General features: G+C 71.4%; 43 protein-coding genes and 1 tRNA gene (2 of these 44 cut by a window edge). 28 read left to right on the forward strand and 16 right to left on the reverse strand.

What is annotated here, in order from left to right:
• Both CcI49_RS01745 and nudC read left to right on the forward strand, forming a co-directional pair.
• A protein-coding gene (locus tag CcI49_RS01745) for a GMC oxidoreductase (protein WP_076823818.1) crosses the window boundary here: on the forward strand, positions 1–1,164 show its 3' portion. Its footprint begins 234 nt before the window's first position; the window shows 1,164 of its 1,398 coding nt (coding positions 235–1,398); the start codon falls outside the window, past its left edge; its stop codon occupies positions 1,162–1,164.
• 175 nt (positions 1,165–1,339) lie between these two features.
• Entirely contained in the window at positions 1,340–2,359 is a 1,020-nt protein-coding gene (gene nudC / locus CcI49_RS01750) for an NAD(+) diphosphatase (RefSeq protein ID WP_076823821.1), read from the forward strand.
• Between the two features lie 56 nt (positions 2,360–2,415).
• Here the strand turns inward: nudC and CcI49_RS01755 are convergent, their stop codons facing one another.
• The 5 genes from CcI49_RS01755 to CcI49_RS01775 form a co-directional block, all read right to left on the reverse strand.
• Positions 2,416–3,330, reverse strand: a complete 915-nt coding sequence (locus CcI49_RS01755; RefSeq protein ID WP_076823823.1) for a nuclease — start codon at positions 3,328–3,330, stop codon at positions 2,416–2,418.
• A 265-nt stretch (positions 3,331–3,595) separates the two neighbouring features.
• Entirely contained in the window at positions 3,596–4,075 is a 480-nt protein-coding gene (locus CcI49_RS01760) for a DUF6326 family protein (RefSeq protein ID WP_054565297.1), read from the reverse strand.
• 243 nt (positions 4,076–4,318) lie between these two features.
• The gene (locus CcI49_RS01765; RefSeq protein ID WP_076823826.1) at positions 4,319–4,975 is read right to left on the reverse strand and encodes a response regulator transcription factor; all 657 of its coding nucleotides are present in this window, start codon (positions 4,973–4,975) and stop codon (positions 4,319–4,321) included.
• Entirely contained in the window at positions 4,972–6,114 is a 1,143-nt protein-coding gene (locus CcI49_RS01770) for a sensor histidine kinase (protein WP_076823829.1), read from the reverse strand. Before CcI49_RS01770 ends, CcI49_RS01765 begins: the two co-directional genes overlap by 4 nt.
• A gap of 490 nt (positions 6,115–6,604) precedes the next feature.
• Positions 6,605–6,677: transfer RNA gene (locus tag CcI49_RS01775), tRNA-Leu, on the reverse strand.
• A 199-nt stretch (positions 6,678–6,876) separates the two neighbouring features.
• Between CcI49_RS01775 and CcI49_RS01780 the strand changes: the two genes are divergently transcribed.
• The 7 genes from CcI49_RS01780 to CcI49_RS01810 all read left to right on the forward strand — a co-directional run bounded on the left by CcI49_RS01780 (position 6,877) and on the right by CcI49_RS01810 (position 15,263).
• Positions 6,877–7,476: a response regulator gene (locus tag CcI49_RS01780; protein WP_006541716.1), complete on the forward strand. Its 600-nt coding sequence runs from the start codon at positions 6,877–6,879 to the stop codon at positions 7,474–7,476.
• Positions 7,473–9,335, forward strand: coding sequence for a branched-chain amino acid ABC transporter substrate-binding protein (locus CcI49_RS01785; RefSeq protein ID WP_083749253.1), 1,863 nt, complete (start codon positions 7,473–7,475; stop codon positions 9,333–9,335). Before CcI49_RS01780 ends, CcI49_RS01785 begins: the two co-directional genes overlap by 4 nt.
• A 210-nt stretch (positions 9,336–9,545) precedes the next feature.
• Positions 9,546–10,694, forward strand: coding sequence for a branched-chain amino acid ABC transporter substrate-binding protein (locus CcI49_RS01790; protein WP_226932040.1), 1,149 nt, complete (start codon positions 9,546–9,548; stop codon positions 10,692–10,694).
• A gap of 84 nt (positions 10,695–10,778) precedes the next feature.
• A complete protein-coding gene (locus CcI49_RS01795; RefSeq protein ID WP_054566517.1) occupies positions 10,779–11,711 on the forward strand; it encodes a branched-chain amino acid ABC transporter permease in 933 nt (310 codons plus the stop codon).
• 56 nt (positions 11,712–11,767) lie between these two features.
• On the forward strand, positions 11,768–13,132 hold the full coding sequence (locus CcI49_RS01800) for a branched-chain amino acid ABC transporter permease (protein WP_241839868.1): 1,365 nt from the start codon (positions 11,768–11,770) through the stop codon (positions 13,130–13,132).
• 35 nt (positions 13,133–13,167) lie between these two features.
• Positions 13,168–14,178 (forward strand): ABC transporter ATP-binding protein, encoded by a 1,011-nt coding sequence (locus CcI49_RS01805; RefSeq protein WP_076824212.1) that lies wholly within the window; start codon positions 13,168–13,170, stop codon positions 14,176–14,178.
• A complete protein-coding gene (locus CcI49_RS01810) occupies positions 14,175–15,263 on the forward strand; it encodes an ABC transporter ATP-binding protein (RefSeq protein WP_076823834.1) in 1,089 nt (362 codons plus the stop codon). Before CcI49_RS01805 ends, CcI49_RS01810 begins: the two co-directional genes overlap by 4 nt.
• Positions 15,264–15,497: 234 nt before the next feature.
• Here CcI49_RS01810 and CcI49_RS01815 read toward each other — a convergent pair whose 3' ends face one another.
• The gene (locus CcI49_RS01815; RefSeq protein ID WP_054565712.1) at positions 15,498–15,944 is read right to left on the reverse strand and encodes a hotdog fold thioesterase; all 447 of its coding nucleotides are present in this window, start codon (positions 15,942–15,944) and stop codon (positions 15,498–15,500) included.
• 136 nt (positions 15,945–16,080) lie between these two features.
• Between CcI49_RS01815 and polA the strand changes: the two genes are divergently transcribed.
• Both polA and CcI49_RS01825 read left to right on the forward strand, forming a co-directional pair.
• The gene (gene polA, locus CcI49_RS01820; protein ID WP_076823835.1) at positions 16,081–18,801 is read left to right on the forward strand and encodes a DNA polymerase I; all 2,721 of its coding nucleotides are present in this window, start codon (positions 16,081–16,083) and stop codon (positions 18,799–18,801) included.
• A 148-nt stretch (positions 18,802–18,949) separates the two neighbouring features.
• Positions 18,950–22,651 carry an EAL domain-containing protein gene (locus tag CcI49_RS01825; RefSeq protein WP_241839858.1) on the forward strand — a complete coding sequence of 1,234 codons (3,702 nt, stop codon included), beginning with the start codon at positions 18,950–18,952 and terminating at the stop codon, positions 22,649–22,651.
• Between the two features lie 45 nt (positions 22,652–22,696).
• Here the strand turns inward: CcI49_RS01825 and CcI49_RS01830 are convergent, their stop codons facing one another.
• Both CcI49_RS01830 and CcI49_RS01835 read right to left on the reverse strand, forming a co-directional pair.
• Complete coding sequence (locus CcI49_RS01830; RefSeq protein WP_076823839.1) at positions 22,697–23,770, reverse strand: M4 family metallopeptidase; 1,074 nt, start codon at positions 23,768–23,770, stop codon at positions 22,697–22,699.
• A 107-nt stretch (positions 23,771–23,877) separates the two neighbouring features.
• Positions 23,878–24,729, reverse strand: coding sequence for a hypothetical protein (locus CcI49_RS01835; protein WP_076823842.1), 852 nt, complete (start codon positions 24,727–24,729; stop codon positions 23,878–23,880).
• 124 nt (positions 24,730–24,853) lie between these two features.
• Between CcI49_RS01835 and coaE the strand changes: the two genes are divergently transcribed.
• Positions 24,854–25,471: a dephospho-CoA kinase gene (coaE, locus tag CcI49_RS01840; protein WP_083473216.1), complete on the forward strand. Its 618-nt coding sequence runs from the start codon at positions 24,854–24,856 to the stop codon at positions 25,469–25,471.
• Between the two features lie 52 nt (positions 25,472–25,523).
• Here coaE and uvrB read toward each other — a convergent pair whose 3' ends face one another.
• Both uvrB and CcI49_RS01850 read right to left on the reverse strand, forming a co-directional pair.
• Complete coding sequence (gene uvrB, locus CcI49_RS01845) at positions 25,524–27,650, reverse strand: excinuclease ABC subunit UvrB (RefSeq protein ID WP_076824216.1); 2,127 nt, start codon at positions 27,648–27,650, stop codon at positions 25,524–25,526.
• A gap of 113 nt (positions 27,651–27,763) precedes the next feature.
• The gene (locus tag CcI49_RS01850; RefSeq protein ID WP_235497809.1) at positions 27,764–29,584 is read right to left on the reverse strand and encodes a helix-turn-helix domain-containing protein; all 1,821 of its coding nucleotides are present in this window, start codon (positions 29,582–29,584) and stop codon (positions 27,764–27,766) included.
• A gap of 382 nt (positions 29,585–29,966) precedes the next feature.
• Here CcI49_RS01850 and CcI49_RS01855 point away from each other — a divergent pair, with 382 nt between their 5' ends.
• The 3 genes from CcI49_RS01855 (at position 29,967) to CcI49_RS01865 (ending at position 33,819) form a co-directional block, all read left to right on the forward strand.
• Positions 29,967–31,193 (forward strand): peptidase M50, encoded by a 1,227-nt coding sequence (locus CcI49_RS01855; protein WP_076823844.1) that lies wholly within the window; start codon positions 29,967–29,969, stop codon positions 31,191–31,193.
• A 262-nt stretch (positions 31,194–31,455) separates the two neighbouring features.
• Positions 31,456–32,559, forward strand: a complete 1,104-nt coding sequence (locus tag CcI49_RS01860; protein WP_054565729.1) for a TerC family protein — start codon at positions 31,456–31,458, stop codon at positions 32,557–32,559.
• 201 nt (positions 32,560–32,760) lie between these two features.
• Positions 32,761–33,819 (forward strand): galactosyltransferase-related protein, encoded by a 1,059-nt coding sequence (locus CcI49_RS01865; RefSeq protein WP_054565730.1) that lies wholly within the window; start codon positions 32,761–32,763, stop codon positions 33,817–33,819.
• A 23-nt stretch (positions 33,820–33,842) separates the two neighbouring features.
• Here CcI49_RS01865 and CcI49_RS01870 read toward each other — a convergent pair whose 3' ends face one another.
• Entirely contained in the window at positions 33,843–34,511 is a 669-nt protein-coding gene (locus CcI49_RS01870; protein ID WP_054566519.1) for an MBL fold metallo-hydrolase, read from the reverse strand.
• Positions 34,512–34,951: 440 nt separating this feature from the next.
• On the opposite strand from CcI49_RS01870, the gene uvrA reads away from it, so the two are divergent.
• Entirely contained in the window at positions 34,952–38,011 is a 3,060-nt protein-coding gene (uvrA, locus tag CcI49_RS01875; protein WP_076823846.1) for an excinuclease ABC subunit UvrA, read from the forward strand.
• 77 nt (positions 38,012–38,088) lie between these two features.
• Here uvrA and CcI49_RS01880 read toward each other — a convergent pair whose 3' ends face one another.
• Positions 38,089–38,508: an SsgA family sporulation/cell division regulator gene (locus CcI49_RS01880; RefSeq protein WP_006538983.1), complete on the reverse strand. Its 420-nt coding sequence runs from the start codon at positions 38,506–38,508 to the stop codon at positions 38,089–38,091.
• A 574-nt stretch (positions 38,509–39,082) separates the two neighbouring features.
• On the opposite strand from CcI49_RS01880, the gene uvrC reads away from it, so the two are divergent.
• The 12 genes from uvrC to CcI49_RS01940 all read left to right on the forward strand — a co-directional run bounded on the left by uvrC (position 39,083) and on the right by CcI49_RS01940 (position 52,854).
• A complete protein-coding gene (uvrC, locus tag CcI49_RS01885) occupies positions 39,083–41,362 on the forward strand; it encodes an excinuclease ABC subunit UvrC (RefSeq protein WP_076823850.1) in 2,280 nt (759 codons plus the stop codon).
• Positions 41,359–42,228: an RNase adapter RapZ gene (gene rapZ / locus CcI49_RS01890; protein WP_006538985.1), complete on the forward strand. Its 870-nt coding sequence runs from the start codon at positions 41,359–41,361 to the stop codon at positions 42,226–42,228. Before uvrC ends, rapZ begins: the two co-directional genes overlap by 4 nt.
• Entirely contained in the window at positions 42,225–43,409 is a 1,185-nt protein-coding gene (locus tag CcI49_RS01895; RefSeq protein ID WP_054565733.1) for a 2-phospho-L-lactate transferase CofD family protein, read from the forward strand. The genes rapZ and CcI49_RS01895 overlap by 4 nt, the downstream gene beginning before the upstream one ends.
• Positions 43,397–44,401, forward strand: coding sequence for a DNA-binding protein WhiA (gene whiA, locus CcI49_RS01900; RefSeq protein WP_193209709.1), 1,005 nt, complete (start codon positions 43,397–43,399; stop codon positions 44,399–44,401). The genes CcI49_RS01895 and whiA overlap by 13 nt, the downstream gene beginning before the upstream one ends.
• A gap of 235 nt (positions 44,402–44,636) precedes the next feature.
• A complete protein-coding gene (gene gap / locus CcI49_RS01905; protein WP_006538988.1) occupies positions 44,637–45,644 on the forward strand; it encodes a type I glyceraldehyde-3-phosphate dehydrogenase in 1,008 nt (335 codons plus the stop codon).
• A gap of 61 nt (positions 45,645–45,705) precedes the next feature.
• Positions 45,706–46,908: a phosphoglycerate kinase gene (locus CcI49_RS01910; RefSeq protein WP_054565734.1), complete on the forward strand. Its 1,203-nt coding sequence runs from the start codon at positions 45,706–45,708 to the stop codon at positions 46,906–46,908.
• A gap of 90 nt (positions 46,909–46,998) precedes the next feature.
• Entirely contained in the window at positions 46,999–47,811 is an 813-nt protein-coding gene (gene tpiA, locus CcI49_RS01915; RefSeq protein ID WP_076823853.1) for a triose-phosphate isomerase, read from the forward strand.
• A 103-nt stretch (positions 47,812–47,914) separates the two neighbouring features.
• Positions 47,915–48,145, forward strand: coding sequence for a preprotein translocase subunit SecG (gene secG / locus CcI49_RS01920; protein ID WP_006538991.1), 231 nt, complete (start codon positions 47,915–47,917; stop codon positions 48,143–48,145).
• A gap of 67 nt (positions 48,146–48,212) precedes the next feature.
• The gene (locus tag CcI49_RS01925) at positions 48,213–49,934 is read left to right on the forward strand and encodes an ABC transporter substrate-binding protein (protein ID WP_235497876.1); all 1,722 of its coding nucleotides are present in this window, start codon (positions 48,213–48,215) and stop codon (positions 49,932–49,934) included.
• 284 nt (positions 49,935–50,218) lie between these two features.
• The gene (locus CcI49_RS01930) at positions 50,219–50,560 is read left to right on the forward strand and encodes an RNA polymerase-binding protein RbpA (RefSeq protein WP_006538993.1); all 342 of its coding nucleotides are present in this window, start codon (positions 50,219–50,221) and stop codon (positions 50,558–50,560) included.
• Between the two features lie 84 nt (positions 50,561–50,644).
• Positions 50,645–52,336 carry a serine/threonine-protein kinase gene (locus CcI49_RS01935; RefSeq protein WP_241839859.1) on the forward strand — a complete coding sequence of 564 codons (1,692 nt, stop codon included), beginning with the start codon at positions 50,645–50,647 and terminating at the stop codon, positions 52,334–52,336.
• A gap of 128 nt (positions 52,337–52,464) precedes the next feature.
• Positions 52,465–52,854, forward strand: a complete 390-nt coding sequence (locus CcI49_RS01940) for an SHOCT domain-containing protein (protein ID WP_054565738.1) — start codon at positions 52,465–52,467, stop codon at positions 52,852–52,854.
• 32 nt (positions 52,855–52,886) lie between these two features.
• Here the strand turns inward: CcI49_RS01940 and pgl are convergent, their stop codons facing one another.
• The 4 genes from pgl to tal all read right to left on the reverse strand — a co-directional run.
• Positions 52,887–53,765 carry a 6-phosphogluconolactonase gene (gene pgl / locus CcI49_RS01945; protein ID WP_076824219.1) on the reverse strand — a complete coding sequence of 293 codons (879 nt, stop codon included), beginning with the start codon at positions 53,763–53,765 and terminating at the stop codon, positions 52,887–52,889.
• A gap of 77 nt (positions 53,766–53,842) precedes the next feature.
• A complete protein-coding gene (locus CcI49_RS01950) occupies positions 53,843–54,937 on the reverse strand; it encodes a glucose-6-phosphate dehydrogenase assembly protein OpcA (protein WP_054565739.1) in 1,095 nt (364 codons plus the stop codon).
• Positions 54,938–54,968: 31 nt separating this feature from the next.
• Complete coding sequence (gene zwf, locus CcI49_RS01955; protein ID WP_076823855.1) at positions 54,969–56,501, reverse strand: glucose-6-phosphate dehydrogenase; 1,533 nt, start codon at positions 56,499–56,501, stop codon at positions 54,969–54,971.
• A 139-nt stretch (positions 56,502–56,640) separates the two neighbouring features.
• A protein-coding gene (gene tal, locus CcI49_RS01960) for a transaldolase (RefSeq protein ID WP_054565740.1) crosses the window boundary here: on the reverse strand, positions 56,641–57,671 show its 3' portion. 79 nt of this gene lie beyond the right edge of the window; 1,031 of the gene's 1,110 nt are visible here — the last part of the coding sequence; its start codon lies beyond the right edge, outside the window — the gene reads right to left on this strand; the stop codon is at positions 56,641–56,643.

Genomic DNA, 57,671 nt, shown 5'->3' on the forward strand with positions numbered 1-57,671 from the left:
TCCTCGGTCAACTCCAGTGCCGGGGTGCGCGGCCAGCAGTGGGACTTCGACCCCTGGGGCGAGGGGTGGACCTGGGCCGACTGCCTGCCCGCGCTGCGGGCCAACGAGACGGACCTCCAGTTCGGCGACGCCGACCACCACGGCGACTCCGGCCCGATCGTGATGACGCGGCTCAAGCCGGGTCCGATCGACGACGCGTTCACCGCGGCCTGCCTCGCCGCGGGCCACCCCGAGGCCCCGGACCACAACGCCCCGGGCGCGCTCGGCATCGGCCCCTGGCCGACGAACCGGGTCGACGAAGGTCGCTGGGGCACCCTGGCCGGGGTGATGCCGGGGCTGCGCGGGCGGGTCACCCTGCTCGCCGAGACGACCGCCCACCGGGTGGTCATCACCGACGGGCGGGCGCGTGGCGTGGAGGTCACCGAAGCCGGGGAGAGCGGCACCCGCGTCCTGTCGGCGGACGTCGTCGTGCTGTCCGCCGGGGCGTTCGGGACACCGGAGCTGCTCATCGCCTCCGGGGTGGACCTGCCCGGCGTCGGCGAGCATCTGCAGGACCATCCGTGGGTGATGCTGAACGCCCTGGCCGACCCGGACCTGATCGCCGAGCGCCCGGTCAGCGGTTCGCTCCTGCGCTGCGGCCTCGGTGGCGACCCCCGTGAGGAGATCCAGGTCTTCCCGTTCTCCGCGCATCTCTACGACACGTCCCGGCCGGTGGGCGAGGTGTCGTTCGCCGTCGGGCTGATGGCCCCACGCAGCCGCGGCTCCCTGCGGGTGACGCCGGACGGGACCGCGATCGACCTGGGCCACCTCGCCGAGGAGATCGACCGCCGGAGCCTCGCCGAGGGCGTGCGCATCGCCGCGGACCTGCTCGACCGGGTCGCCGCGACCGGCGTCGTGACGATCCCCGACAACCCGTGGTGGCGCGGGGACGACCTTGAGCAGCAGGTCGTCGCCCGGGCGGAGACCTACAACCACCCGGTCGGCACCGCCCGGCTCGGCGACGATGACGACCCGACCGCCGTGGTGGACCGCCGCCTGCGGGTGCGTGGCGTCGACGGTCTGATGGTCGCCGACGCGTCGGTGATGCCGGCGATCACCCGGGCGAACACCAATCTCGCCACCATGATGATCGGCCGCCGGGCCGCTGACCTGATCGAGCTCTGAGCTCACCGCGGCACGAAACGCCGGGCGGGGCGGCAGCGCCCCCGCCCGGCGGCCCCCGAGCGCCCGGGTATCGGCCTCGCCTCGCCACATCTCGCCCGCCGGTCGGCGGGCCGGCCCGCTGGCGCGCCGGTCGTCCCGGTCAGACGGAGCAACGCGGACGGAGCAAGATGGTGCGGTGAGTGGATTCGGTCTGGTCGCATCACCCGTCCTGGCTGGCGCGCCGATCGTGCGCGACGGCCTGCTCCGCCTGGATGCGGCGCGGCGGGAGGCGAGCTGGGCCGCCGCGCAGGTCGTCGTCACCGACGACCGGGGCCGGTTCCCGATCGAACAGGCCGACGGCCCGCCCCGGCTGCGCACCTACGCCGCGGCAGGGATCGCCGCCGCACCACCACCGGACGCGCTGCTGCTCGGCGAGGCCGACGGCGTCGTCTACTGGGGGATGCAGGCCCCAGCCCCAGCCCCAGCCCCAGCCCCAGCCCCAGCCCCGTCCGCGGCCGACTCCGGCGACGACCCCGTGCACTGGCTGGACCTGTTCACGGCGGGCGCAGACTTCCCCGCGGTGCACGCAGCTCTGGCGGCCACCGCGACCGCCCTGCTGAACTGGCACGGGCGGGCCCGTTTCTGCGCCCGCGACGGATCACCGACCCGCGTCATCAACGGCGGCTGGGCCCGGGTGTGCGAGGCCGAACGGCACGAGGAGTACCCGCGCACCGACCCGGCCGTGATCTGCCTGGTGCACGACGGCGCGGACCGGGTCCTGCTGGCCCGCCAGCGGGTCTGGCCCGTCGGCCGATTCTCGGTGCTGGCCGGTTTCGTCGAGGCCGGGGAGTCACTGGAGGCCTGCGTCGCCCGCGAGATGGCCGAGGAGGTCGGGGTGGCCGTCCGCGACATCGGCTACCTGGGCAGCCAGACCTGGCCCTTCCCACGATCCCTCATGATCGGGTTCCAGGCCGTCGCGGACCCCGAGGCGCCGCTGCGCCTGGACGACGACGAGATCGTCGAAGCACAGTGGGTCACCCTGGACGAGCTGCGCCCGGCCCTAGCCCGCACCGCCTGGCCCGCCGTGGGCACCACCGCGGACGGCCAGCTGCACCTGCCCGGCCGCCTGTCCATCGCCCGAACCATGATCGATGCCTGGGTCACGGCCCGCACAGCTACCACCATCCCGACCCAACCGCCCGACCCAGCTGCCTGATCGGGGCGGCGGAGGTGGTTCGGGATGGTGGTGATACGCCGCTCAGGACCTCGGTCTCACTCCGCGCCGACCAGCCGCGGCGCTGGTACCAGGTTGAGCCGCCCGACGGCCTCGGTCACGTCCTGCGGCCAGAACCACAGGCGGTACTGCGGCGGGATGGTGAAGTAGTCCTCCGGCCCGTGGAGCTGACGAGTGCGCATGTCGGCGCAGTAGCGTTCGCGCCAGGAGGTCGCCTCACCGGCGCGCAGTGACTCGCCGTCGACCTTCTTCTTCGTGACGCGGTAGAGCTTCTCGACCGCTCGGTACTCGTAGGCCAGCAGGGTGTGCGGGTTGGCCCAGATGCCCTTGGGGGCCTGCGGGTCGGCCGCCGCGGTGGCTGCTTCCAGGAGCAGCGGCAGATCGAGCTCGCCGGGGATGGACGGATAGATCACGAACGGGGCGGCCCATCCGGCCGCGATGAGGTCCAGGTTGAAGGTGGCACGCTGCTCGCGGGTGAGGTTGCGCCGTTCGGCCTCGGTGTAGTCGGGAGCGACGTAGGCCAGGAGTCGGCTGTTGGTGTCGAAGGGCGGTTGCGCGGCGCGGATGAACAGATTGCGCTTGTTGCCGTTCGGCTTGGTCAGCCGCTTCTCGATGTTCTGCTTCGCGAAGGCCGAGGCTTCCTTGCCCTGCGCGAAATGGAGAGTGCCGGCGGTGCCGGTCTCCAGCTTCGGCAGCAGGAAGGCCGCCAGGCCCGGGGAGATCGGCGCGTGGCCGTCCTTGATCCATCCCGCGAGCTGTAGGAACTCCTGATCGATGGCCTGGGCACGCTCCGGGGAACGGGCGGTCACCTCCGGCGTGTCGACCGAGAGCATGCGGATCGGCATGCGGACGTTCGGCGTGTCGCCGTCGGTCACATCAACCAGTTCCCGACCACCCAGCGAGGGCAGGTTCTGCCCGGCCGGTGACCACAGCACCTGCACTGCGTCGATCATGGTTGTCCCCCCGATGAACACACCCTGACGGTCCGTCTACGTGACCAGCTGGTGACCGGCCCCGTGGCGCCGCCAGTCTGTCAGAGGGACACCGGCCGTGGCCGGACGCGTCATCCTCGCGACTGCGGCTGGACTGATCGTGATCGCGGCGGACAGGACCTGCTGGGCGGTGGAGCGGACGCAAGGCAGTGCCGGCTGACGCTGGACGGGACCGGCAGGCGGTCAATTGCTACGCACACGCCGTTCTAACGGCCTCAGCCCCGGTTCACGCTTGCTGCGGGGCGCGAACGGTTTCACGGTCCGGGTTGGTCGCCGACGGTGCGGTGCGGGGCCAGGTCCAGGCGTACCGCACGACGAGGGCGAGTAGGAGCAGTTCCAATGCGATGCCAAGGCCGTAGAAGTACGGCCAGGACTCGCCCACCGCGTTGAATGCCGTGACGGGAACGTAGAGCGAGGCCACGATGAGGTTCGTGATGCGGGTCGCCCGGGCGGGCAGCGTCATCGACGACACGACCATGAGGATCGGGATGGCCACCAGGGTCAGCGCCGCGGTCGAAAAGGTCTGGGAGAGGTCGAACTCGAAGACCTTGCCGTCGAGGATGTCCTCGACGACGCCGGGCGTGAAGAAGTTGAGAATGTCCACATAGGCGTACAGGAACATGAAGCTGGTCCACGCCGCGGCGAGCTTGGCTCTCACCGGGATCGGCTGGTCTTCCAGTGTCGTGGTGGGTTGACGCGTTCTCATCATGGGCTCCGTCGTTGATGAGGATCGGTACGTCCACGATCGCTGAGCCCGGTGGCGGGCACACCGGCCCGGAGGCCGGAGTTCGCCTGGCCGATGAGATGGTCTCTCTCTCGTGCTTTCGGCTGATCCGCCGCTGCCGCGCTGTCCCTGCGCCGGGCAGATGGTGACGAAGGCGCTGCGCTCGTTGTGGGCCTCGGTCGCCCCGGCCGGGACCAGTCGTCGTGCAGGTACGTCAGGTTCGGTTCAGTGCCCCACCCGGCCGGTGTCGTAGGCCCACATCGCGATCTCGACCCTGTTCCGGGCGCCGATCTTGGCCAGCAGGCTCGCGACGTGGGTCTTGGCGGTCGTCAAGCTGATGAACAGCTCCGCGCCGATCTCCGCGTTCGTGCGGCCGACAGCGACCAGTTTCAGCACCTCCTCCTCGCGTTGGGTGAGCGGCTCGATCGGTTGGGTACGGCGTTTCGATGAGGCCCCCGCGGCGAGGGTCGCCAGCAGCCTGCGGGTGATGTTCGGCGCGATCAGGRCATCGCCGACGGCAGCGGCATGGACAGCCTGCACCAGCAACTCCGGCCCGGCATCCTTGAGGAGAAATCCTCGGGCTCCGGCCCGAAGCGCGCCGTGGACGTACTCGTCCAGGTCGAACGTCGTGATCACCACCACCGCAATGGGGTCCGCGACGCCCCGCCCTGCGAGGAGCTCGGTCACCTCGATGCCGTCCAGCCCGGGCATCCGAATGTCGACCAGGCACACGTCGGGGCGGAGCCGATGCGCCAGCTCGACGGCGGTCTTGCCGTCGGCGGCCTGGCCGACGACCTCGATGTCGGTCTGGGCGTCAAGGATCATCGACAGGCCGGTGCGCACCAGATCCTGGTCGTCTGCCACCAGCACGCGCGTCGTCATAGGGGCAACTCCATCGGCAGCTCGGCGTCGACCGCCCACCCGCCCTCGGGTGTCGGCCCAGCGCGTAGCGTGCCGCCGAGCAGCTGCACGCGCTCGGTCATCCCCAGCAGCCCGAAACCGTGGGTCGCCGGCCGCGCCGGGTCGATCTGGCCGTCGTCGGTCACGCGGAGCCGCAGCCTTCCTGCACCCTCGACGACCCTGATCTCCACACGCGAGGCGTTTCGGGCGTGCCGCAGCGCGTTGGTCAGCGCCTCCTGCGCCATCCGGTACACGGCGGCGTCGACCTGGGGCCGAAGTACGGCCAGATCACCCGCCAACTCCACGTCGACGACGGGGTCCGGTTCGCGGCGGGCGAGGAGCATCAGGTCGGCGACGCCGGGCTGGGGACCGTACTCCGCCGGCGCTCCGTCGCGCAGCACCCGGACCATCGCTCGCATCTCCGCCAGCGTCCGCGACGCTTCCCCCTCGATGATCGCAAGCGCCTCGCGCGCCGCTTCAGGTCGCTTCGCGGCCATCATCATGCCAGCCTGCGCTTGCAGAGTGATCGCCGAGACGTGGTGGGCGACCGAGTCGTGCAGCTCGCGCGCGAGGCCGACGCGTTCCTGGCTGCGGACCTGGTCGAGTGCCCGGCGCCGACTCTCGGCGCGGTAGCGGAACGCCGCTCCGCTCGCTGCCGCCGCCGCCAGGACCGCCAACCCGCCGAAGAGCTCGGCTGGCCCGGTGTAGTCGGTCGCGATGCTGAACCCCGCGGCGACCGCAACCAGCAGCAGCCCGATCACGATCTGACGCCCTGAGCCCCAGCGGACCAGCGAGTAGACGAGCACCAGGATGTAGATCATCGTGTTCAGGCCCACACCTGAGGTCCCGCCCAGCCAGCTCGCCAGTCCCAACGCCATCCCGGTGCCGAAGCCCACCACGACGCAGACCAACGGGTGAGTACGCCGCCACAGCAGCACCGGCGCAAGTCCGACCGTCACGATCGTCACGACCGGCCGCCAGGTGACGTCCTCTCGTAGGGTTCCTTCGAGCAACGCCGCCACCATCACCACACCGACCAGCACCCGGTCGAGCCACACCCGTTCGGGCGTGTCCGCGGCGCGGGGCTCGTCCCAGAGCGAGCGCAGGCCGGCAGTGAACACACACCCAGCCTAGAGACAGCCCAGGCGTCGGAGATCCACCGAAAGAACGAGACGCCGCTCCCCCCAATGGCGCAGGCGGGTCCGGCCTCGACGCCGATGTGCCGGAAGGCCGGTCGCGGCGAGGCCCAGCGCGCCTGTCTGGTAAAAGTGCTGGCCCCGAGCGAACAACCGGGGCCGTGACGACAAGTTCGACGGACACCCCAGGAGCGTCCGTATCCGCGAAGACGTCCCGAAGCCGCGATCGCCGACTTCTACGCCGAACGCGTCTTCGGGCGCGACAGGATCGCCCTCCTGAGCGCCGAACTCGCGACCTGCGACGACCGCGCCGCGCGGGTGAACCCGACCGGCCAGGCCAAGACAATGATCAAGATTCCGGTGGCAGACCTCGACAAGGTTGCCCATCTGGCGGGAGTGACGGCCGCCGCCCCTGGGCCACACCCGGCAGCCACTGGGCATCCGGGGCGCATCCACGGCGCGTAGATGCTGTACGTACCCCGGGTGGGATTCGAACCCACACTGTCGGTGGTTTGAGCACCGTCTCTCTGCCGTTGGAGTACCGGGGCCGGCACGGAGGTCTCCGACGCGGGATGCGTAGCGGAACCTCTCGTGGACGACTCTAGCCGGGTAGGGTGCGATTCGACCGCCCGACCCGGTCAGATTACGGGCGGGAGGGGTCGGGGCCCGCGTTCGCCGCCTGTTCGTGGTGATCGTGGCCGGACAACTGCAGAGCCAGATCACCGTAGAACCCAGGAGTTCGACTCGATGAGCCAGCCTTCCTCGACGCCGCGTCGGGTCTTGATCGCTGAGGACGAAGCGTTGATCCGGCTGGATCTCCGGGAGATGCTCCAGGAGGAGGGCTACGAGGTCGTCGGCGAGGCCGGCGACGGTGAGACGGCGGTTGCCCTGGCCGGCAAGCTGCGCCCTGACCTGGTGATCCTGGACGTCAAGATGCCGAAGATGGACGGTATCGACGCCGGTGCGAAGATCGCCAAGGATCGGATCGCCCCGGTGGTGATCCTCACCGCGTTCAGCCAGCGGGAGCTGGTCGAGCGGGCCCGCGAGGCGGGTGCCATGGCGTATGTGGTGAAGCCGTTCCAGAAGAAGGACCTGCTGCCGACCATCGAGATGGCGATGAGCCGGTTCACCGAGATCGTCAGCCTGGAGGCCGAGGTCGAGGACCTGCAGGGCCGCCTGGAGGCTCGCAAGATCATCGAGCGGGCGAAGGGTGTGCTGCAGACCGAGCACTCGATGACGGAGCCGGATGCGTTCCGTTGGATCCAGCGGACGTCGATGAACCAGCGCCGGACGATGCGGGCCGTCGCGGAGGCGGTTCTGTCGGGTGAGGCGCTGCCGGGCTCGTGACCCGGGACGACCCCGAGGATGTGGCCGCCAGCCCGGGCAGTCCCCGGGCGCCGCGGCACGGCGAGGACCCGGCATCTGAAGACCTTCAGGTGCCGGGCAACGTCCGGAAACCTGACGACGTCCAGGCGCCGGATGAGAATCAGGCGTCGGACGAGTTGCAGGCGCCGGATGACGTCCAGTCGTCGGGGGAGCGGGGTGCTCCGCCGGTCGGGCGTGCCCGGCTGATCGCCGGTGCCGTCATGGCGGCGGCTCGCGCGGTTCGGCGCTGGGTTGGCCGCTCGGCGCGGACCGGCCGTGGCCGGGTGCTGCTCGCGGCGGTCACGGCGGTGGCGCTGGCCATCCCGAGTGTGATCGGGTTTCTGCTGGTGTCGGCGGCGGATGACGGCGGCGGGGTCCCGGAGCGGGTCGCGTCGATCGGGGTGATGGCGCCGCTGTCCGGTGCGTCGGCGGATGCCGGGAGCAGCGTGCGCAACGCCGTCACGCTGGCGGTGGAGGAGGCCAACCGGGACGGTACCGTTCCCGGCTGGAAGCTGGAGGTCGTCGCGCACGACGATCTGTCCCGGCCTGATGGTGGCGCGGCTGGCGCCGACCTTTTTGCCGACAACGAGCGGATGATCGGTGTCGTCGGCCCGCTGAGCTCCAGTGTGGCGATGGTGTCGCTGGACAGGCTGGGCGAGGCCGGCCTGCCGGTGATCTCGCCGTCGAACGCGGAGCCGACGCTGACCGAGCGCCCGGAGGCTCCGGACGACCGCCCGTACCCGACCTATTTTCGGCTGAGCGGCACGGATGAGCAGCTCTCCGCCGTCGCGGCCGACTACGCGGTCCACACGCTGGGCCGGTCCAGGATCAGTGTGGTCGACGGCAGCCCCGACTACGGCATGATCACCCTTGCGGAGCGGTTCGCCCGGGACGCGCGGGAGGCGGGGGCGACGGTGCCGGCGGTGCACCGGGTGGAGGGCGGTTCGACCGACGACGACGAGATCGAGAAGACGGCGCGGGCCATCCGGGATGAGGCTCCGGACCTGGTGTACCTGGCCACGGGGGCCGCGTTCGCGGGGGAGCTGCGGCAGGCCTTCGCCGACGAGGGTGTGTCGGTGCAGGTGCTGGGCGCCGACGGGCTGCTCAGCCACGACTACGTCGAGCGCGCGCAGTCGCTCGCTGACGGTGATGTGATCACCGATCTTTCGGTTCCGGCGTCACAGCTGCCGTCCGCCGGTGCCTTCGTGGCGGCCTACACGAAGCGGTTCGGCGCGCCCGAGGGGCTGGACAATCTGCTGCCCGACGGCAGCAGCGCCGGATCTGCGTCGGAATCCGGTTCGACCGGCCAGAGCGGCGAGAACAGCCCGAGCGGCGAGAACAGCCCGAGCGGCGAGAACAGCCCGAGCGGCGAGAACAGCCAGAGCGGGCTGTCCGGCGGGTCGGAGACGGCGACGCCCCAGGGCAGGGTCCAGCCGAGTGCCGACACCCGTTCCAACCAGCGGCGCGGTGACGGCGCCGCCGGTGCGGCGGCGGATTCGTCAGGTTCCTCGGATCTGTCCGAGCAGGAGCGTGCGGTACAGCGTTCGCGGGACGCGGAGCTCGCGGTGCTGCGCGCGGACGCGATCCCGCCGGTGGCGGCGTACGCCTACGACGCCGCCCGCGCGCTCATCCGGGCCGCGGCGGCGGTGCTGCCGGGGCGCACGGAGGTGACCAAGGCCGCCCGGGCGGCCGTCGTCGACGCGATCGGGGCCGGTGAGTACGCCGGTGTCACCGGTCGGATCGCCTTCGACGCGCGGGGTGACCTGCGTAGTCCGCGGGTGGCCCTCTACTCGGTCCTGGCGGAGAGGTTCGTCCCGTTGCAGGTTGAAGCTGGTGATTGACGGTCCGAGGTCGGACGTCTGGTGGGGCAGGTGGGTAACACGTGAAGTCGCGACACGCTCACTTTGAGCTTTCGCGACTGAGGGTGAGCGACTAGTTTCCGCTCCGCGGAGCGCACCCGCGCGCCGTTGGAAGCAGCGGAAGGACGTTGCATGACGGCCACCCCACGGCCTCTTCGAACCAGACCCGCACGGACGGTGGCGCTGCGTCCGATGGCCGCCCTGGTCGCGGGTTTCGCCCTGGTCGGCGCGGCGCTGACCGCCTGCGGCGGCGACTCGGACGACGGCGGCAAGAAGGAATACCTGATCGGGTTCCAGGGCCCGCTGTCCGGCGACAGCCAGCAGCTCGGCATCAACGCCTACAACGGCGTCCTGACCGCCGTCGAGCAGCTGAACCAGGACAAGAGCCTTCCCTTCACGCTGCGCATCGTGGCCTCCGACGACCAGGGCCTGCCCGAGCAGGGTCCGACCGCCGCCCAGAAACTGATCGACAATCCCAAGCTGATGGCGGTCGTCGGCCCGGTGTTCTCCGGCCCGACGAAGTCCAGCGAGCCGCTCTACAGCCAGGCCGGACTGCTGTCGGTGAGCCCGTCGGCGACGAACCCGGCCCTCACCGATCTCGGTTTCACCAGCTTCTACCGGGTGATCGCCCCGGACACGGTGCAGGGTGCCGCCGCGGCCGAGTTCCTGGCCAAGGTCGTCAAGGCCAAGCGGGTCTACTCCCTCGACGACCGCAGCGAGTACGGGACGGGCCTGTCCGGCGCCATCGAGCGTGGCCTGGAGCAGGCCGACGTCCCGTTCACCCACGACGGGATCAACCCGACGAAGGACTACACCTCGCAGGCCACGAAGATCATGGCCGACGGTGCGGACGCCGTCTACTACTCGGGGTACTACCCGGAGTACGCGCTGCTGACGAAGGCGCTGCGCGGCAAGGGATACGACGGCGCGATCCTCAGCGGTGACGGGTCGAACGACGACCAGTTCATCCGCCAGGCCGGGACGGCGAACGCCGAGGGCGCACTCATCACCTGCCCGTGCTCGGACGCGAACACCGACCCGTCCGCCGCCGCCTTCGTCGCCGAGTACAAGAAGGTCAACAGCGGTCTGAAGCCGGGGACCTACTCGGGTGAGGCCTACGACGCCACCAACGCGATCGCTTCCGTGCTGCGCAAGCTCGGCACCGACGCGAACCGTGAGTCGGTCCGGACGGCGTTCGGGTCGGTGGACATGCCCGGCGTCACGAAGCGGATCAAGTTCGAGCGCAACGGTGACGTCCAGGGCTCGACCGTGTACGTCTACCAGGTGAAGGACGGCCAGCGGACGGTGCTCGGGCCGGTCAGCTCGCTCATCAAGCCGTGATCCTTCCCGATGCCAGCCCAGGTCCAGACCCGGCTCCGGGTCTGGACCTGGGCTTCGGCCCGGTTCCGGGCTCCAGGGGGCCTCGTGGGCTCGGCTGAGCAGATCAGCCAGCTGGCCGTCGACGGGCTGATGGTCGGCGCGCTCTACGCGGTGATCGCCCTCGGCTACACGCTGGTGTACGGAGTCCTCCAGCTCATCAACTTCGCGCACAGCGAGGTCTTCATGCTCGGGGCGTTCGGCGGGCTGTTCGCGTGCCGGGCGCTGGTGCCCGGTGACGGTGCGACCCCGGCCGGCCTGGCCGCCGCCGGGCTCGTCCTCGTCGGGCTCGTGGCGGGTGCGGCCGCCGGTGGCGCGGCCGCGTACACCCTGGAGCGGTGCGCGTACCGCCCGCTGCGCCGGCGCGGAGCCCCGCGGCTGGCCTACCTGATCAGCGCGATCGGGGCGTCCCTGTTCGCGTTCAACCTGGCGGGCAAGGAGTTCGGGCGGCAGAGCGTGCCCGTCCCCGACCTGTTCGCCAACCGCACGGTGGTGACCGTCCTCGGGGCGGAGATCTCGACCCAGTCGCTGGTCATCGCCGCGACGGCGCTGCTGATGCTGCTCGCGGTCGACCACCTGGTGGCCGGCACCCGCCTCGGGCTGTCCATCCGCGCCGTGGCCCAGGACGCCGAATGCGCCGGACTGATGGGCGTGGACGTCCAACGGGTCATCGTCGTGACGTTCGTGCTCGGCGGCCTGCTCGCGGGTGCCGGCGGCTTCCTCTACGCGATGACCTTCAACGCCTCGTACACGATGGGGTTCGTCCCCGGCATCAAGGCGTTCACCGCGGCGGTGCTCGGCGGCATCGGGAACGTGCGCGGCGCGGTGCTCGGCGGGCTGCTGCTCGGCCTGGTCGAGAGCTTCGGCGGGTACCTGTTCGACGCCTCCTACAAGAACGTCATCGCGTTCACCGTGCTCGTCGGCGTGCTCCTGGTACGGCCGTCCGGCCTGCTCGGGACCCGCCTGGGCCGGCCCGCGTGAGCGGTCGGCTGCGCAGCCTGCGGACCGCCGGCCTGCTCGCCGCGCTGGCGGCGGTGATGACGGGGCCGACGGGTGACGCGGACCATCCACTCGCCGGGATCCGCGGGTCCCTCGCGTTCCCGCGGGTGCTGTTCTTCGCCGCCGCGGCGCTGGTGCTGTGGGCGGCACTGCTGGGCCGCGACCGGCTGCGCGCCCAGACCCGCACGCTGCATGCGACGGCCCTCGGCCGGCTGGCGGGTCTCACCGGTGCCACTGCCGGTGTCGGTGCCGACGGTGGCGGTGGCGGTGGTGCTGGCGCCGCCGCCCGGTCCGGCGCGACCTGGTTGTCCGGGCGGCGCGGGGCGGTGCTCGGCCACGCCGCGTTGCTCGCGGTGGCCCTGGCGGTTCCGCCGGTGCTGCCGACCGCCGCGCAGCAGGCCCTGGTGAGCGAGATCGGCATCTACGCGCTGCTGGCGCTGGGCCTCAACGTCGTCGTCGGCTACGCCGGGCTGCTCGACCTCGGCTACATCGCGTTCTTCGCGATCGGTGCCTACACGACCGCCTACCTGACCTCGGCCGACGCGATGCCCTGGCATGCGCCCTGGCAGCTCAACCCGTTCTTCGTGCTGCCCATCGCCCTGCTGGTGGCGGCGGTCGCCGGGGTCGTCCTCGGCGGCCCGACGCTGCGCCTGCGCGGGGACTACCTGGCCATCGTGACCCTGGGGTTCGGGGAGATCGTCCAGTTGCTGGCGAACAACGCCGACGGTGTCACCGGCGGGCCCCGGGGCGTCTTCGGCCTGCCGCCGCTGTCGGTGGATCTGCCCGGGGTCCGCTACTCCTGGGGCCTGGACCCGCTGCCGTACTACTACCTGCTGGTCGCCCTGATCGTGCTGGTGATGGTGGTGTTCGGGCGCTGGGAACGCTCGCGGACGGGACGGGCCTGGACGGCGATCCGCCAGGACGAGGTCGCCGCCGAGGCGACCGGCGTGGCGACCATGCGGATGAAGCTGCTGGCGTTCGCGGTGGGAGCGTCCGTGTCGGGCTTCGCCGGGGTGGTGGTCGCGACCAAGCAGTTCTTCAACCCGCAGTCCTTCGGCCTGCAGGCCTCGCTGCTCGTGCTCACCATCGTGATCTTCGGTGGGATGGGCTCCCGGCTCGGGGTGGTGCTCGGCGCGCTGGTCCTGCAGGGAACCGCCTTCCTGCTGCGGGACACGGTGCCGCCGGCCGACCGCTTCATCTACTTCGGCGCCGTGGTGGTGCTGATGATGATCTTCCGGCCGGAGGGGCTGCTCCCACCGCGTGCGCATCGGCCCCGCGGCTCCGGGCTGTCCCGCGAGGAGCCCGTCGAGTCCGCCAGGTCCGTCGATTCCGTCGATTCCGCCGGGGCCGCCGGGACGTCCCGTGGCGCGGCCGACCAGACGTCGCCGGAGGTGGTCTCTTGAGCGGCGCGACGGTTCCGCGGCCACTTCCGGCGCCGATCTCGCGGGCGATTCCGCAGCCGCGGCCGTCGGCGGCCGACCCGATCCTCGACGTGCGGGACGTCACCCTGCGCTTCGGTGGGCTGACCAGCCTCGACGGGGTCTCCCTGCGGCACGGCCGGGGAAGCGTCCTCGCTGTCATCGGCCCGAACGGGGCCGGCAAGACATCCCTGTTCAACTGCCTCACCGGTGCCTACCGGCCGCAGCAGGGCAGCGCACGGTTCTGGCCGACGGCCCCGACGGCCCCGACGGCCCCGGCAAGCCCCGCAACTCAGGCGGGCGCTTCGGCCCTGGTGGGTGTGGGGGAACGCGGCGTCGAGCTCGTCGGCCGGTCCCCGCACCGGGTCACGCGGCTCGGCATCGCGCGGACGTTCCAGAACATCCGGCTCTTCCCCGAGATGTCGGCGGTCGAGAACGTGCAGGTCGGTGTGGAGGTCAGGGCCCGCGCGGGCGCGCTGCGCGGGCTGGTGCCGACCAGGGCCGTGCGGCGGGAGGAACGCGAGATCCTCGAGCGCAGCCATCTCCTGCTGGACTTCGTCGGGCTTCGGCACCGGGTGCGGTGGCCGGCCGGCAGCCTGGCCTACGGGGAGCAGCGGCGGCTGGAGATCGCGCGGGCGCTGGGCACGAGCCCGGCCCTGCTCCTGCTGGACGAGCCGGCCGCCGGCGCCACCGCGTCGGAGCGGCGCGACCTGGTGGCGCTGATTCGGGCCATCGTCGACCAGGGTGTCTCCGTGTTGCTCATCGAGCATGACATCCGACTGGTGGCCGCGGTGGCCCGCTCGATCGTCGTGCTCAACTTCGGCCGGGTGATCGCCACCGGGTCGCCGGAGCAGATCAGGTCCGACCCCGCGGTGATCGAGGCCTACCTCGGCGACCCCGACGACCGGGCCGACGACCGGGCCGACGACCGGGCCGACGACCGGGCCGACGACCGGGCCGACGACCGGGCCGACGACCGGGCCGCCGGCCAGGCCGGCGATGGGACCGACGGCAGTGAGGGCCGACGATGACCGCCGCGACGACTCCGGCCAGGACCACCGACGGCCTCCATGACGTCCCGCTGCTCGACGTGCGGGACGTCGAGGTCGCCTACGGGGCGGTCACCGCCGTTCGCGGGATCTCGCTGCGGGTCCGCTCCGGCGAGGTGGTGGCCCTGCTGGGCGCGAACGGCGCCGGGAAGACCACGACCCTGCGGATGATCTCCGGGCTGCTGGCACCTGTGCGCGGATCGGTCTGGTTCAACGGCGCGCCGCTCGCCGGCGGACCTCAATCCAGCCCCAGCCCCAGCCTCGGCCCCAACGCTGGCCCCGGCCTCAGCCCCGGCCCCAGCCGCAACCCCGGGCGCGGCCCCGGCCTTCACCGCAGACCTCGCCGCGGGCCTCGTGGCAGCGGTCGCCCCGGCTCCGCCGAGCCGGTCCCGGGGCGTGACTCGGGGGAGAACCTGCCGGTGCATCGGGTCGCGGCGCTCGGTATCAGCCACGTCCCGGAGGGCCGGCGGATCTTTCCGGCCATGTCGGTCGCCGAGAACCTGACGCTGGGGAGCTTCCTCGACGCCCGCCGCTCGCGCGAGAGCACGCGCCGTGAGCTGGAGCGGGTGCACACGCTGTTTCCCCGGCTCGCGGAACGGTCCAGGCAGCCGGCGGGAACCCTCTCCGGTGGGGAGCAGCAGATGCTGGCGATCGGCCGTGCGCTGATGGCGCGCCCTCGCCTCATCCTGCTGGACGAGCCGTCGCTCGGCCTGGCCCCGAAGCTGGTCGCGACGATCTTCGCGGTGATCAGGGAGATCAACGCGGACGGTGTGACCGTTCTGCTGGTGGAGCAGAACGCGGCGGCCGCGCTTCGGATAGCCCATCGGGGCTATGTCCTCGACACCGGGAGCGTGGTGCTGGAGGGCACCGCCGCGGATCTCGCGCGTGATCCCCGGGTGCGTGACGCCTACCTGGGCGGCAGCCACGAGGCGGAGCAGGCCGCGCCGGAGTGGACGGTGTCGGAGGAGGTGCCGGAAGAAGAGGAGGGGCCGGAAGATGAAGTGGGGAAGAGACTTGCGGCGGAGACTGGTGCGGTGGAACTGGATGTGGAGGAGTCAGCCGGCTGACTCTGGCGGATGCCCGGGAAGGACTTTGGTGCCGTCCGAACCTTCCCCGTGCCCGGCGTTTTCTACTCGGCCGCCCCGGGCTCCCACCTGGGACGAAAGTAGCAGCACGGCCGGGCGGGCGGAACGCCGCGGGTGTGCCGAGGTGGCCTGAGTGTTCTGACGCAGCTGTTCTCGCCGGGAAGGCGGGGCACTGTCCGGGATCAGCGCGGGCGCCATCCGGGAACCGGGCGGGTGCTACCCGGGAACCGAGCCGGAACCGGGCGGGCGGTCCCGGAGCATGCAGGTCAGCCTGCAGGTGCACACCGGCCGGCCGGCCTCGTCGGTGATCCGGATGTCATAGGTGGCCAGGGTCGATCCCGCGTGGATCCGGGTGGCGACCGCGGTCACCGTCCCGTCGGTGGCCGCGCGGTGATGCGTCGCGTTGATCTCGATGCCGACGGCGATCCGGCCGGGCTGGGCGGAGAGCATCGAGGCGACCGAGCCGACCGTCTCCGCGAGGACCACGGAGGCGCCCCCGTGCAGCAGGCCGTAGGGCTGGCGGTTGCCGGCGACCGGCATCGTGGCGGACACGCGCTGCGCGCTGACCTCCGTGAGCACGATCCCCATGCGCTCGGCGAGCTCGCCCCGATGCTCGTTGAACGCCTTGAGCAGCTCGTCAGGATTCGTCGGCGGTGTGGGCACGCCCTGAACCCTAGTGCCGTGGCGGCGGCCGCGGGCAGGCCGGGGCGGGCGTAGCCGGGCGAACCTCGCCGGACGCCGCACTCGCCACCTGCCGGACGTCCGCGGACCTGTCGTACCCACGTCCTAGACTCGCCGCGTGCCTGCGACTACTTCGTCCCCGTCCGCCGCGTCCCCGGCTACCGTGGCGGATCGTCCCCGGCTGTTGCTGCTGGACGGGCATTCGCTGGCCTATCGCGCCTTCTTCGCGCTGCCGGTGGAGAACTTCTCGACGAGCACCGGCCAGCCGACCAACGCCGTCTACGGCTTCACCTCGATGCTGATCAACGCCCTGCGGGACGAGAAGCCCACCCACGTCGCCGTCGCGTGGGACCTGCCGACGCCGACGTTCCGCCATACCCAGTACGCCGAGTACAAGGCCGGCCGGTCGGAGACCCCGGCGGACTTCGTCGGCCAGGTCGCGCTGATCCACCAGGTCTGCGAGGCCCTCGCCGTGCCCGGGGTGAGCGCCCCCGGCTACGAGGCCGACGATGTGATCGCCACCCTGGCCACCCAGGCGTCGGGCGAGGGGATGGACGTCCTGATCGTCACGGGCGACCGGGATGCGCTGCAGCTGGTCAACGAGCACGTGACCGTGCTGATGACCCGCAAGGGCATCAGCGACATGACCCGCTTCACGCCGGACGAGGTGCAGGCGAAGTACGGCCTGTCCCCGATCCAGTACCCCGACTTCGCGGCGCTGCGGGGTGACCCGTCCGACAACCTTCCCTCGGTGCCGGGGGTGGGGGAGAAGACCGCCACCAAGTGGATCCAGCAGTTCGGCTCGCTGGCCGACCTGGTCGACCGGGCCGACGAGATCGGCGGCAAGACCGGGGCCTCGCTGCGGGCGAACCTCGCGAACGTCATCCGCAACCGGTCGTTGACGGAGCTGGCGCGCGAGGTGCCGCTGGAGCTCGGGCCGGCCGACCTGCGCCTGCACCCGTGGGACAGGGAGGCCGTCCACCAGCTCTTCGACACGTTGCAGTTCCGGGTGCTGCGGGAGCGGCTGTACGCCGCGCTGGCGGTGGCGCCCCCCAGCGCCGACGAGGGCTTCGAGGTCGACCTGGCCATGCTCGGGCCGGACGAGGTCGCCGGCTGGCTCGCCGCGCACGCCGCCGGCCCCGGCCGGACAGGCCTGCACCTACGTGGCTCCTGGGGCCGTGGCACAGGTGTGATCACCGCGCTGGCGCTGGCCGCCGCCGACGGCGCCGCGGCCTGGATCGACCCGACCGCGCTGACCGCGGCGGACTCCGCGGCCCTGGGCGGCTGGCTCGCCGACCTGGACCGGGCCAAGGCCGGGCACGACCTCAAGGGCCCGATGCTGGCGCTCGCCGAGGCCGGTTTCACTCTCGCCGGCGTCACCAGCGACACCGCGCTCGCGGCCTACCTGGCCCTGCCCGGCCAGCGCTCCTTCGACCTGGCCGATCTGACACTGCGCTACCTGCACCGCGAGCTCAAGTCGGACACGGAGACGAACGGCCAGCTCACCCTGGACGGTTCCGGCGAGGCGGACGAGGCCGAGGCGGACGCGATCCGCGCCCGCGCCGCGCTCGAGCTGGCCGCCGCGCTCGACGGTGACCTGGAGCGCCGCTCGGCGGCCCGGCTGCTGCGGGAGATGGAGCTCCCGCTGGTGCACGTGCTCGCCCGGATGGAGCGCGCGGGCATCGCGGCCGACGAGGAGCACCTCACCGAGCTGCAGAAGCACTACAGCGCCGAGGTGGCGGACGTCGCCGGGCAGGCACACGGCCTCGTCGGGCGGTCGTTCAACCTCGGCTCGCCCAAGCAGCTCCAGCAGATCCTGTTCGACGAGCTGGCCCTGCCCAAGACCAAGAAGATCAAGACGGGCTACACCACGGACGCGGACGCGCTGGCGTGGCTGGCGACCCAGTCCGACCACCCGCTGATCCCCGTGCTGCTGCACCACCGGGACGTCGCCCGCCTCAAGACGGTCGTCGACTCGCTCATCCCGATGATCGACGACGCCGGCCGGATCCACACCACCTTCAACCAGATGATCGCCGCCACCGGCCGGCTGTCGTCCACCGATCCCAACCTGCAGAACATCCCGATCCGGACCCCGCAGGGCCGCCAGATCCGCCGCGCGTTCGTCGTCGGGCCGGGGTACGAGACGCTGCTGACGGCCGACTACTCGCAGATCGAGATGCGGCTGATGGCGCACCTGTCCGGCGACGCGGGGCTCATCGAGGCGTTCGCGTCCGGGGAGGACCTGCACACCTTCGTCGCCGCGCAGGCCTTCGACCTGCCGGTGTCGGAGGTCGACCCGGAGCTGCGGCGGCGCATCAAGGCGATGTCGTACGGCCTGGCCTACGGTCTGTCCGCGTTCGGGCTGGCCGGCCAGCTCGGTATCGCCCCGGACGAGGCCCGCGAGCACATGGACGCCTACTTCGCCCGGTTCGGCGGCGTCCGGGACTTCCTGCGCGGCGTCGTCGACCAGGCCCGGCGCGACGGCTACACCGAGACCATCATGGGGCGTCGCCGCTACCTGCCCGACCTGACGAGCGACAACACCCAGCGCCGGCAGATGGCCGAGCGGATGGCGCTGAACGCCCCGATCCAGGGGTCCGCCGCCGACATCATCAAGATCGCGATGTTGGGTGTCGACCGGGCGCTGCGCTCGCGGGACCTGCGCTCACGGCTGCTGCTGCAGGTCCATGACGAGCTCGTCCTGGAGATCGCGCCCGGCGAGCGGTCGGAGGTCGAGGCGCTGGTCCGCGCCGAGATGGGGGCCGCCTACGAGATGTCCGTGCCGCTGGAGGTGAGTGTCGGCTCCGGGCTCACCTGGGATGACGCCGGCCACTGACTCTGGCCGCTGGGCGCTGGCTGCCGGCGCCGCTGGGCGCTGACGCCCCCGCGTCCGGACGTCGGACGTCCGGTGGCCCGACGCGGGTCACCGAGGTGTCGGGGGCGTCGGGCGCGGGAATTCTCCAGGAGTGCCCAGCGGTCCGATCGTGGTTGACGGTCGCCGCCTGCTCGCGGTGCTCCTGGTCGGAATGGCCGGGTTTTTCCTGATCATCGTTTTCGTGCCGGCCTCTCCGGGCTATCTCCGGCCCGGAGCGCTCGCCGGTCTGGGGATCGCGCTGGCGAACCTCGCCATGATCCGGCACCTGGTCGAGGAGCGCGACGACCGGCAGTGGCTTCCTCTGATCTCCGCCATGTCGATGGCGGTCGGGCTCGGCCTGGCGGCGGCGGACGCCGATCCCCGCAGCGCGGGCGAGGTGTTTCTGCTGTGGTTCCCGTGGATCGCCAGCTTCGCCGGGCTGCTCCGGTTCCGGCTGGCTGTGGCACTGGGCGGGGCACTTGTCGCCTCGATGTTGCTCGCCGCCTGGGTCAATCCCGACCTGGCCAACCCACCCGCGATGCTGCTCACGGCGATGGTCAGCACGTTCGGCGGCTGCATGGTCATGTCCGGCCTCTTCCAGTGGGGCCGCCGGCAGGCCCATTCCGACCCGCTGACCTCGCTGGTGGCCCGCAGCGGGCTGGCCCACGTCGCCGACCCGCTGATCGCCGGTGCGCGTCAGCGGGGTGAGGAGGTCGCCTTCCTCCTGATCGACATCAACCGGTTCCGGGAGGTCAACGACGCACTCGGGCATGAGGGCGGGGACGAGCTGCTGCGCCAGTTCGCCCGTGCGCTGGCCCGGGTGAAGCCGTGCCCGTCGCTGATCGGCCGCCTGGGCAGCGACGAGTTCGCGCTGGTCATCACCGGCCCGCCGGGCGGCCCCACCGGTCCGGGTGGCCCAGGTGTCCCGGACGCCGCCGCCGGCTCGGGCGGCACGGACTCGGGCGGCCCCGGGGAGCCCGCCGGCCCGGCGGAGGATCAGGTGGGGGACCAGACCCGGGCGACGCAGCGCCGGGACCGCAATCTGCGCGATCTCGCCATGTCGGTGCTGAGCCAGCTGGAGGGCCCGTTCGACGTGCGGGGCACCAGCGTCGGCGTCGAGGCGAGCGTGGGGCTGGCGGTCGCGCCGCGGGACGGGGAGACGACCGCCGCGCTGCTCCCGTGCGCCGACGTCGCGCTGTCCCGGGCGAAGCGGGAGGGCGAACGGGTCGGGCTGTGGGACGTCGGCATCGCCGGGGTGCGTTCCTGGGAGATCTCGCTCTACACCGAGCTGCGCACGGCGATCGCCCGCGATGAGCTCATCGTCTTCTACCAGCCGCAGGCCGTCGCGACCGGGCGGATCGTCGGGGTCGAGGCGCTCGTCCGCTGGCGCCATCCGACCCGTGGCCTGCTGCCGCCCGGTGCGTTCCTGCCCATCGCGGAGCGCTCGGCGCTGATCGGTGCCATGACCCGGTGGGTGCTCGACGAGGCGCTGCGTCAGTGCGCGGTGTGGCGCGGCCAGGGGCTGCACGTGCCGGTCTCGGTGAACCTCTCTCCCCGCATGCTCGTCCTGGACGATCTTCCCGACCTGGTGACCGCGGCACTGGCCCGTCACCGGCTGCCACCCGACCTGCTGACCCTGGAGATCACCGAGAGCGCACTGGTCACTCAGCCCGGCCGGGCCGCGGCGATGCTGCGTGAACTGCGCAGCAAGGGCGTGAAGCTCTCACTGGACGACTTCGGCACCGGCTACAGCTCGATGGAGATGCTCAAGGCCCTGCCGTTCGACGAGGTCAAGATCGACAGAGGCTTCGTGGTGGACGTCCGCGGCAGTCTGCAGGACGCCGCGATCGTCCGGTCGGTGCTCGATCTGGGCCACCGCCTCGGCCTGCGGGTCGTCGGGGAGGGCGTCGAGGACGAGCGGACTCTGCGCCTGATGACCGAGCTCGGCTGCGACATCCTGCAGGGCGACGCGATCTCCCGGCCTCGGTCACCCGACGGCCTCGCGAGCCTGCTCGCCGACCGGGCGGCGAAGACGAATGAGGAACCCACCGACGCGGGCGAGGTGCCCAGCGATGGGTGGGCGTCGCGGGCCGACCTGCCACAGGGGCCCGACCTGCCACAGGGGCCCGACCTGCGACAGGGCCCCGATCTGCCACAGGGCCCCGACCGGGGTAAGCCCCCGGCGCCGAGCACCATGAGCGTCACCTTCACGGCGGAGCAGGCGAGCAGGTTCGGGGTCCCGGCTCCGCTGACCGAGCGGGAGTCCGCCCGGGTCGCCGCCGTGCGCCGCTACGACATCGTGTTCCGGCAGCGGGCCTACCCGCTGGACGACGTCGCGGCGCTCGCGACCGCGATGACCGGCTGTGACGTCGGCTCGGTCATCATGGTCGACACCGACTCGGAGGTCTACGTCGGCCGTTTCGGCCACGAGATGCCCGATGTCCCGGCCAGGGTCGGCATCGCCGCACACACCGTCGCGGCCGGCGAGATGATGGAGGTCCCGGACGCCACGCTGGACACCCGATTCGCGCACGGCACCCGTGCGTTCCGGGCACGGATCGTGCGCTTCCTCGCGGGCGTGCCCGTGCGGACGTCCGACGGCCATGCGATCGCCGCCATCACGATCAGTGATCGCATCCCGCGGCGGCTCAGCCCGGGGCAGCGGGAGGCGCTGGAGAGCATCGCGCGGCACACCATCGCGATGATGGACACCCGAAGGGAGTGCGCGCTGCTGGAGGCGGTCACCGACACCACCCGGGCGTTGGAGCAGCTTGACGACCGGGGAGACGTCCCGGCCGCGGTCTGGCTGCTCGCCGACGCGGTGCGTCACCTGACCGGCGCGGACGCGGCGACCGGGCTGGTCGCGGACCAGCCCGGCGCCGACTGGTTCACCGCCGTCGATTCCTCCACGGCTCCGGGGGTACGGGCCATCATCCGACCGGGGCAGAAGTTCGGTCGCCTGGAGCAGACCGCCATCGGGGCCGTGCTGCGGACCCGCCGCCCGCTGTTCGTGCCCGACGCGCTCTCCTACGCTGGATTCAACGCCGAGACAGCCCGAGCCGAGAAGATCGCCTCGGTGCTCATCGTCCCGCTGCCAGGCCCTGGCGGGGTGGTCGGTGCGTTGTGCCTGCGCTGGTCCAGGCCGTATCCCGTGATCGACCCGGCGCTCGACAAGGCGATCGGGCTGCTGACGGGGCAGGCCGGCCACGGGATCGGTCGCCTGCTCACCGCCGGGCGCCCCGGCCCCGGGCACCGGACTGACAACACCACCGGTCTCGCCACCAGATCGGCCTTTCTGAGCGAGCTCGGCCACTGCCCGTCCGGCACCGCGGTCTGCCTCGTCGACGTGCCCGGCGAGGCCGGTGAGCCTGGAGAGGCCGGCGGGGGAGAGGCCGGCGAGGCCGGAGAGTTCGGCGGGCCTGGAGTGGCCGGAGAGGCCGGCGGGCTCGGAGAGGCCGGCGGGCCTGCCGGCAACGGGCACTCGACGACGGCCCGGAGCCTTGGCCCGGACCAGCGACTCACCCGTTTCGCGCGTGATTTACGAGGCGTGGTGCAGGACCCGGTCCATTCCGCGCGCTGGGCGGAGCGGCAGTTCGTGCTGGCCGTTCCGGCTGGTGGCCGCGAAGGTGCCGAAACAGCCGTCGCGGCGCTGCGCCGGGCCTGGCGGCGGGAGTCGGCCGCTCCACTCGCCGTCGGGATCGCCGTCACCAGGAGCCAGGCACCGCTGAGCAGCGCGCTCGTGGATGCCGAGAACCAGGCCCTGGCGATGGCGGCGGCACGCGACTCGGCGGCAGACGGCAGCTCGGCTCCGGCCTCCTTCGTGGGTGTCTGACCGACACCCGCGAAGGCTGGTGGAGGACCGCCCGCGAAAGACAGCTCAGACCGAGATGCCCACGGCGGCCCAGGCCTCCCGGACGCTCTTCGTCTCGTCCGCGCCGAACAGGACCTGCGCCTGCCTCGTCGTCATGGTGGCGAACGAGCGGAACGTGGCGTTCGGGCGCAGCTGAGGGGAGCGCAGCGCCTCGTACCAGATCTGACCCGCGCGCTCCCAAGCGTGGCCGCCGAGCGCGATCGCCACGTTGTAGAAGGCCTTGTTCGGGATTCCCGAGTTGATGTGCACCCCACCGTTGTCGGCATTGGTGCGCACGTAGCCGTCCATGTGCGCCGGCTGGATGTCGTCGCCGAGCACAGGGTCGTCATACGCCGTTCCGGGCTCCTTCAGGGAGCGCAGCGCCACGCCCTGCACGGCATCGGTGAGCAGGCTCGCGCCGATGAGCCAGTCGGCCTGCTCGGCGGTCTCGCCCCGCTGGAACTGCCGCACCAGGGAGCCGAACACGTCGCTCATCGACTCGTTGAGCGCACCCGACTGGTTCAGGTACATGAGCTGGGCCTCGTCCTCGGTGACGCCGTGGGCGAGCTCATGGCCGATGATGTCCAGCGAGACGGTGAAACGATTGAACAGCTCGCCGTCGCCGTCACCGAACACCATCTGGCGGCCATTCCAAAAGGCATTGTCGTAATGGCTGCCGTAGTGGACCGTCGCGAGTAGGGCCATACCGTCGTCGTCGATGGAATCCCGACCGTAGGTGGCTCGGAAGAACTCGAACGTGGCACCGAGCCCGTCATACGCCTCGTTCACGGCGGTGTCGTCGACCGGGTTGTCACCCTCGGCGCGCACCGTCACACCGGGCAGCTCCTCGGCTTCCTTCGCGTCGCCGACGGTGCGGCGCGGGCCGCTGGTCGGGCCGCTGGCCGGGGTGAGGCGAGGCGGTGCCGCCGTGCGCTGCGCCGCGCGCAGGAAGGCGTTGTGCACTCGCACGGTGCGATGGGACGCGTCCTGGGCCATGGTGGAAAGGGCCCAGGACCGCTGCTCGTCGTTTCCGTTGCGTGCGATGCGCTCCAACACGTGCGGCGGCACGGCACAGGGTGCGCAACGACGATGAACGCTCATCGGGAGACTCCTCATCAGGCGACGCTCCATCGGGTGACGCCGTCGCAGTGGGCAGTGCTCGCCGGGTCGCTCGGGATGGAATGACCCGTCGCAGTCGACCTTTGTCGCTACGCGGGTTGATGTCCAGACTGATCGTTGTGTCCCTTTGTGCCGCCCTTGTGGATTCGTCGGTTGATCAGTAGCGCCAGGGTGTGGACCGCCGCCACCGCGATCCCGCCGAGGATCAGCATCCCGGCATGGTCGTCCAACCAGCGGACGAGGTCCTGCGTCCAGGGTGCGAGCGCGCTGCCGGCTGACAGGTAGAGCGCGGCCGAGATGGCCGACCCGGGGACGACGAACCGCAGGAAGCGCCGTAGTGGCACGGACCCTGCGCCCAGCGCCGCGTCGACGGCGAGGTTGGTGTTCACGAGGCAGAACCACAGCAGGCCGCGCTGCGCTCCGTGCCGGGAGAGCGCGGCCACCAGCCGGCTGGTGCCGACCCGGCGCAACAGCAACGACTGAACGTTGTGGCGGGCGAGGCCGAAGTAACCGACGTCCAGCGCGGCCCGGAACACCGTCGCGACCAGCAGCGCGGGGACGAACGCGACCTCACCGCCGACGAGGAGCAGGACCGACACCGTCGGTCGCATCGCGATGAGCAGCAGTGGGGCGGAGCTCGCCAACGCGGGCAGGAACGCGAGGCCAAGCCCGCCGGCGCCCAACAGCGCGCCGGTCAGCAGCGTCGGCCACAGCCGGGTGAGGAGCCGGGCAGGCACCCGACCGCCCTGGCCGGCGGCGCCGTCCCGACCGGTGAGGCGGTTGTGACCGGTGGCGCCGTGCGGGTCGGTGGCGCTGTGCGGGTCGGTGGCGCTGTGCGAGTCCGCGGCGCCGTGCGGGTCGGTGGCGCCATGCCGCCGGTTGGCGACGCCGTGCCGGCTGGTCAGGTCGTCCGGTGTCGTGCCGGTCGGGTGCGGCTCCACTCGTCCAGTCTTACCCGGCGTCGGGGCCTGTTCCGGTCCGCACCTCTGGTGGTCCTCGCCGCCTTCGGCTGACCTGCAGGACCGCCGCCGCCGTGCGCCGCCTGGCACACTCACCTACGTGCTGATGGTGGGCCTTACGGGCGGTATCGGGTCGGGCAAGAGCGCCGTGTCGGAACTCCTGGTGGGTTACGGCGCCTACCTGGTGGACGCGGACCGCATCGCTCGGGAGGTCGTCGAGCCCGGCAGCGAGGGCCTGGCCGCGGTCGTCGCCGCCTTCGGCCCGGCGATGCTGGGGCCGGACGGCGCGCTGGACCGGGCGGCTCTGGGCCAGGTGGTGTTCGCGGACGAGACGAGCCGTCGGCGGCTGGAATCGATCACCCATCCCCTGATCCGGGCGACGATGGAGCGGCGGATCGCCGCGGCCCCGGCGGACGCGATCGTGATCCATGATGTGCCGCTGCTCGTCGAGGGTGGCTCGCATGGAGGCTACGACCTTGTCCTCGTGGTCGAGGCGCCGCGGGAGCTCCGCCTGGAGCGACTGGCCCGACGTGGCCTTCCGCGTGACCAGGCCGAGGCCAGGATGGCGGCCCAGGCCACCGACGAACGGCGACGCGCCGTCGCCGACATCCTCATCGACAACGGCGGGTCGATCGACGACCTGGGCGCACGGGTGCGGGAGGTCTGGCAGGAGCTGCTCCGGCGCCGCGACGCCGCCCCCGCCGGCGCAGCCGGCCCCGCGTAGGCCGAGCCGGCCGCGCGCCGGTCCACGAGACGCCGGCCTACGCGCCAGCGGCCTACGAGACGCCGGCGGCGTCCATGCCGCGCAGCTCCTTCTTCAGCTCGCTGATCTCGTCGCGCAGCCGGGCGGCGAGCTCGAACTGCAGCTCCTTCGCCGCCTCGTGCATCTGGTCGTCGAGCTGGCGGATGAGCTGCGCCAGCTCTCCACGCGGCATCCCGGCGAGCTCGGCGGCGTAGCGGCCGACCGTGTCACCGGCCTTCGACTTCATGCCGGGCGCGGGAGCCTTGCCGCGGGACTGTGCCCGACCGCCACCGCCGATCATCTCGCCGCCCGCCGTCTCCCGCACCATGTCGTCGAGGATGTCGACGACCTTCTTGCGCAGCGGCTGCGGGTCGAGCCCACGCTCGGTGTTGTAGGCGATCTGCTTCTCGCGGCGCCGGTTCGTCTCCTCGATGGCATGGCTCATCGAGGGCGTGATCTTGTCCGCATACATGTGGACCTGGCCGGAGACGTTACGAGCGGCCCGCCCGATGGTCTGGATGAGCGACTTGTCCGACCGCAGGAAGCCCTCCTTGTCCGCGTCGAGGATCGCGACGAGCGACACCTCGGGCAGGTCGAGGCCCTCCCGCAGCAGGTTGATGCCGACGAGGACGTCGAACTCGCCGCGGCGCAGGTCGGTCAGCAGCTCGACCCGGCGCAGGGTGTCGACCTCGCTGTGCAGGTACCGCACCCGGATGCCGAGCTCCAGCAGGTAGTCGGTGAGATCCTCGGCCATCTTCTTGGTCAGCGTGGTGACGAGGATCCGCTCGTCGCGCTCGGCACGCAGGCGGATCTCATGGACCAGGTCGTCGATCTGGCCCTTGGTCGGCTTGAGGATGATCTCCGGGTCGAGCAGCCCGGTCGGACGGATGATCTGCTCCACGACGCCGTCACCGCGCCCCAGCTCGTACGGGCCCGGTGTCGCGGAGAGATACACCGTCTGCCCGATCCGCTCCAGGAACTCCTCCCAGCGCAGCGGGCGGTTGTCCACCGCGCTCGGCAGCYGGAAGCCGTGGTCGACGAGGTTGCGCTTGCGCGACATGTCGCCCTCGTACATCCCGCCGATCTGCGGCACCGTGACGTGCGACTCGTCGATGACGAGGAGGAAGTCCTCCGGGAAGTAGTCGAGCAGCGTGTGCGGCGGGGTGCCCGCGGCGCGGCCGTCGATGTGCCGGGAGTAGTTCTCGATCCCGGAGCAGAAGCCGACCTGGCGCATCATCTCGATGTCGTAGCTGGTCCGCATCCGCAGCCGTTGGGCCTCCAGCAGCTTGCTCTGGCGCTCCAGCTCGTCGAGCCGCCCGGTGAGCTCGGCCTCGATGCCGGTGATCGCCCGCTCCATGCGCTCGGGCCCGGCGACGTAGTGCGTCGCCGGGAAGACGAAGACCTCCTCCGCCTCGCGGACGATCTCACCGGTGAGCGGGTGCAGGTATGACAGGCGCTCGATCTCGTCGCCGAACATCTCGATCCGGACCGCGAGCTCCTCGTACACGGGGAACACCTCGACGGTGTCCCCCCGGACGCGGAACGTCCCGCGGGTGAAGGCGACGTCGTTGCGCGCGTACTGGACGTCCACAAAACGGCGCAGCAGCCGTTCGTGCCCGAACTCGTCGCCCACCCGCAGGCGCACCATCCGGTCGATGTACTCCTGCGGGGTGCCCAGGCCGTAGATGCAGCTCACGCTGGCCACCACGATCACGTCACGGCGGGTGAGCAGGTTCATCGTCGCGGAGTGCCGCAGGCGCTCGACCTCCTCGTTGATCGAGGAGTCCTTCTCGATGTACGTGTCCGTCTGGGCGATGTACGCCTCGGGCTGGTAGTAGTCGTAGTAGGACACGAAGTACTCGACGGCGTTGTGTGGGAGCAGCTCCCGGAACTCGTTCGCGAGCTGGGCCGCCAGCGTCTTGTTCGGAGCCATGACGAGGGTCGGCCGCTGCAGCCGCTCCACCAGCCACGCGGTCGTCGCCGACTTGCCGGTTCCGGTCGCGCCGAGGAGCACGACGTCCTTCTCCCCGGCCTGGATGCGGCGGGCGAGATCGTCGATCGCCGCCGGCTGGTCACCAGCCGGGGCGAACTCCGAGACGACCTGGAACGGCGCCGCCGAGCGTTGCAGGTCCGTCGTGGGGCGTTCGAACGTTGTGCTCACGATTTCCAGAACACCACACGCCACCGACAGTTTCCCGACCGCGTCGCCGGGCCCGCCCCGATCAGGTCGTTCCGACCGCCCGACCCGGCCACCCGGGCGGTCGTCCGGCTTGATCAGCTGCCCGGATCGCCCGCCCGCCGCCGGAACGCGCCCTCCCAGTCGATCAGACGCGCGCCGATCACCGCGGTCTGCAGCACGTAACGGTCGGTCGGCGAGGTCGGGTCGTGCTTCGTCAGCGCGTGGATGCGGTCCAGCCGGTAGGTGAGCGCCCGGACGGACAGATGCAGCCGCCGGGCGGCCGCCAGTGCCACCCCGCCGGTCGCGAAATAGGCGTCGAGGGTCTCGATCAGCGGTGCCGCTCCGCCCCGCGCCGACCGCAGCGGGCTCAGCACCGTGTCGACGAGCTCCTCGAGCGGTTCCCGGTCCCGCAGGAGGACCTTGTAGATCAGCAGGTCGTCGGTGTGCACGACCTGGCCGTCCAACCGCATCCGCCCGGCGAGCTCGACGGCGTTGCGCGCCTCCTCGAAGCTGATCCGAACCCCGGCCACGCCGCTGCGGGCCCGGCTCACCCCGAGCCGCCAGACCAGTTCCGGCTCGACCGCCAGCCGCCGGGTGATCGCCCGGATCGCGGCGGCCGGAGCGGCCTCGGCTGGCGCGATGCCGGGCATCGGGACGAAGCCGACGTCCCCGGCCGCCGGCGGGTCCAGCCGCCGCCGACCGCGGGGCGCGGTGGTCCGGGGGGACGTCCGGTCGGCGGCGGTCGGACGGTCGATCCGAGGGTGTCCGGAACCACCGTCCGCGCGGGTGTGGACGGTGGGGCCGCGCCCGGGGGGCGGGGCGGCGACGACCTGGCCCGACCGGACCACGCCGCCTCCGGGTCCGGCGCCTCCGGGTCCGCCGCCTCCGGGTCCGGCGCCTCCGGGTCCGCCGCCTCCGGGTCCGGCGCCACCGGGCCCGGCCGAGTGGCCGTCGCCGTCGATCCCGCCGTGCTCGTGCCCGTGTTCCTGGCGGTGCGCGTCGCCCTGGTCGGCACTGTCGCTTCCGGCCTCAGCTCTGGTGGCAGTGCCAGAGCCGTCGTCGGCGTCGATCCCGGTGCCGGCGGCGTCCGCATGGAGGCCGGCCGCGCTCAGCGCCACCGGGAGGGTCAGCTCGGACTCCTGCGGTACGACGCAGACGAGCAGGCCGTCCTTCGTCGCGACCAGCGGCTCCGTCGGGCACTGCCGGCGCAGCGTCTCCTCGATCTCGCGGACCACGGCGCGGCCGTCCAGGAAACGCCGGCTCCCGGCGGACACGAGCAGGACATGGGGAGCCTCCAGCCGGAACCCGAACGCCGCGGCTCGCTCCAGCAGCAGCCCCACCTCCGAGGTGCCGGTCAGCAGGTCGTCGACCAGCTCGCGGCGCAGCGCCTCCTCCGAGCGTGCGCGGGCCGTCCGAGCGCGCTCATAGCCCTCGCACACCGCCGCGACCACGTCGTCGCTGGCACGCAGGACGGCGGAGGCCGCCGCGCGGGTACGTGAGACGGCGCCGACAGTCGGCCCTGTGCCAGTGGGCTTTCCGGTTGCCTCGGCGGACCCTCCGGTTGCCTCGGCGGGCCGGCCGGCCGCCTCGCGCGGCTGCGGGCCGTGCGCCGAGGACCGGGCCAGGCGATCGGCCTGCCGGACGGTGGGCAGCGACGGCCAGACCCGCCAGGTCGCCGACAGGTAGAGGTCGACGAGCGCGGGCAGCGAGGCTCCGGACTCGGCGGCGGCCTGGCCGAGGGCCCGGAACGTGTCGAGCTCGGCCCGGGTCAGCCTCCGCCCGCTGTCCGCGGTGGAGGCGAGAACGTCGAGGTAGCTGCCCAGCAGCCCGGCGTGCAGGCGGGCATCGGCGGCAGCCAGCACGGCAGCCCGGGGCAGCCGGGTGAGGCTCGTGCCAGGCAGCCCCGTGACCTGCACTTCGTGCTCGATGGGCCACCCAGGGCGTTGGTCGGTGTCTGCCACAGCTCTCGTGTCTCCCCCCGTCGGGCTGCCGAGTGTCGGCAAGGAAATCGTAGACAAAGTCGCGGAGTCCGGACGGTGTCTGCCGGGACGTCGAAGGGCAGGCTGAGCGTTGAGCCTGGTGACGGGCATTGGACGAGCCGCGGCGAGGCCTCGGCGCGGCGGTGCGCGGGCCCAGGTGCTGTGCGGGCCAGAGGTACCAGTGCCGCTGCTCGGCTTCTCGGGCGCAGGCAGGTGGCATCCACCGGCTCGACCGGAGGCCACCCGGCCCGACTCCTCGCAGGCGTAAGCAGCCCGGACGGAAGTGACAGAAGTGAAAGGGAAAGGATCAGACCGCGACATGTTCGCGAAGACCGGCCCACGTGACACCGCGCATACCCCCGTCGCGGTGCGCCCGGGTCTATTCGTGTCCGTAACGATCGTGACGGTCGTGCTGGCCGCGTTCACCCTCCCGGCAACCGCGCCGGACCGGCCGGGATTCGCGTACTTCAGCGGTGGCGTGATCGGAGCTGGCCTGCTGGTCGTGCTGCTGCTGGCGGCCGACCTCGCTCGTGCCGCAGCCGCGCGCCGTGCGGGGATCAAGGTGGTCGGCATCACGCTCGGTGCCTTCGGTAGCCGTCTCGTGCTCGCTCCGGCACAACGGGGTGGGGTCTCGGACGGCCTCGGTACCTCCGAGCCACTCACGCCCGGTACCGACGACCCCGCCGCCGACGCCGCCATCGCCCGGGCCGGCCTGACCGTCACCGCGCTGGTCGGAGCCGTCCTGGTCGCAGCCGGAGCGCTCGCGCCCGCCGGCACGCTGGAGCTGCTCGGCGAGGTCGCCCTGTGGGTCGGAACGTTCGCCCTGCTCATCACCGTGGTCGACCTGCTGCCAGCGCCGCGCAGCGCGGGAGGCCGCATACTCGCGGCCCGCGTCGTTCGCCGTACCGGTGACAAGGCCGCCGCCGCGGCGGCGGTGGCCCGCGCCGGCGTCATCACCGGGTGGACGCTGATCGCTCTCGGTGTCGTGGCTGTCCTGCTGATCGGGCTGGTCGGCCTGTGGGCGGTTCTGCTCGGCTGGCTGGCGCTCGGCAGCTCACGGGTCGCGCAGGCGCAGCAGAAGGCGACGACCGCGCTGAGTGGCGTGTTCGTGCGGGATGTGATGGTGCCGGCGCCGCCTTCACTGCAGGCCTGGAAGACGGTGGGCAGTGCCCTGGAGGAGACCGTGATCCCCTCCGGCGGCTCGGTGTTCGCGGTGCGCGACTTCGCGGGTCCGCTGCTGGGAGTGGTACTGCTGCGGGATCTGGCCGCCGTTCCCGCGGACGATCGTGGCCTGGCCCGTGTCACCCGGGTGGCGATCCCGCTGGACCGGGTCGCGGTCGCCCGGCCGGACGAGCCGCTGGCCAGCGTCACCTCGCGGCTGGCGCAACGCCCCGCCGCGGGCGTGATCGTGGTCGTGGAATCCGGTGCCGACGGCGGGMAGGAGATGGTGGGCACCGTGGGGCCGGGTGAGATCGCCAGGGCTCTGGAGGCCTCGCCGCTGCACGGCCGCGTGGTCTCGCCTGTGGGCTTCGGCCGCCGCCGCTGAGCCCACCTCAAGAGCCTCTCACACCCTCAACGCCTCACACCCTCAACGGCTCTCGGGCCCTCGAAGCCCTTCAGCGAGATGCCGCACCTTCGACGCACCCCTGCAGCGCTCCTTACGACCCAACGCATGCGGATGTCCCGTACCGCGTCGGCGGTGAACCTGCTCTGGCCGGCTGCCGGCAAAGGCGCCCGGCTGGCCAGAGCGATGACCTCCACGTCCCCGAGCCACCCGCATCTCAAGAAAGCATTCCGGAGGATTTTCCGTGCACGTACCAGTCTGGGCCTGGGCCGCCTTCGTCGGCGGCCTGCTCCTGCTCCTGGCGATCGACCTGCTGGCTCATCGGAAGGCGCATGTCATCGGCTTCCGTGAAGCCGCGTGGTGGAGTGTCGGATGGGTGTCCCTGGGAATCACCTTCGCCTTCGTCATCTGGGCGTGGCAGGGGCCGGGTGCCGCCGGCGAGTACACGGCGGCGTATCTGCTCGAGAAGAGCCTGTCCGTTGACAACCTGTTTGTCTTCGCGCTGATCTTCTCGTACTTCAAGGTCCCTCGTGAATATCAGCACAGGGTACTTTTCTACGGTGTGCTCGGCGCGCTCGTGCTGCGTTTCATCTTCATCGCCGCCGGCATCACGCTGCTGGAGCACTTCAGTTTCGTCATCTACATCTTTGGTGCATTTCTCCTGTTCACCGCGTTCAAGATGGTCCGTGACGACGGTGTGGACATGGACCCGGGTCAGAGCAGAGCGGTCAAGCTGCTGCGCAAGGTGATGCCGGTGACGGATTCCTACGAGGGCCAGCATTTCGTGCTGCGCAGGGCTGGGAAGCTCGTCGCCACCCCGCTGCTCGCGGTCCTGGTCGCCATCGAGACGGCCGACGTCCTGTTCGCCTTCGACTCCGTGCCGGCGGCGCTGGGCGTGACGAACGAGACCTTCCTCGTCTACACGGCGAACGCCCTGGCGATTCTCGGTCTGCGGTCGCTCTTCTTCCTGCTGTCCGGCCTGATGGAGAAGTTCCACCACCTTGCCACCGGTCTGGCCGTCATTCTCGCGTTCATCGGTGTCAAGATGCTCCTCACCGATGTCTGGCACATGCCGATCTGGCTGTCGCTGACGGTCATCGCCGTGGTGCTCGCCGGTTCGATCACCTGGTCGCTGGCGACGGCCCCGCCCTCCGATGCGGACGGCGACGGAGCCGACGGAGGTGCTGCTGGTGCCGGTGCTGCTGGTGCCGGTGCCGGTGCCGGTGCTGGTGCCGGCGTTGCGGCGGGATCCGGGCCCGCGGCGGTGACCTCGCCGGACGCGGCCGACTCCGCCTCCGACGGGCTCTCGAAGCGACCCGCGTCGCAGGTCGGCGAACAGGCCCGTTGACCTGTCCGGGTGTGTCCGGGTGGCGGTCGGCAAGGCTGCCACCCGGACCGGCGGGAGGCCCGGAAATGATTGATACGAATTAGTGGCTGGGTGACGCGCCGATTGTCCTGTGCTCGCCCGGGCAACGCTCACGTTAGTGTTTCGACACAGCAGGGATCGCCCGAGCGCCCTGAATCCGTCCCCTCCCGTCCAAGGCGGACTATGCACAACTTTCTGGCAGTCGTTGTTTCCTATGGTGGATCGCCGCAGCTGCACTGCCTGCTGTCGGCACTGGCCGGTGTCGCGGGATGCCGGGTAACCCTGGTGGAGAACCGGGGCGGAACGGAGCACGAGGGCCTGCCGGCCGACGTCGAACTATACGACGGGCACGGGAATGTCGGATATGGCACGGCTGTGAACATCGCCGTGCGGGGATCGCTGGCAGCGGACGGATCGCGCCGACCGGTGGGCGGCCCCGCCCCCGAGCGGCCCGAGTGGATTCTTGTCGTCAACAGCGATGTGACCGTTCCGGCCGGGACCTGCGAGCAGTTGCCCGAGCTGCTCGCATCGGTACCGGTGGGGACGGATGCCCTGGGATTTCCGCTGCGTGCCGAGAACGGGGGCCCCGGCCGGGGGACGGCAGTCCTGCCGAACACCCGCACGAACGCGTACGTCGCGGTGCGGGGCGAGGCCGCGGCAGTGGCCCGCTGGCCCGATCTCCGCTACCCGGTGGGTGCGTTCTTCGCGATCCGAACCAGTGCCTTCCTGCGGCTGGGGGGATTTGATCCGTCCTACTGGATGTACTACGAGGAGACGGATCTGTTCGCCCGGCTGCACGCGGCGGGGGGCAGGGTCGGCTGGGCCGACGACCGATGCCAGGTGGCCCATGTGGGCGGCGGGACCGTCGGCCGGGCCGGTTTGTTGTACGCCGAACTGGGCCGTTCCGCCGTGATCTACGCTCGTCGGCACCGTGCGACGCTGGGGCGCGGCTGGCTGGCGGTGCACGTCGGGCAGCTTGTCGTGCTCGCCCTGCGCAAGCTCGCCGCCGGCCGGACGCACGACGCGCGTCGCGCCATGCGGATCCTCGCCGGCCTCGCCGTCGGCATCGCTCAACCAGGCCGGGAGCCCGCCACCACGTCCCGGTGGCGCGCGGTGCCGTCGGCGCGACGTCGCGAGCTGGGTCGTATCGACCCCGAGACGTTGGGAACGGGCGCCGCGGTGAGGCTTCCCCGGCCCCGGTCCGCCGTCTCGCCCACGTCGTGGGTGACAGCCGACCACTGAGTCCGGTCACCACCAGCGTCCGGTCACCAGCCGCGGGCGCGCCATTCGGCCAGGTGCGGGCGCTCGACACCGAGCGTCGTGTCCTTTCCGTGGCCTGGATAGATCCACGTCGTGTCCGGGAGCGGGCGGAAGATCTTGGCTTCCAGGCCGCCCATCAAGGTGTTGAAGGCCTTCGCGTCGCCGAAGGTGTTCCCGGGGCCGCCGGGGAACAGGCAGTCACCGGTGAACAGGTGCGGAGCGCCGTCGCCCTGGTCGTAGAGCAGCGCGACCGAGCCGGGCGTGTGCCCGACCAGGTGCACGACCCGCAGGGTGACCTCACCGACCCGCACCTCGTCGCCGTCGGAGACCGGGTCGGTCGTCGGGACGGGGATCTCGGGCGCGTCCAGCGGATGCGCGATGGTCCGGGCGCCGGTGGCGGCCACGACGTCCACCAGCGCCTGGACGTGGTCACCGTGGCGGTGGGTCGTCACCACGGTGCCCAGCCCGGTGTCCCCGATGAGGCGCAGCAGGGTGCCCGTCTCGTTCGCCGCGTCGATGAGGAGCTGCTCGCCGGTGGCGGCGCAGCGCAGCAGGTAACAGTTGTTGTCGAAGGGGCCGACGGCCACCTTGGTGATCGTGAGGTCCGGCAGCTCCCGCACGTCGGCGGGCCCGCCGACGGTGACGTCGCCCGTGTAGCCGGCGCCGATGTTCATACGGTTCTCCTCGATCTTCTCCGTGGCCCCAGGCCGGCAGACCATGGCCGGGGACCGTCGCGGCCGCGACGGGCTGGGGCGGGAATGACTCGCGGGCTCCCTTCATTCTCATCGGTGTGTCTGCTGGGTGTCTCCGTCCGGGGGGCGCTCGGGTGTGGCCCGTCGGTCCGGCGCCGATGGGCTTGTGGCCTGGTTGTCGCCGTCCGTCCGGGGCGGCGGTGCTGTTGCGAGCCACTTCGGCGGGGCGTGTAGCGTCGTCGGTGTTCGAACGCGCGTTTGGTCGCGATCGGTAGCCGGCCAGGTTCGGGCGACCCCGACCAACGGCACCGGCGGCACCGCCGGCGCCGGCGCGACCAGCACCGACAGCGCCACCAGCACCGACAGCGCAACCACCGACAGCGAAGTCCAGCAACCGATCGAGGACGACGAGGGACCTGACGATGGCCGACCGTCTTGTCGTGCGCGGAGCACGCGAGCACAACCTTCGTGATGTCGATCTCGACCTGCCCAGAGATGCTCTGGTGGTCTTCACCGGCCTGTCGGGCTCGGGCAAGTCCAGCCTCGCCTTCGACACGATCTTCGCGGAGGGCCAGCGCCGGTACGTCGAGTCCCTGTCCGCCTACGCGCGCCAGTTCCTCGGCCAGATGGACAAGCCCGATGTCGACTTCATCGAGGGGCTGTCGCCGGCGGTGTCCATCGACCAGAAGTCGACGTCGCGTAACCCGCGATCGACGGTTGGCACGATCACCGAGGTATACGACTACCTGCGGCTGCTGTACGCACGAGTCGGCCATCCGCACTGCCCCCGGTGCGGTCGCCCGATCGCGCGCCAGACCCCGCAGCAGATCGTCGACCGGCTGCTGGAGCTGCCCGAGGGCACCCGCTTCCAGGTGCTCGCACCGGTCGTGCGCGGGCGCAAGGGCGAGTACGCGGATCTTTTCGCCGAGCTGCAGAGCTCCGGGTTCGCCCGGGTGCGCGTCGACGGCACCGTCGTGCCGCTGACCGAGCGCCCCAAGCTGGAGAAGCAGCGCAAGCACACGATCGAGGTCGTGGTCGACCGGCTCGCGGCGAAGGAGTCGGCCAAGCGCCGCCTCACCGACTCGATCGAGACGGCCCTGCGGCTGGGCAACGGTCTGGTGCTGCTCGACTTCGTCGACCGGGATCCGGCCGACCCCGACCGCGAGCGGATGTACTCCGAGCACCTCGCCTGCATGTACGACGACCTGTCGTTCGAGGAGATGGAGCCGAGGTCCTTCTCGTTCAACTCGCCGTTCGGTGCCTGTCAGGAGTGCTCCGGGCTGGGCACGCGCAAGGAGGTGGACCCCGAGCTGATCGTGCCCGACCCGACGCTCTCGCTGGCCGAGGGCGCCATCCAGCCGTGGTCCGGCGGGCACAGCAAGGAGTACTTCCAGCGGTTGCTGACGGCGCTGGCCGAGGACCTGAGCTTCCGGATGGACACGCCCTGGGAGGGGCTGCCGGAGCGGGCCCGCAAGGCCATCCTGCACGGCAGCGGCGAGACCGAGATCCACGTCGGCTACACGAACCGCTACGGGCGCAAGCGCTCGTACTACACCTCGTTCGAGGGCGTGCTGGCGTTCCTGCGGCGCCGGCACGCCGACGCGGAGTCCGACAGCAGCCGTGAGCGCTACGAGGGCTACATGCGTGACGTGCCCTGCACGGCCTGCCGAGGCTCCCGGCTCAAGCCGGAGTCACTGGCGGTCACCCTCGCCGGGCGCTCCATCGCCGAGGTGTCCGCCATGTCGATCCAGGAATGCGCGGAGTTCCTGCGGCACGTCGAGCTCAGCGAGYGGGAACAGGCCATCGCCGGGCAGGTTCTCAAGGAGATCGACGCCCGGCTGGTCTTTCTCCTGGACGTCGGCCTCGACTACCTCTCCCTGAACCGCGCCGCGGGCACCCTCGCCGGCGGCGAGGCGCAACGCATCCGGCTGGCGACCCAGATCGGCTCCGGGCTGGTGGGTGTGCTCTACGTGCTCGACGAGCCGTCCATCGGCCTGCACCAGCGGGACAACCGCCGTCTCATCCAGACCCTCATCCGGCTGCGGGATCTGGGCAACACCCTGATCGTGGTGGAGCACGACGAGGACACCATCCGCGCCGCCGACTGGGTGGTCGACATCGGCCCGGGCGCGGGCGAGCACGGTGGTCGGGTGGTCGTCTCCGGATCGGTCGACGACCTGTTGAGCAGTGCGGAGTCGGCGACCGGGGCATATCTCTCCGGCCGGCGGGAGATTCCCGTCCCGGCGATCCGCCGGGCGCCGACCAGGGGCCGTGCGCTGACCGTGCACGGCGCGCGTGAGCACAACCTGCGTGACGTGACGGTGTCCTTCCCGCTGGGCTGTTTCGTGGCGGTCACCGGGGTGTCCGGGTCGGGCAAGTCGACGCTGGTCAACGACATCCTCGCCTGCGTGCTCGCCAACCACCTCAACGGCGCCCGCGAGGTACCGGGCCGGCACCGTACGGTGAGCGGGCTCGACCACCTCGACAAGGCGGTGCGGGTCGACCAGTCACCGATCGGCCGGACTCCGCGTTCCAACCCGGCGACCTACACCGGCGTGTTCGACCACATCCGCCGGCTGTTCGCGGAGACGACCGAGGCGAAGGTCCGCGGCTACCTGCCCGGCCGGTTCTCGTTCAACGTCAAGGGCGGCCGCTGTGAGGCCTGCTCCGGTGACGGCACGATCAAGATCGAGATGAACTTCCTTCCGGATGTCTACGTGCCCTGTGAGGTCTGCGGGGGCGCCCGGTACAACCGCGAGACCCTCGAGGTGCACTACAAGGGGAAGAACATCTCCGAGGTTCTCGACATGCCGATCGAGGAGGGCGCGGAGTTCTTCGCCGCCGTCCCGGCGATCGCGCGCCACCTGCGCACGCTCAACGACGTCGGGCTGGGGTACGTCCGGCTCGGCCAGCCCGCGCCCACCCTCTCCGGTGGCGAGGCGCAGCGGGTGAAGCTGGCGGCCGAGCTGCAGCGCCGTTCCACCGGCCGCACCGTCTACGTGCTGGACGAGCCGACCACCGGCCTGCACTTCGAGGACATCCGCAAGCTGCTGGGTGTCCTCGGGCGGCTGGTCGACGCGGGCAACACGGTGATCGTGATCGAACACAACCTGGACGTCATCAAGACCGCCGACTGGATCATCGACATGGGGCCGGAGGGCGGCACCGGCGGCGGTCGGGTCGTCGCCGAGGGCACCCCCGAGGCGATCGCCGCCGTGTCCGCGAGCCACACGGGGGCATTCCTGCGCGAGATCCTGGGCGGCCGTGGTGCGACCGCAGGCGCGGCCCCGGTGGCCGACGGTCAGGTGGTGGCGGAGCAGGCCGACGGTCAGGTGGTGGCGGAGCAGGTGGCGGCGGGTCAGGAGGCGGGTGCTGCCACCCCTGATGGAGCGGGCCCGGCGGCGAAGGGTGCCGGCGTCAGGAACGCGAGGGCGTCCAAGGGCCGTGACCGGTTGGCCGGTACCGCGTCGGTGACCAGCTGAGAGCCTGGCGGCCTGACAACGGCGAGCGGCGGGGGTCGGCTGCCCCGGGGCTGCCTGGAACGGCTGGCCCGCCGCTGTCAGCTCTGGAAAAGATCGTCGAGGACGGCGTCCAGAGCGACCTCGGGGTGTTCCTCGCCGGCGGGCACGACCCGCTCCGTGCGGTCCAGGAAGCGGCGGACCGGTGCCGCGTCGAGGACGACCACCGACCGCCGATCGCCGTCAGCCAGTTCCAGGCGGATCCCGCCCCGGGTCGGCTCCGGGGTGATCCGAACATCACCGTCGCCTACCGGAGCCGGGCCGTCGAGGCCGGCCCGCAGCGCGTCCCGTGGGGTCACCCAGTGGCCCTGCGGGAGCGCGGGGTGGTCCGGCCGGGAGACGAGCACCAGGGCGACCGCCAGCGGGTCACAGCTCCGCCAGGTGACCTGGAGAACGGTGATTCTTCCGCGCCCGGGTGCGTCGTCGACGACGAACTCCGTCGTGACGTCATCCACCTGCACCCGTCGGCCCCCTTGGTCCCAGTCCGCCGGCTCCGTCGTGTCGAACCGTTGCGTGTCGAACGGCTGCGTGTCGCCCGTCTGCTGCGTCTGCGCCGCCCGTCTGCCGTGACGACCGTCCGCTGTGTCTACAACAGTGTCTCCTGCAGAGTCGACCGTCTTCGGCCGCCTGGCACCTGCAGTGTGACCTGCGGTGTCGACTGGTCAACAGCGGTGTCGGCCAGCCGAGGATCAACGGCTGTGACAGCCAGTCAGCGGCCGTGTCGACCAGCCACGGCCGCCTGTCGGCTGCCGCGCCGGTCGGCGTCGAGCCGCCGACCGTCATACAGCATACGGCGATGCGGCCTCAGCCGAGGCCTGATGGGAGATCATCCGCCTGGCAGCTCGTGGACGCGGGCCCGGGGAGTGGCTTTTCGCGGGCCGTTGACCGGCGTCCGGGGGCGTGCTCGCGGGCCGGTCGGCCGCGGCTCGACGCGGGGAGCTCCGGGGGTCCTCGACGACATGGAAGCTGAGCGTGATGAAATGGATACGTGCAGGCACCGTTCAGGTCGGAGGATGACGGCCGTAGGCTCGGTTCATGGCTGATCCGGCGACCTACCGGCCCCCGCCGCGCTCGATCCCCGAGACCCCGGGCGTGTACCGCTTCCGTGACGAGCATGGCCGGGTCATCTACGTGGGCAAGGCCAAGAACCTGCGCGCCCGGCTCGCGAACTACTTCGCCGACGTGCATACCCTGCACCCGCGTACCCAGCACATGGTCACCACGGCGAGCTCCGTGGAGTGGACCATCGTGTCCACCGAGGTCGAGGCGCTTCAGCTCGAGTACACCTGGATCAAGGAGTTCGATCCGCGTTTCAACGTCCGCTACCGCGACGACAAGAGCTACCCGAGTCTCGCCGTGACGTTGTACGAGGAGTTTCCGCGGCTGCAGGTGATGCGTGGGCCCAAGCGTCGTGGCGTGCGGTACTTCGGCCCCTACGCGCACGCGTGGGCCATCAGGGAGACGCTGGATCTGCTGCTGCGTGTCTTCCCGGCCCGGACCTGCAGCTCGGGCGTCTTCAAACGAGCGGGCCAGGTGGGGCGTCCCTGCCTGCTCGGGTACATCGACCGGTGCTCCGCGCCGTGCGTGGGCCGGGTCGACGCGGCCACCCACCGGGAGATCGTCGAGGACTTCTGCGATTTCATGTCGGGGCAGACGGGCCGTTACCTGCGCCGGCTCGAACGCGAGATGCAGGCCGCCGCCGACGCCCAGGAATACGAACGCGCCGCCCGGCTGCGGGACGATATCGGCGCGCTGCGCCGCGCGGTCGAGAAGCAGGCTGTCGTGCTGCCCGACGGGACCGACGCCGACGTGATCGCCTTCGCGCAGGACGAGCTCGAGGCCGCGGTCCAGATCTTCTACGTGCGGGCCGGTCGGGTCCGTGGCCAGCGTGGCTGGGTCGTGGACAAGCTCGACGACGTCACCACGGGAGACCTCGTCGAGAAGTTCCTGACCCAGGAGTACCTGGACGGGGCCGACGGGTCGGCGGCCGGTTCCAGCGACACGGGTTCCAGCGACACGGGTGCCGGTGGCACCGGCACCGACACCGGGTACGCCGGTGAGATCCCGCGCGAGATCCTCGTCCCCGAGCTGCCGCCGGACGCCGAGGCCGTCACCGAACTGCTCAGTCAGGCCCGCGGTTCGCGGGTCGACCTGCGCGTGCCGCGTCGGGGCGACAAGCGCAACCTGATGGAGACGGTGGAACGCAACGCCAAACAGGCGTTCACGCTCCACCGGACGAAGCGCGCCGGTGATCTCACCGCGCGCAGCCGCGCCCTGGCCGACCTGCAGGAGGCTCTGGAGCTGCCCGACGCCCCGCTGCGCATCGAATGTTTCGACGTGTCGAACATGCAGGGCACGAATGTCGTCGCGAGCATGGTCGTCTTCGAGGACGGCCTGCCGCGCAAGTCGGAGTACCGGCGGTTCGCGATCCGTGGCGTCGACGGGCAGGACGACGTCGCCAGCATGCACGAGACCATTCACCGCAGGTTCTCGCGTTATCTGGCCGAGCGCGCGCGGACGGGAGAGCTCGCGGGTTACCCGGGTGCCGAAGACGCTGACGGTGGCGAGGCCGAAGCGGCCGAAGCGGCCGGAATGGCCGGAATGGCCGCAGTGGCCGAGGACGTGGGGGGGCCGTCCCTGCGGGATCCGGAGACCGGACGGCCCCGCCGGTTCGCCTACCCCCCGAACCTCGTGGTGGTCGACGGCGGTCCGCCGCAGGTCGCGGCGGCCGCGCGGGCCCTCGACGAGCTCGGTGTCGAGTCCGGTCCGGGTGGCGTGGCCCTGTGCGGGCTGGCGAAACGCCTGGAGGAGATCTGGCTGCCGGACCAGGACGAGCCGGTCATCCTGCCGCGCACCAGCGAGGCGCTCTACCTGTTGCAGCGCGTGCGCGATGAGGCCCACCGCTTCGCGATCACCTATCACCGGCAGAAGCGGTCGGCCTCGATGGTCGCCTCGGCGCTGGACGGGGTTCCGGGCCTGGGCGAGACCCGGCGCAAGGCCCTGCTACAACAGTTCGGCTCGGTGACGAAGGTCCGCGCCGCGACGGCTGAGGAGATCGCCCAGGTACCGGGCATCGGGCCGCGGACGGCCGAGGCGATCGTGGCCGCGCTGGCCCGATCGGCTCCCGGAGAGGCCCAGGCGCCCCCGCCCGCCGTCAACCCGCTCACCGGCGAGATCATAGGGACCGGGACCACAGGTACCGAGACCACAGGGGCGATGTCCGATCCGGTGGCGGCGCCGAGCCCGGTCGACGAGTCGGCCGGGCACGCCGAGCCCGCCGCCGCGCAGGGCACTATCCGGGGGGTGGCTGGATGACCACCGCAACTCTTGACCTCGCGATCATCACCGGGTTGTCCGGTGCTGGTCGCAGCACGGCGGCGAAGTGCCTGGAGGACCTGGGCTGGTTCGTCGTCGACAATCTGCCGCCGGCGCTGCTGTCGACCATGGCTGAGCTGGGCCATCGTTCCGGCGGGGCGGTGAGCCGGATCGCGGTGGTCGTCGATGTCCGAGGCCGGGCGTTCTTCTCCGACCTGCGGGCCGCGGTCGAGGCGTTGGACTCGCGGGGCATGCATCCGAGGATGTTGTTCCTGGAGGCCTCCGACGACGCGCTGGTCCGCCGGTTCGACCATGTCCGGCGCCCGCATCCGCTGCAGGGCGACGAGCGGGTCGTCGACGGGATCAGCCGGGAACGGGCGCTGCTCGCCGAGCTGCGTGGCGAAGCCGACCTCGTGCTGGACACGACCGACCTCAACGTGCACGAGCTGCGGGCGAAGATCGATGTGGCGTTCGGCCAGCCACGCGCCAACCGGCTGAACGCGACTGTGGTCTCCTTCGGCTACAAGTACGGCCTTCCGCTCGACGCCGACTTCGTCGCCGACTGCCGTTTCCTCCCGAACCCGCACTGGGTCGAGGCACTGCGCCCCTACACGGGGCGCGATCCGCAGGTGCGCGACTACGTGCTCGCCCAGCCGGGCGCGGAGGAGTTCGTCGACCAGTACACGGCGCTGTTGCACCTGGTCGGCGAGGGCTACGTGCGGGAGGGGAAGCGCTACCTCACGCTGGCGGTGGGCTGCACCGGTGGCAAGCACCGCAGCGTCGCCGTGGCCGAGCAGCTTGGCGCGCGGCTCGCGGCCGACGGCATCGGGGTGCGTGTGGTGCACCGGGATCTGGGCCGCGAGTGACCGGCGACGCTCTCGCGATCACCGCGTTCGGTGGCGGGCACGGACTGGCGGCGTCGCTGTCGGCGTTGCGGCGGATCACCGCACACCTGACCGCCGTCGTCACCGTGGGTGACGACGGCGGATCGTCCGGTCGGCTGCGGGCCGAGCTCGGTGCGTTGCCCATGGGCGATCTGCGGATGGCGCTGGCCGCGCTCGCCGGCACCGACGGCTGGTCCACCACGTGGGCCGACCTCTTCCAGCACCGCTTCGGGGGCGACGGGCCGCTCGCCGGCCACGCGGTCGGGAACCTCGTCCTGACCGCGCTGGCCGAACGTGCGGGTTCGCCGGTCGCCGCGCTTGACCTGGCCGCGTCCCTGCTCGGCGTCGACGGCCGGGTCCTCCCACTGTCCTGCGACGGCATCGACATCGTCGCGGATGTGACGGGCCTCGACGTCGGCCCGGGCGCCATCGCCGGTATCGGTGCCGGTACTGGCACCGGCACGGATCGGCCGGTGGAGTCGGGGGAAGCGGAGTCGGGGGAATCGGTGGAGGTTCGCGGTCAGGCCGCGGTCGCCACGACTCCGGGCCGGGTCGAGGGCGTGCGGCTGGTGCCCGCGGCGCCCGCGGCGTGCGGCGCGGCGCTGGCCGCCGCCGAGGCCGCGGACTGGATCGTCCTGGGACCCGGTTCGCTCTACACGAGTGTGCTTCCGCACCTGCTCGTGCCGGACATGCGCGCGGCGATCACGGGTTCCCGGGCCCGCCGCGTCATGGTCCTCAATCTCGTGGCGCAGCCCGGTGAGACCGCCGGGTACACGCCCGAGGCGCATCTGCACGCGCTGGCCACCCATGTCCCCGGTCTTCGCCTGGACGTCGTGATCGCGGATCCCGCCGCGGTCGATGATCCGGAACCGCTGGCCCGTGCGGCCGCGGATCTGGGCGGCAGGCTTCACCTTTCGTCCGTGCGGGCCGCCGACGAGCCGGCCCTGCACGATCCCGAGCGTCTCGCGGCCGCGTTCCGTGCCGTGTTCGCACCCGGCAGCCAGGCCGATGTGGGCCGGGCGGCGGTGCCGGTGCCCCCACGTCCCGTGGACGAGCGGTCCTGGCGGGACCGGGGTGCGGCATGCGTCGATCCCTCGGGCGTCGGGTGCTCAACGACCGGTGGCCGAGGCCATCGGATCCCCTCCGGTGAATGCAAGGAGTGATCGGTGTGGCGGCGATGACGGCCACCGTCAAGGACGAACTGAGCAGGCTGCGAGTGGCCAAGCCCTGCTGTCGGCGGGCTGAGATGGCGGCGCTGCTGCGGTTCGCCGGCGGCCTGCACATCGTCGGCGGGCGCATCGTGGTGGAGGCCGAGCTGGACACCGGCTCCACCGCGCGTCGACTGCGGCGTGAGATCGCCGAGGTCTTCGGCTTCCCGTCGTCAGTCGCCGTGCTCGCCGCCGGCGGGCTACGGCGGTCGGTGCGCTACATCGTCCGCGTGGAGCGCGACGGTGAGCAGCTCGCCCGCTCGACGGGGCTGCTGGACCAGCGCGGCCGCCCGGTGCGTGGCCTGCCACCGCAGGTGGTCACCGGGTCTGCCTGCGACGCGGCGGCGGCCTGGCGAGGCGCGTTCCTCGCGCATGGCTCGCTCACCGAGCCGGGGCGGTCATGCTCGATGGAGGTCACCGCGCCCGGCCCGGAGGCGGCGCTGGCGCTGGTCGGCGCGGCCCGGCGGATGGGCGTGCAGGCCAAGAGCCGGGACGTGCGCGGAGTCGACCGGGTGGTGGTCCGCGACGGCGACGCGATCGGCGCGCTGCTGACCAAGATCGGTGCGCATGACAGCCTGATGGCCTGGGAGGAGCGGCGGATGCGCCGCGAGGTCCGGGCGACGGCGAACCGGCTCGCGAACTTCGATGACGCCAACCTGCGCCGGTCGGCGCGGGCCGCGGTGGCGGCCGGTGCCCGGGTGCAGGCGGCGATGCGCATCCTCGGTGACGATGCGCCGGACCACCTGCTCGCAGCCGGACGGTTGCGGCTCGAACACGCACAGGCGTCACTGGAGGAGCTCGGTGCGCTCGCCGACCCGCCGCTGACCAAGGACGCCGTTGCCGGGCGAATCCGTCGACTGCTCGCGCTGGCGGACAAACGGGCCAACGCTCTCGGTATCCCGAACACCGAGGCCAGCGTCTCTCCGGAACTCTTTGAGAACGCCTGAGCACGCAATCAGGCGCCTGGACGGGGTACGTCGAGTGCGCGGACACGCGCCGTGTTCGCCGAGGCCCATGGGATAGGGTGTTTGGCGAAAGGCGCTGCATTCAACCAATTGCTGAGGGTGCTGGGTCCCCCGATGTGAGGAGACCGACATGTATCGGTTCGGATTCCCGCCGATGATGTCCGGACTCGCTAGGCTCCTGGCACACGACGGCACACGAGCATAGGGAGTCCTGGACGTGGCTACGCGGGTGGGTGTCAACGGCTTCGGGCGTATCGGTCGTAACTTCTGGCGGGCCCTTGCGGCAAGCCGGCGGAGCGATCTGGAGATCGTCGCCGTCAACGACCTGACGGACAACAAGACCCTCGCGCACCTGCTGAAGTACGACACGACCCTCGGCACGCTCGCCGAGCCGGTCTCCGTCGCCGACGACGGCATCCGGGTCGGCGACACCACGATCAAGGTGCTCGCCGAGCGGGACCCGGCGGCGCTGCCGTGGGGTGACCTGGGCGTCGACATCGTGATCGAGTCGACGGGCCGCTTCACGACCGCGGAGACCGCCGGCAAGCACCGGGAGGCCGGCGCCAAGAAGGTCATCATCTCCGCCCCCGCCAAGGGCGAGGATCTGACGGTCGTCATGGGTGTGAACGACGACGTGTACGACCCGGCGAACCACCACATCCTCTCGAATGCCTCCTGCACGACGAACTGTGTCGCGCCATTGGCGAAGGTGCTCGACGAGGCGTTCGGTATCGAACGTGGTCTGATGACCACCATCCACGCATACACGAATGACCAGGTCATCCTTGACTTCCCGCATTCCGACCTGCGTCGTGCGCGTGCGGCCGCGCAGAACATCATTCCCACCACCACCGGGGCTGCGAAGGCGACCGCGCTTGTTCTTCCGCATCTGAAGGGCAAGCTCGACGGTCTCGCGATGCGTGTTCCGGTACTCGACGGTTCGGTGACCGACCTTGTCGTGAATCTGGCCCGCGAGGCGTCGAAGGACGAGATCAACGCCGCCTACAAGGCCGCGTCCGAAGGACCACTGAAGGGTTACCTCGTCTACACCGAGGACCCGATCGTTTCCTCCGACATCGTGGGCACCCCGGCCTCCTGCACCTTCGACTCGCAGCTGACGATGTCCTTCGGCAGCCAGGTCAAGGTCGTCGGCTGGTACGACAACGAGTGGGGCTACTCCAACCGTCTCGTCGACCTGACCGGGCTCGTCGCCGGCCGGCTCTGACAGCACCAGGTCATCCGACCAACCTGACCACCTGACCTTCGCCTACACCGGAGTAGCCAGCGTGAGGACGATCGACGACCTGCAGGTCACCGGTCACCGTGTACTTGTCCGTAGCGATCTCAACGTGCCTCTGGACCGCTCGGGGGCCACGCCCCGCATCACCGACGACGGTCGGGTGCGGGCCAGCGTGCCGACGATCCAGGCGCTGCTGGACCGGCAGGCGAAGGTGGTGGTCTGCTCGCACCTCGGCCGCCCCAAGGGCGAGCCCGAGGCGAAGTACTCGCTCGCCCCGGTCGCCGAGCGGCTGGCCGAGCTGCTGGGAGTCCCGGTCGCCTTCGCCGGGGACGGTAGCGGCGACATCGCCGGTGACCGGGCCCGTGAGGTGGTCGGGCAGCTGGGCGAGGGGCAGGTGGCCCTGCTGGAGAACCTCCGTTTCCATGCAGGGGAGACCAGCAAGGACGCCGCCGCCCGGGCCGCGTTCGCGGACGAGCTCTCGGCGCTCGCCGAGTTCTACGTGGGTGACGCGTTCGGCGCCGTGCACCGGGCGCACGCGAGCGTGTCCGAGGTGCCCAAGCGGCTGCCGCACGCGGCGGGCCGGCTGGTGCTGACCGAGCTGGACGTGCTGCGCAGGCTCACCGCCGCCCCGGCCCGGCCGTACACGGTGGTGCTCGGCGGCTCGAAGGTGTCGGACAAGCTCGGCGTCATCCGGGCCCTGCTGCCGAAGGTCGACTCGCTCCTGGTCGGGGGCGGGATGTGCTTCACCTTCCTGGCGGCGCTCGGGTACCCGGTCGGCGCCTCGCTCCTGGAGAGCGAGATGATCGACACCTGCAAGGGGCTGCTGGCCGAGGCCGGCGACCGGCTCGTGCTTCCCACGGACGTCGTGGTCGCGGACCGCTTCGCGGCGGACGCCGAGACCGCGGTCGTCACCGCGGACGCGATTCCGGACGGCTGGCTGGGCCTCGACATCGGGCCGGCCTCGACCGCGGCGTTCGCCGGCGTGGTCGGCGGTGCGGCCACGATCTTCTGGAACGGCCCGATGGGTGTCTTCGAGTTCGCGCCGTTCGCGGCGGGAACGAAGGGTGTGGCCGAGGCCGTCGCCGCCGGTGACGGCTTCTCCGTCGTGGGCGGCGGGGACTCGGCCGCCGCCGTCCGTGCGCTCGGCATCCCGGACAGCGACTTCAGCCACATCTCCACCGGCGGTGGCGCCAGCCTGGAGTACCTGGAGGGCAAGAGCCTTCCCGGGCTCGCCGCACTCGACGTCTGAGCCCCGCCCGGGGCACGGGACGCCATTCGAGGCATCACCTCCGAGGCATCACCATCCGAAGCATCATCACCGACGAAGGGAAGCAGGGACGTGGCGAAGGGGGCACCCGCCCGCGGATCGGCCGGTTCCGGTCGGCGGACGTTGGTCGCCGGCAACTGGAAGATGAACCTCAACCATCTCGAGGCCATCGCGCTGGTGCAGAAGGTCGCCTTCGACCTGAAGCCGGCGGAGCTGGAGAAGGTCGAGGTTGTCTTCCTGCCGCCGTTCACCGACCTGCGCAGCGTCCAGACCCTGGTCGACGGCGACAAGCTCGCTGTCGGCTACGGGGGTCAGGACCTGTCGCCGCACGGCTCCGGGGCCTACACCGGTGACATCAGCGGAACCATGCTGTCGAGGCTTGGCTGCTCGTATGTCGTCGTCGGGCACTCCGAGCGGCGCACCTACCATCACGAGGACGACGGACTGGTCGCCTCCAAGGTCCTCGCGGCCTACAAGCACGGCATCACACCGATCCTCTGCGTCGGTGAGCACGAGGACGTCCGCGCGGCGGGTAACCACGTCGATCATGTGCTGACCCAGCTGGAGGGTTCGCTCGTCGGCGTCAGCGCCGAGCAGGCCGCGACACTCGTCGTCGCCTACGAGCCGGTGTGGGCGATCGGAACCGGTCGGACCGCCTCGGCCCAGGACGCCCAGGACATGTGTTCGGCGGTTCGTGGCCAGCTCTCGAAGCTGTTCGGGGATTCCGTCGCGGGCGGAATCCGGGTTCTCTACGGGGGCTCGGTCAAGGCCGCGAACGCCGCCGAACTGTTCACCATGCCCGATGTCGACGGTGGTCTCGTCGGCGGCGCGAGCCTTGTCGCAGAGGAGTTCGTGGGGATCGTCCGCGCTTCGCCGGCGGCCTGAGGCACCTGCGCGGGCACCGGGGCGGCGTGATGTACGTTGGCACGATCGTCGGGCCTGATCGGGTACGACGTTCGGGCCCTAACGACAGCGGGAGCTGGTCCAGATGACGGTCGGTCTGTCGATCGCACTCATCGTCACGAGCGTGCTGCTCATCTTGCTGGTGCTGCTGCACCGGGCCAAGGGCGGTGGTCTTTCGACCCTCTTCGGCGGAGGGGTGTCGTCGTCGCTGGGCGGCTCCTCGGTCGTCGAGAAGAACCTCGACCGCCTCACCATCGCGGTGGCCCTGTTGTGGGCCACCTGCATCATCGGCCTCGGTCTGCTGTTGAAGAGCTGAATAGTTGAGCAGCAGATCCCGGTGGTCGGGCACACTTCGTGCGCTGGTCGCTCTCCTCGCGGTCGCAATGGTCGCGGCCGCGGGGTGCACCGGTGAGCCCGATCCGGCACCAGGCCCGATGGCGGCGAGCCCGTCCAGCGCGCCGACGACCTCCGCGCCCGTCGAGAAGCCCGGCGGCACCCTCCGCCTGCTCACCGGGCAGATGCCCAGCGGCGATCCAGGCTGGGCCGACGAGCCGGGGGAGCGGGCGTTCGCCCGGCTCGTGACCCGGCAGCTCTACAGCTACCCCTCGGACCCGGATGTCACCGGCTCGACGATCCCGCGGCCGGATCTCGCGGTCGGCGCCCCCGTGGTGTCCGAGGACCGCCTGACCTACACGGTGCGCCTGCGTTCGGCGGCCCGCTGGAACACACCGAGCCAGCGCCGGATCACCGCGACCGACGTGGCCCGGGGATTCAAGCGGCTGTGCTCTCCGCCGACGCCCTCGCCGATGCGCGGCTACTACGCCGCGACCATCCGCGGCTTCGCCGAGTTCTGCACCCAGCTCGCCGCGGCGCCGGTCGCCGACGCCCCGGCCATGATCGAGAGCGGCTCGATCTCCGGTGTGGAGGTCGTCGGCGACGACACGATCGTGTTCCACCTGCTCAAGGCGTCCAACGACTTCGTCGACCTGCTCGCCCTGCCGGCGAGCTCCCCGGTTCCCCTGGAGGCGCTGGCCTACCCGGCGGACTCCCCGGAGTACCTCGACAACCTGATCTCCGCCGGCCCGTACCGCTTCGTGTCCGCACCCGACGGCAGCTACCTGCTTTCCCGTAACCCGTCCTGGAGCGGCTCGTCCGACAGCATCCGGCGGGCGCTGCCCGACCACATCACCGTCACGGACGGCCTCACGCCGGAGACCATCGCCGCCCGCATCGAGGCCGGGGAAGGGGACATGGCCCTCGACGGGGAGGTTCCCGCGGGCGTGCTGAGTGACCTGGCCGGCGACGGGGACGACCGGCTGGCGATCTCCTCGACCGGGTCGGTGACCGCTCTGGTCGTCGGGTTGAACGGGCCGTCCGCGGCCGCGCTGCGCGAGCAGCAGGTGCGCGCGGCACTGGCGTACTGCGTCGACCGGGCCGCGGTCGTCGACGCGCTCGGCGGGCCGACGCTCGCCAGTGAGACGTCCCAGCTGCTGCAGGCGCCGATGACCGGCTACGAGCAGTACGACCCCTATGCGGCGGGGGAGGGTACCGGCGACCCCGAGCGCTGCGGCGAGGGCCTGGCGAACAACCCCGGCGGGAAGGTGACCGCGCTGTCGCTGCTGACGACGGACAGTGCCACCGACGCCGCCGTCGCCCAGGCCCTGCGGACCGCGTTCGCCCGCGCCGGCATCCGGCTGGACGTGCGGATCCGCAACGCGGAGCAGTACCAGCAGGCGGTGAGCAACCCGCAGGCGCAGTTCTGGGACCTGGCGCTGACCACCATCGACCCGGACTGGTTCGGCGACGCCGGGCGCACCGTCTACCAGCCGCTGCTGGACGAGACCTGGGTCGGCACACGCCCGGCGGACGGCGGCTACCGGCTTGAGGACCTGCCGACCCGCCTGGACGGCGCCCTCACGACCCTGGGGAAGGACCAGGCCGCGGCGGACTGGTCGGCGTTGGAACGCACGGTTGTCAGCGACGCCGCGGTCGTGCCACTCGCGGTCAGGCACTCGGCCCGCCTCCACAGCGCGACCGTCGTGACCTTCACGATCGTTCCGTCGCTGGGAACCGCCGACCCCACTGCAGTCGCACTGGCACCCTGAGTGGCGTCGAGCATCTCGCAGCGCGCCGAAGTCCTCGCAGCGAGCAGAAACACACCCGGGCGAGGGCCCCAACGGGCCCTCCTGAAGCGATAGAAGCCCCGGTGGGGGTGGTCGGTGTAACCCGTGGTGGGCCTGGCGTCCTACACTCCGAAAAGACGTCCTCGGCGAGCCTTTCGGTAGGCGCCGGCACGTCAACGGTGGCGGTGCGGGCGTGGGTGGTCCGACCGCGGGGGGCCGACCGCCGAGCTACCACCCATGGGACGAGACGAAGGAGCACGCGGGCCGTGGCAGGTGGCAACGCCATCCGGGGGAGCCGGGTCGGGGCAGGGCCAATGGGGGAGGCCGAGCGGGGCGACACTGCGCCGCGGCAACGGATCTCCTTCTGGTGCGCCAACGAGCACGAGACGAAGCCGGCCTTCGCCGCCGACGCTTCCATACCGGACACCTGGGACTGTCCGAGCTGTGGTTTTCCCGCCGGCAGGGACCGTGACAACACCCCCGCGCCGCCGAAGACCGAGCCGTACAAGACGCACCTCGCCTACGTGCGGGAGCGCCGCAACGAGAAGGACGGCGAGGCGATCCTCGCGGAGGCCCTGGCGAAGCTGCGGGGTGCGCCGGTCACCTGAACCTGAGCCTCACCGCGGAACCGTCAGCTGTGCGAGTTCGAGGCCGGCCAGGTTGAGGCCGGCCACGTTGAGGGCGATCGCACGGTGGCCGATCGCACCGAGACCGGCCGGGGCGTGACCGGCCACGAGGAGGTCGACCGCAGTGCGGCCGGCCGCATGGTGGCCGGCCGGGTTCAGGCCGGTCACGTTGTGGCCGGCCGGTACCGCCTGCTGGAAACAATCGGCGCCGGCTCCATGGGCGTCGTCTGGCGCGCCTCGGACCTGCTGCTGCGGGTCGAGGTGGCGGCCAAGGCCATCTGGGTCGGTGGACGTCCGAGCGGGCCCGGTCCGGTCGACCCGGACCGGGCCCGGGTCGCCGCCGCGGTGCGGGAGGCCCGTAACGCCGCCCGGCTGCGGGGCAACCCGCACGTCGTCTCCGTGACCGACGTCCTCGAGGACGTCGGCATCCCGTGGATCATCATGGAGCTGATCGCCGCCACGTCACTGGACGCGGCGGTACGGGCGGGCGGCCCGCTGCCGAACACCCGGGTCGCGCAGGTGGGTCTGGCAGTGCTGGACGCCCTGATGGCCGGGCAGCGCATCGGGCTGCTGCACCGGGACGTCAAACCGGCGAACATCCTGCTGGCCGACGACGGCCGTGTCCTGCTCACCGACTTCGGTATCGCGACCCACGTCGAGGACACGACCTCTCCGGGTTCCGATGGCAGCGCGGGTACTCCCGCCTACCTGGCGCCGGAGCGCATCACCCAGCGTCCGGCCTCCGTGGCCGCGGACCTGTTCTCCCTCGGTGCCACGCTGTACTTCGCCGTCGACGGGGAGCCGCCGTTCGCGCGGGAGAACATCGTGATGACCCTCGGCGCGGTACTGCACGTGGATCCACCGCCGCTGGCGCGGGCGGACACCCTGTGGCCGGTCATCGGTGGCCTGCTCATCAAGAACCCGGAGAGCCGCCTGGGAGCGGAAGCGGCCCGTGCCCTGCTCCTGCGGGCACTGCGCCTGTCCGCCCCGGCGACGACTGGCGCTGCTCGGAGCCCCCTGCCCTTTCCGGTCTCTTCAGCCGTTCCGGCTCCGCCAGCCACTCCAACCCCGCCAGCGGTTCCGGCCCCGCCGGCCGCGTCGGTCTCTCCAGCCGTTCCGGCCCCGCCAACCGCTCCGAGTCCCCCGCCCGCGGCTGATCCGGGCCGTGCGGCGACTTCCCCGGTCCCGCGGGACTCGGTGCCCGTGCCATCGGTACAGGGCCTGGATCAGGCTGGTCGGATGGATCAGGTGGATCGGGCGAGCCCGATTCGGCGAGCGGCCTGGATGGCCCGGGCGTTACGGAGCCGTCCGTGGCTTGCCGGGGGGATCGCGGGCCTGGCGGTCATCGGGCTCGTCACCGTCACACTGTGGATCATGATGGGCGGTGCCGCTCCGCGTGGTGCTGGTTCGGCCGTACCCGCCGGAATGGTCGGTTCCTGGAGCGGTTGGGTGGTCCAGGGGCCGGTCGGGTTCGGAGTCGAGATCGTGCTCACCGATGGCGCGGTCGGCGACGACGTCGGCCACAGCTCCTATCCGACCGAGGGGTGCAGCGCGGACCTGCGCCTGCTGGCGGCCGGTCCGAACACCATCACCGTCCAGGAGCGGCTCGACGAGAAGGGGCTGCTGTGCCAGGGCGCTGACCGGCTGGTCCTGACGCTACGGCCCGGTGATCGGTTGGGGTACATGTTCCCGGCGACGTCGATCAACTCGATGGGCAGCGCCGATCTCACCCGGATCAGAGCTGAGGGCCTGAGCTGACAGTCGGAGCCGATCGGCGTGGGCGCGTTCGCCGATTCACCCGTGCCGGGTGAGCGCTGGGCGCGGCTTGGCGCGGCGAAGCGGGTATGAGTCGGTCCTGCTGGTAGGTGACGGTGAGAGGAGGCAAGGTGGATTCCGACTTCCCGCTCCTCAGCGTGTTCCTCTACATGCTGTGGTTCTTCTGTTTCGTGATGTGGCTTTTTCTGCTCTTTGCTGTGGTGACGGACGTCTTCCGCAGCCAGGACCTGTCTGGTTGGGGGAAGGCAGGCTGGACCGCGGCGATCATTCTCCTGCCGCTGATCGGTGTGCTGGCCTATCTGATTGTTCGGGGCCACAGCATGCACGAGCGGCAGAACCGCGAGGCGGCCGCCGCGGCCGACCTCTGGCGTGCCCAGGTCCGCTCGGCAGCCGGGCGGCCCAGCACCGCTGACGAGCTCAGCAGGCTGGCCGACCTACGTGACCACGGCGTCATCAGCAGCAACGAGTTCGAACGGGAGAAGACGAAGATCCTGGCCTGAACCCACCGGCCGCCCCACGGGCCGGGTTTCCGTCAGCGGACCCCGGCCTGTGAGGCGTGAAGGCGGGACGCGGCCGCCCGGTCGACGAGCCACAGGGTGGCTTCACGCCCGACAGCCCCGGCAGCGGGCCATTTCACCGGATCCGCGCCGGGGCGCAGCGCGGTCGCGACCGCCTCCGCCTTCTCCTCGCCCGCGGCGACCACCCACACCTGACGCGCTGACCGCAGCGTCGGCGGGGTCAGCGTCACCCGGGTCGGTGGCGGCTTCGGGCAGTCCCGCACCGCGGCCACCGGCTCGGTCGCCACGGACGCGGGGGAGTCGGGGAAGATCGAGGCGACGTGCGTCTCCGGCCCGAGCCCGAGCAACAGCACGTCGAAGACAGGCACCGGCGAACCGGGCTCTGCTCGGGCGGCCAGCTCGGCCGCGTACGCCACGGCCGCGGTCTCGGGCTCCTCGACGCCGGCTGGCCGGATCGACGCCAGCCGGGCCGCGTTGCCGGCGCCCTCGGCGGGGGCGCTGTCCGAAGCGGACTCGATGTCGCCGGCCGCCCGCGCCGGAGTGAAGGGCGCCATCGGGAAGACCCGGCTCGGGTCCAGCGGGATGTGTTCCAGCAACGCCTCCCAGGCCTGCCGGTCGTTGCGGTCGGGGGAGTCCGCCGGCACGAACCGGTCATCGCCCCACCAGACGTCCACCCGGGACCAGTCGACCGCGTCCAGCGCCGGGCTTCCCCGCAGCGCTCGCAGCAGCGCGATGCCGATGCCGCCGCCGGTGAGGACGACCGACGCCACCRAGCGCTCCGCCTGTGCGTCGACCAGTGCGGTGACGAGCCGGGCCGCCGCCGCGCGGACGAGCACCCCGGCATCGGCGTGGACGACCACTCTGGCCGGGGCGGAGGCCGCCGTGGTCGTCACGGTCGGGCTGGTCGCTGTGGTCGGGCTGGTCGGGGTGGCTGGCACGGGTTCGACCTCCGGGCCGGGTCTCCCCGCGGTCACGACGCCGCGGGCGGGGTTGTCGGGTTCGGGGCCGGAGCCGCGGGTGTGGCCGGGGACGCGGGTGTGGGCGCGGCTGGGGATACGGCAGCCGGCGTGGCGGTGATCGCGGCCATGGCGGCAGCGGGCTGCTCCAGCGCGGGGTCGCGCCAGATGTGGTCGCGATGCCGCGGCCGGCGGTTCAGGTGGGGAACGCCGCTCCAGGCCGAGAGCGCCTCCGCGTAGACGTAGTCGTCGTCGAGGCGGCGCAGTTCCTCGGCGAGCAGGTCACCGAGGCCTCGTTCCGGCAGCGGGAGGACCCGGGTGGGGTAGCCCGTGCGGGTGATGCCGGCCGAGCGGCTGTCCGTTCGGGCCAGGACGACCTCACCGTCGCCGACGGCGACCTGCACGCTCTGGATCCCCTTGCGGCCAGGAGCGTCCGTGATCGTGACCGGGATCCGCAGCTTGGCCTGCAGCCATCCGGCGAACAGGCGTGCGCTGGGGTTGTCGGGCTCGCTCACCACAGTCGCCGGGCCGGCGGGTTCGGTGACCTGGTCGAAGGCGGCGGCCAGCAGGGTGCGCCAGCCGGAGATGCGGGTCCAGGCGAGGTCCGTGTCACCGGGGACGAAGTCCTCGGCCCGCTGCAGCAGTGCGGCGAGCGGATCGGGCGCCGCGTAGGTGCCGGTGACCCGGCGGTCGGCGAAGACCCCGAGCGGGTCGTAGGCGATCTTCTCCGGCGGCGCGTCGTACCACCAGGTGACCACCGGTGCGTCCGGCGCGAGCAGCGGCAGGACGACCGACTCGGCGTGCAGCGCCAGCCGGCCCGACATCCGCATCACGACCGCCTCGCCGGGCCCGAGCCGCCCACCGATCGACACCTCGGCATCAAGACGCGGATGCGGAGCGTCGATCTGGCGGCGCACCACGATCAGCAGCCGGCAGGGGTGCGCCGCGGACGCCGCCATCGCCGCGCTTTCGGCCTGGCTGACATGCTGCTCGTCAACGACCACGACGAGTGTCAGCGCCAGGCCGAACGCGAGCGCGCCCGCGGCCCGCCGCTCGGCGGAAAGAGCCTTGACCACCGCTGATCCGGTGGTGTCCCACAGCGTGGTCATGCCAGGGTCCCCTCGACGTGGCGGTCACAGGTCATGGCCGGCGCCACCGTCGGCCGTCACGGCTGAGCATTTCGTCGGCGGCCGCCGGCCCCCAGGTGCCCGCCCGGTAGGCGTGCGGGGTGGTGCTCTGCCAGAAGTCCTCCAGCGGGTCGATGATCCGCCAGGACTCCTCGACCTCGGCGTTGTTCGGGAACAGCGTCGCGTCGCCGAGCAGGACGTCCAGAATCAGGCGTTCGTAGGCCTCGGGCAGTGCCTCGGTGAACGCCTCGCCGAACAGGAAGTCCATGGCGACGTCACGGACCTCCATCGACGAACCGGGCACCTTGGAGCCGAAGCGCAGCGTGACACCCTCGTCGGGCTGCACCCGGATCACCAGCTGGTTGTTGCCCAGCTCGGTCGTGTCGGTCTCGTCGAAGGGCAGGTGCGGGGCCTTGGTGAAGGTGATCGCGATCTCGGTGACCCGGCGCGGCAGGCGCTTGCCCGTCCGCAGGTAGAAGGGCACCCCGGCCCAGCGCCGGGTCTGCACTCCGAGCCTGACGGCGACGAAGGTCTCGGTGGCCGACGTCGCGGGGATGTCGGCCTCCTCCAGGTAGCCGCGGACCCGCTCGCCGGCGAGCCAGCCCTGCGAGTACTGCCCGCGCACGGCGTAGGTCGCGAAGTCCTCGGGCAGCGACACGGCGCGCAGGGCCTTCAGCTTCTCGGTCCGGATCGCCTCGGCGCCGAGGCTGACCGGCTCCTCCATGGCGGTGAGCGCGAGCAGCTRCAGGAGGTGGTTCTGCAGTACGTCCCGGGCCGCGCCGGTCTCGTCGTAGAAGCCGGCACGGGTGCCGATGCCGACGTCCTCGGCCATCGTGATCTGCACCGAGTCGACGAAGTGCGAGTTCCAGATCGGCTCGAACAGCGTGTTCGCGAAACGCAGCGCGAAAAGGTTCTGGACCGTCTCCTTGCCGAGGTAGTGGTCGATGCGGAAGACGTCCTCCGGGGTGAAGACGTCGTCGACGAGCGAGTTGAGCTGGCGCGCGGTCTCCAGATCGTTGCCGAACGGCTTCTCGATCACCACGCGGCGCCAGCCGCCCGCGGCCTCGTTGGAGGCCAGGCCCGTCCGCTGCATCTGCTTGAGAACCACCGGGAACGCGGCCGGTGGAATGGACAGGTAGAAGGCCGCGTTGCCGGGCACCCCGTGGCTGGACTCCAGATCGGCGAGCAGCTTCACGAGGCCGTCGAACGCGGCGTCGTCGGAGAACGAACCCGACCGGAAACGCACCGAGCTCGCCAGCCTGTCCCAGGTGTCCTCCCGGAACGGCGTGCGGGCGCCGCGTTCCGCGGCCTCCCGGGCGAACGCGGCGAAATCCTCGTCGCTCCAGTCCCGGCGGGCGAAACCGACCAGAACGAATCCCGGGGGCAGGAGCCCTCGGTTCGCGAGGTCGTAGACGGCCGGGATGAGTTTCTTGCGGGCCAGGTCACCGGTCGCGCCGAAGACCACCAGAGCACTGTTGTCCGGCAGCCGTGGCAGCCTCCGATCCCGTGGATCCCGCAGTGGGTTGCCACTAGCGGTGGACGCCACCCGTTCCCCCTTCACAGTTCGTGGTGTTCGCGAGGTCCGCCTGACCGACCCTCCTGACCGATCCTGCCGCCCGCGCGCCGAACCCGCCTGGGCTGGCGGCCCGTTGGCGGCTTCCGGGGCGGAGCGTCGGAGTGCGGCGTCAGGACGCGGCGGACCCGAGCTGATCGCGGATCGTGTCGAGCAGCTGGTTCCAGGAGTCCTCGAACTTGCGGACGCCGTCGACCTCCAGCACGTCGACGACATCGGCCATGTCCACCCCCAGATCGGCCAGCTGGGACATGACTGAGTGCGCCTCCTCGTAGTGCGGCGTGATCGTGTCGCCGGGGACGACCCCGTGATCGGCGAACGCTTCCAGTGTCGCCTCCGGCATCGTGTTCACCGTGCCGGGTGCGATCAGCTCCGCCACGTAAAGGGTGTCCGACAACGACGGGTCCTTCGTCGACGTCGACGCCCACAGTGGCCGCTGCGGCTTCGCGCCGGCCGCGGCCAGCCGCTCCCACCGGGCGGTGCCGAACACCTTCTGATGCAGCTCGTAGGCGAGCCGGGCGTTGGCGATCGCGGCCTTGGACCGCAGTGCGTCCGCCTGGGGTGTGCCGATCTTCCCGAGCCGACGGTCCACCTCGCTGTCGACCCGGCTCACGAAGAAGGACGCCACCGAGGCCAGGTCCGAGATGTCGCGACCAGCGGCCAGGGCCTGCTCCAGGCCGGTCATGAACGCATCCATGACCGCCTCGTACCGCTCCAGCGCGAAGATCAGCGTGACGTTGACGCTGATGCCCTCGGCCAGGGCCGCGGTGATGGCCGGCAGGCCGGCCAGGGTCGCCGGGATCTTGATGAACAGGTTGGGCCGGTCGACCAGCCACCACAGGGCACGTGCCTCGGCGACGGTGCGCTCGGTCTCGTGGGCGAGCCGCGGGTCGACCTCGAGGGAGACCCGGCCGTCCACCCCGCCGCTCGCGTCGTACGCGGGGCGCAGGATGTCGCAGGCGGCCCGGATGTCGTGCGCGGTGATCGCCCGGACTGCCTCGCCCACGTCGACCCCGCGGACGGCCAGGTCGCGCAGCTGCGCGTCGTAGGTCTCGCCGCCGCCGATCGCCTTCTGGAAGATCGTCGGGTTGCTGGTCACCCCGACGACGCTGCGGGTGCGGGCGAGCTCGGCCAGGTTGCCGG

Origin of the sequence: Frankia sp. CcI49, from assembly GCF_001983215.1 — a bacterium.
In the GTDB taxonomy this organism is placed as follows: domain Bacteria; phylum Actinomycetota; class Actinomycetes; order Frankiales; family Frankiaceae; genus Parafrankia; species Parafrankia irregularis.

Bases quoted from the DNA above. Each gene is read 5' to 3' on its own strand.
- CcI49_RS01870 (WP_054566519.1), bottom strand. From the start codon at position 34,511: ATGAACATCGGCGCCGGCTACACGGGCGACGTCACCGTCGGCGGGCCC.
- CcI49_RS01760 (WP_054565297.1), bottom strand. From the start codon at position 4,075: ATGAGAACGCGTCAACCCACCACGACACTGGAAGACCAGCCGATCCCG.
- rapZ (WP_006538985.1), top strand. From the start codon at position 41,359: ATGACCACCGCAACTCTTGACCTCGCGATCATCACCGGGTTGTCCGGT.
- whiA (WP_193209709.1), top strand. From the start codon at position 43,397: ATGCAAGGAGTGATCGGTGTGGCGGCGATGACGGCCACCGTCAAGGAC.
- CcI49_RS01865 (WP_054565730.1), top strand. From the start codon at position 32,761: ATGCACAACTTTCTGGCAGTCGTTGTTTCCTATGGTGGATCGCCGCAG.
- uvrC (WP_076823850.1), top strand. From the start codon at position 39,083: ATGGCTGATCCGGCGACCTACCGGCCCCCGCCGCGCTCGATCCCCGAG.
- CcI49_RS01790 (WP_226932040.1), top strand. From the start codon at position 9,546: ATGGCCGCCCTGGTCGCGGGTTTCGCCCTGGTCGGCGCGGCGCTGACC.
- CcI49_RS01810 (WP_076823834.1), top strand. From the start codon at position 14,175: ATGACCGCCGCGACGACTCCGGCCAGGACCACCGACGGCCTCCATGAC.
- CcI49_RS01925 (WP_235497876.1), top strand. From the start codon at position 48,213: ATGGTCGCGGCCGCGGGGTGCACCGGTGAGCCCGATCCGGCACCAGGC.
- CcI49_RS01830 (WP_076823839.1), bottom strand. From the start codon at position 23,770: ATGAGCGTTCATCGTCGTTGCGCACCCTGTGCCGTGCCGCCGCACGTG.
- CcI49_RS01800 (WP_241839868.1), top strand. From the start codon at position 11,768: ATGACGGGGCCGACGGGTGACGCGGACCATCCACTCGCCGGGATCCGC.
- CcI49_RS01780 (WP_006541716.1), top strand. From the start codon at position 6,877: ATGAGCCAGCCTTCCTCGACGCCGCGTCGGGTCTTGATCGCTGAGGAC.
- CcI49_RS01755 (WP_076823823.1), bottom strand. From the start codon at position 3,330: ATGATCGACGCAGTGCAGGTGCTGTGGTCACCGGCCGGGCAGAACCTG.
- coaE (WP_083473216.1), top strand. From the start codon at position 24,854: ATGGTGGGCCTTACGGGCGGTATCGGGTCGGGCAAGAGCGCCGTGTCG.
- secG (WP_006538991.1), top strand. From the start codon at position 47,915: ATGACGGTCGGTCTGTCGATCGCACTCATCGTCACGAGCGTGCTGCTC.
- CcI49_RS01950 (WP_054565739.1), bottom strand. From the start codon at position 54,937: ATGACCACGCTGTGGGACACCACCGGATCAGCGGTGGTCAAGGCTCTT.